The sequence below is a fragment of the Streptomyces sp. NPDC002896 genome (assembly GCF_040295225.1).
In the GTDB taxonomy this organism is placed as follows: domain Bacteria; phylum Actinomycetota; class Actinomycetes; order Streptomycetales; family Streptomycetaceae; genus Streptomyces.
The window spans coordinates 402,214-453,334 of record NZ_JBEOVA010000008.1 but is presented as its reverse complement, the minus strand read 5'-3'; the positions used below and the strand labels follow the sequence as shown (position 1 = coordinate 453,334).

The 51,121-nt window shown below is 69.1% G+C and carries 42 protein-coding genes (1 of these 42 cut by a window edge); 18 read left to right on the top strand and 24 right to left on the bottom strand.

The window, feature by feature from the left end:
• Positions 1-373: 373 nt before the first annotated feature.
• The 3 genes from ABT009_RS17875 to thyX form a co-directional block, all read right to left on the bottom strand.
• Complete coding sequence (locus tag ABT009_RS17875) at positions 374-2,059, bottom strand: ribonuclease J (RefSeq protein ID WP_351294997.1); 1,686 nt, start codon at positions 2,057-2,059, stop codon at positions 374-376.
• A 133-nt stretch (positions 2,060-2,192) separates the two neighbouring features.
• Positions 2,193-3,092, bottom strand: coding sequence for a 4-hydroxy-tetrahydrodipicolinate synthase (dapA, locus tag ABT009_RS17870; RefSeq protein WP_351294994.1), 900 nt, complete (start codon positions 3,090-3,092; stop codon positions 2,193-2,195).
• 225 nt (positions 3,093-3,317) lie between these two features.
• Positions 3,318-4,058 (bottom strand): FAD-dependent thymidylate synthase, encoded by a 741-nt coding sequence (gene thyX, locus ABT009_RS17865; protein ID WP_351294991.1) that lies wholly within the window; start codon positions 4,056-4,058, stop codon positions 3,318-3,320.
• Positions 4,059-4,259: 201 nt separating this feature from the next.
• Here thyX and ABT009_RS17860 point away from each other — a divergent pair, with 201 nt between their 5' ends.
• Both ABT009_RS17860 and ABT009_RS17855 read left to right on the top strand, forming a co-directional pair.
• On the top strand, positions 4,260-4,499 hold the full coding sequence (locus ABT009_RS17860; RefSeq protein WP_351294988.1) for a hypothetical protein: 240 nt from the start codon (positions 4,260-4,262) through the stop codon (positions 4,497-4,499).
• Between the two features lie 121 nt (positions 4,500-4,620).
• Positions 4,621-5,175, top strand: a complete 555-nt coding sequence (locus ABT009_RS17855; RefSeq protein ID WP_351294985.1) for an SCO5741 family PH domain-containing membrane protein — start codon at positions 4,621-4,623, stop codon at positions 5,173-5,175.
• Between the two features lie 71 nt (positions 5,176-5,246).
• Here the strand turns inward: ABT009_RS17855 and ABT009_RS17850 are convergent, their stop codons facing one another.
• The 6 genes from ABT009_RS17850 to eccD all read right to left on the bottom strand — a co-directional run bounded on the left by ABT009_RS17850 (position 5,247) and on the right by eccD (position 12,589).
• Complete coding sequence (locus ABT009_RS17850; protein WP_351294982.1) at positions 5,247-5,699, bottom strand: hypothetical protein; 453 nt, start codon at positions 5,697-5,699, stop codon at positions 5,247-5,249.
• 33 nt (positions 5,700-5,732) lie between these two features.
• Entirely contained in the window at positions 5,733-6,485 is a 753-nt protein-coding gene (gene dapB, locus ABT009_RS17845; protein ID WP_351294979.1) for a 4-hydroxy-tetrahydrodipicolinate reductase, read from the bottom strand.
• Between the two features lie 130 nt (positions 6,486-6,615).
• Entirely contained in the window at positions 6,616-7,995 is a 1,380-nt protein-coding gene (locus ABT009_RS17840) for a M16 family metallopeptidase (protein ID WP_351294976.1), read from the bottom strand.
• Positions 7,992-10,214, bottom strand: a complete 2,223-nt coding sequence (locus ABT009_RS17835) for a polyribonucleotide nucleotidyltransferase (protein WP_351294973.1) — start codon at positions 10,212-10,214, stop codon at positions 7,992-7,994. Before ABT009_RS17835 ends, ABT009_RS17840 begins: the two co-directional genes overlap by 4 nt.
• A 324-nt stretch (positions 10,215-10,538) precedes the next feature.
• On the bottom strand, positions 10,539-10,826 hold the full coding sequence (rpsO, locus tag ABT009_RS17830) for a 30S ribosomal protein S15 (RefSeq protein ID WP_030753863.1): 288 nt from the start codon (positions 10,824-10,826) through the stop codon (positions 10,539-10,541).
• 257 nt (positions 10,827-11,083) lie between these two features.
• Entirely contained in the window at positions 11,084-12,589 is a 1,506-nt protein-coding gene (gene eccD / locus ABT009_RS17825; protein WP_351295066.1) for a type VII secretion integral membrane protein EccD, read from the bottom strand.
• 324 nt (positions 12,590-12,913) lie between these two features.
• On the opposite strand from eccD, the gene eccCa reads away from it, so the two are divergent.
• From eccCa to ABT009_RS17795, 6 genes are all read left to right on the top strand, one after another.
• Positions 12,914-16,885, top strand: coding sequence for a type VII secretion protein EccCa (eccCa, locus tag ABT009_RS17820; RefSeq protein ID WP_351294969.1), 3,972 nt, complete (start codon positions 12,914-12,916; stop codon positions 16,883-16,885).
• Positions 16,885-17,136, top strand: a complete 252-nt coding sequence (locus ABT009_RS17815) for a hypothetical protein (protein WP_351294967.1) — start codon at positions 16,885-16,887, stop codon at positions 17,134-17,136. The genes eccCa and ABT009_RS17815 overlap by 1 nt, the downstream gene beginning before the upstream one ends.
• 218 nt (positions 17,137-17,354) lie before the next feature.
• Positions 17,355-17,870 carry a hypothetical protein gene (locus tag ABT009_RS17810; RefSeq protein WP_351294964.1) on the top strand — a complete coding sequence of 172 codons (516 nt, stop codon included), beginning with the start codon at positions 17,355-17,357 and terminating at the stop codon, positions 17,868-17,870.
• Between the two features lie 23 nt (positions 17,871-17,893).
• Entirely contained in the window at positions 17,894-20,179 is a 2,286-nt protein-coding gene (locus ABT009_RS17805; protein WP_351294961.1) for a hypothetical protein, read from the top strand.
• Between the two features lie 155 nt (positions 20,180-20,334).
• Positions 20,335-20,742, top strand: coding sequence for a hypothetical protein (locus ABT009_RS17800; protein WP_351294958.1), 408 nt, complete (start codon positions 20,335-20,337; stop codon positions 20,740-20,742).
• A gap of 40 nt (positions 20,743-20,782) precedes the next feature.
• A complete protein-coding gene (locus ABT009_RS17795) occupies positions 20,783-21,829 on the top strand; it encodes a hypothetical protein (protein WP_351294955.1) in 1,047 nt (348 codons plus the stop codon).
• Between the two features lie 134 nt (positions 21,830-21,963).
• Here ABT009_RS17795 and ABT009_RS17790 read toward each other — a convergent pair whose 3' ends face one another.
• From ABT009_RS17790 to eccB, 7 genes are all read right to left on the bottom strand, one after another.
• Entirely contained in the window at positions 21,964-22,266 is a 303-nt protein-coding gene (locus tag ABT009_RS17790; protein ID WP_351294953.1) for a WXG100 family type VII secretion target, read from the bottom strand.
• A gap of 58 nt (positions 22,267-22,324) precedes the next feature.
• Complete coding sequence (locus tag ABT009_RS17785) at positions 22,325-22,663, bottom strand: WXG100 family type VII secretion target (RefSeq protein ID WP_351294950.1); 339 nt, start codon at positions 22,661-22,663, stop codon at positions 22,325-22,327.
• A gap of 126 nt (positions 22,664-22,789) precedes the next feature.
• Entirely contained in the window at positions 22,790-23,986 is a 1,197-nt protein-coding gene (locus tag ABT009_RS17780; RefSeq protein ID WP_351294947.1) for a S8 family serine peptidase, read from the bottom strand.
• 128 nt (positions 23,987-24,114) lie between these two features.
• On the bottom strand, positions 24,115-25,785 hold the full coding sequence (locus tag ABT009_RS17775; RefSeq protein WP_351294944.1) for a hypothetical protein: 1,671 nt from the start codon (positions 25,783-25,785) through the stop codon (positions 24,115-24,117).
• Entirely contained in the window at positions 25,785-26,315 is a 531-nt protein-coding gene (locus tag ABT009_RS17770) for a DUF2563 family protein (RefSeq protein ID WP_351294941.1), read from the bottom strand. The genes ABT009_RS17775 and ABT009_RS17770 overlap by 1 nt, the downstream gene beginning before the upstream one ends.
• A 122-nt stretch (positions 26,316-26,437) precedes the next feature.
• A complete protein-coding gene (gene mycP, locus ABT009_RS17765; protein WP_351294938.1) occupies positions 26,438-27,703 on the bottom strand; it encodes a type VII secretion-associated serine protease mycosin in 1,266 nt (421 codons plus the stop codon).
• Positions 27,704-27,712: 9 nt separating this feature from the next.
• Positions 27,713-29,239 carry a type VII secretion protein EccB gene (eccB, locus tag ABT009_RS17760; protein ID WP_351294935.1) on the bottom strand — a complete coding sequence of 509 codons (1,527 nt, stop codon included), beginning with the start codon at positions 29,237-29,239 and terminating at the stop codon, positions 27,713-27,715.
• A 197-nt stretch (positions 29,240-29,436) separates the two neighbouring features.
• On the opposite strand from eccB, the gene eccE reads away from it, so the two are divergent.
• The 9 genes from eccE to ABT009_RS17715 all read left to right on the top strand — a co-directional run bounded on the left by eccE (position 29,437) and on the right by ABT009_RS17715 (position 41,954).
• A complete protein-coding gene (gene eccE / locus ABT009_RS17755; RefSeq protein WP_351294932.1) occupies positions 29,437-30,765 on the top strand; it encodes a type VII secretion protein EccE in 1,329 nt (442 codons plus the stop codon).
• On the top strand, positions 30,765-31,577 hold the full coding sequence (locus tag ABT009_RS17750; RefSeq protein ID WP_502989896.1) for a hypothetical protein: 813 nt from the start codon (positions 30,765-30,767) through the stop codon (positions 31,575-31,577). The genes eccE and ABT009_RS17750 overlap by 1 nt, the downstream gene beginning before the upstream one ends.
• A gap of 228 nt (positions 31,578-31,805) precedes the next feature.
• On the top strand, positions 31,806-32,123 hold the full coding sequence (locus ABT009_RS17745; RefSeq protein ID WP_351294929.1) for a DUF397 domain-containing protein: 318 nt from the start codon (positions 31,806-31,808) through the stop codon (positions 32,121-32,123).
• A gap of 258 nt (positions 32,124-32,381) precedes the next feature.
• The gene (locus tag ABT009_RS17740) at positions 32,382-35,522 is read left to right on the top strand and encodes an SCO5717 family growth-regulating ATPase (RefSeq protein ID WP_351294927.1); all 3,141 of its coding nucleotides are present in this window, start codon (positions 32,382-32,384) and stop codon (positions 35,520-35,522) included.
• A gap of 383 nt (positions 35,523-35,905) precedes the next feature.
• On the top strand, positions 35,906-37,786 hold the full coding sequence (locus tag ABT009_RS17735; protein ID WP_351294925.1) for an ABC transporter substrate-binding protein: 1,881 nt from the start codon (positions 35,906-35,908) through the stop codon (positions 37,784-37,786).
• A gap of 55 nt (positions 37,787-37,841) precedes the next feature.
• Positions 37,842-38,921 (top strand): ABC transporter permease, encoded by a 1,080-nt coding sequence (locus tag ABT009_RS17730; protein WP_351294922.1) that lies wholly within the window; start codon positions 37,842-37,844, stop codon positions 38,919-38,921.
• The gene (locus tag ABT009_RS17725) at positions 38,918-39,853 is read left to right on the top strand and encodes an ABC transporter permease (protein ID WP_351294919.1); all 936 of its coding nucleotides are present in this window, start codon (positions 38,918-38,920) and stop codon (positions 39,851-39,853) included. The genes ABT009_RS17730 and ABT009_RS17725 overlap by 4 nt, the downstream gene beginning before the upstream one ends.
• Positions 39,850-40,914, top strand: a complete 1,065-nt coding sequence (locus tag ABT009_RS17720) for an ABC transporter ATP-binding protein (RefSeq protein ID WP_502989895.1) — start codon at positions 39,850-39,852, stop codon at positions 40,912-40,914. Before ABT009_RS17725 ends, ABT009_RS17720 begins: the two co-directional genes overlap by 4 nt.
• On the top strand, positions 40,911-41,954 hold the full coding sequence (locus ABT009_RS17715; RefSeq protein ID WP_351294916.1) for an ABC transporter ATP-binding protein: 1,044 nt from the start codon (positions 40,911-40,913) through the stop codon (positions 41,952-41,954). Before ABT009_RS17720 ends, ABT009_RS17715 begins: the two co-directional genes overlap by 4 nt.
• A gap of 48 nt (positions 41,955-42,002) precedes the next feature.
• On the opposite strand, the gene ABT009_RS17710 is transcribed toward ABT009_RS17715, so the two are convergent.
• From ABT009_RS17710 to rimP, 8 genes are all read right to left on the bottom strand, one after another.
• Positions 42,003-42,971 carry a bifunctional riboflavin kinase/FAD synthetase gene (locus ABT009_RS17710; protein WP_351294913.1) on the bottom strand — a complete coding sequence of 323 codons (969 nt, stop codon included), beginning with the start codon at positions 42,969-42,971 and terminating at the stop codon, positions 42,003-42,005.
• A 204-nt stretch (positions 42,972-43,175) separates the two neighbouring features.
• The gene (truB, locus tag ABT009_RS17705; RefSeq protein WP_351294910.1) at positions 43,176-44,081 is read right to left on the bottom strand and encodes a tRNA pseudouridine(55) synthase TruB; all 906 of its coding nucleotides are present in this window, start codon (positions 44,079-44,081) and stop codon (positions 43,176-43,178) included.
• A complete protein-coding gene (gene rbfA, locus ABT009_RS17700) occupies positions 44,078-44,530 on the bottom strand; it encodes a 30S ribosome-binding factor RbfA (protein ID WP_351294908.1) in 453 nt (150 codons plus the stop codon). Before rbfA ends, truB begins: the two co-directional genes overlap by 4 nt.
• Positions 44,531-44,675: 145 nt before the next feature.
• Positions 44,676-44,969 carry a DUF503 domain-containing protein gene (locus ABT009_RS17695; protein ID WP_181655783.1) on the bottom strand — a complete coding sequence of 98 codons (294 nt, stop codon included), beginning with the start codon at positions 44,967-44,969 and terminating at the stop codon, positions 44,676-44,678.
• 176 nt (positions 44,970-45,145) lie between these two features.
• Positions 45,146-48,202 (bottom strand): translation initiation factor IF-2, encoded by a 3,057-nt coding sequence (infB, locus tag ABT009_RS17690; RefSeq protein WP_351294904.1) that lies wholly within the window; start codon positions 48,200-48,202, stop codon positions 45,146-45,148.
• Positions 48,203-48,365: 163 nt separating this feature from the next.
• Positions 48,366-48,641 carry a YlxR family protein gene (locus ABT009_RS17685; RefSeq protein ID WP_351294901.1) on the bottom strand — a complete coding sequence of 92 codons (276 nt, stop codon included), beginning with the start codon at positions 48,639-48,641 and terminating at the stop codon, positions 48,366-48,368.
• 118 nt (positions 48,642-48,759) lie between these two features.
• A complete protein-coding gene (gene nusA, locus ABT009_RS17680) occupies positions 48,760-49,752 on the bottom strand; it encodes a transcription termination factor NusA (protein WP_351294898.1) in 993 nt (330 codons plus the stop codon).
• A gap of 2 nt (positions 49,753-49,754) precedes the next feature.
• Positions 49,755-50,279, bottom strand: coding sequence for a ribosome maturation factor RimP (gene rimP / locus ABT009_RS17675; protein WP_351294895.1), 525 nt, complete (start codon positions 50,277-50,279; stop codon positions 49,755-49,757).
• 258 nt (positions 50,280-50,537) lie between these two features.
• Between rimP and ABT009_RS17670 the strand changes: the two genes are divergently transcribed.
• A protein-coding gene (locus tag ABT009_RS17670) for a hypothetical protein (RefSeq protein WP_502989894.1) crosses the window boundary here: on the top strand, positions 50,538-51,121 show its 5' portion. 61 nt of this gene lie beyond the right edge of the window; 584 of the gene's 645 nt are visible here — the first part of the coding sequence; it begins with the start codon at positions 50,538-50,540; the stop codon falls past the right edge of the window.

Below are 51,121 nucleotides of genomic sequence, written 5' to 3'. Positions count from 1 at the left end.
TTTTGGCACGCTGTTGAGTTCTCAAGGAACGGACGCTTCCTTTGTACTCACCCGAGAGACTCTCTCAGGCTTTCCTCCGGGCGCTTCCCTTCGGTGTTTCCAACCTTACCAGATCCGTTTTCCGTTCCGTTTCCGGTCGGAATTCATTTCCGGTGGCCGTTGGAGGGCCTTTTGCCTTCGGTTGCCTTGCGGCTTCCCTTTCGGCGCATCCGACTTTATCAGAGGTTCTGAGTCGAATTTTCCGCCCTGTCCGGGATGCCCATTGGCTCACGAGTGTGCCGGGTGCCCCGCTGGCGGAGCCGTAAACGTACTGGAGCGGGGCGCCTCGATGCAAATCGAGGCGCCCCGCTCCTGGCTGGTGTCCGACGGACCGTCAGACGTCCACAACCACAGGGAGAATCATGGGGCGTCGGCGGTAGTTGTCCGAGACCCACTTGCCCAGCGTGCGGCGGATGAGCTGCTGCAGCTGGTGGGGGTCGACGACGCCGTCCTGGCCCGTACGTTCCAAGGATTCGCGGATCCTGGGGATGACGTCGTCGAAGGCGGAGTCCTCGATGCCGGATCCACGGGCGTGGATGTGCGGGCCGCCGGTGACCTTGCCGGTGGTGGAGTCCACCACGACGAAGACCGAGATGATGCCCTCTTCGCCGAGGATCCGGCGATCCTTCAGCGAGGTCTCCGTGACATCACCGACGGAGAGGCCGTCCACGTACACGTAACCGGCCTGGACCTTGCCGGAGATCTTCGCCTTGCCCTCGACAAGGTCGACGACGATGCCGTCCTCGGCGATGACGATGCGGTCGTGCGGGACACCCGTGAGGGCGCCGAGCTCGGCGTTGGCGCGCAGATGGCGCCATTCACCGTGCACCGGCATCAGGTTCCTGGGCCGGCAGATGTTGTAGAAGTACAGGAGCTCGCCGGCTGAGGCATGGCCGGAAACGTGCACCTTGGCGTTGCCCTTGTGGACGACGTTGGCGCCCCAGCGGGTCAGCCCGTTGATGACCCGGTACACCGCGGTCTCGTTGCCCGGGATGAGCGACGACGCGAGGATCACCGTGTCGCCCTGGACGATACGGATCTGGTGGTCGCGGTTGGCCATGCGGGACAGGGCCGCCATCGGCTCGCCCTGGGAGCCCGTACAGACGAGCACGACCTGCTCGTCCGGGAGGTCGTCGAGCGTCCTGACGTCGACCACCAGGCCCGGCGGGACCTTCAGGTAGCCGAGGTCGCGGGCGATGCCCATGTTGCGGACCATCGAGCGGCCGACGAAGGCGACCCGGCGGCCGTACTCGTGGGCGGCGTCCAGGATCTGCTGGATGCGGTGGACGTGGCTGGCGAAGCTGGCGACGATGATGCGCTTGCGGGCGCCCGCGAAGACCTGGCGCAGCACGTTCGAGATGTCGCGCTCGTGCGGCGTGAAGCCCGGGACCTCGGCGTTCGTCGAGTCCGAGAGGAGGAGGTCGATGCCCTCCTCGCTGAGCCGCGCGAAGGCGTGCAGGTCCGTGAGGCGGTTGTCCAGCGGGAGCTGGTCCATCTTGAAGTCGCCGGTGTGGACGACCATGCCCGCGGGCGTTCGGATGGCGACGGCCAGCGCGTCGGGGATGGAGTGGTTGACCGCGACGAACTCGCAGTCGAAGGGCCCGATGCGCTCGCGGTTGCCCTCGGCGACCTCGAGCGTGTAGGGGCGGATGCGGTGCTCCTGGAGCTTGGCCTCGATCAGGGCGAGGGTCAGCTTGGAGCCGATCAGCGGAATGTCCGGCTTCTCGCGGAGGAGGAACGGCACGCCGCCGATGTGGTCCTCGTGGCCGTGCGTGAGGACGATGCCCTCGATGTCGTCGAGGCGGTCCCTGATGGACGTGAAGTCCGGGAGGATCAGGTCGACTCCGGGCTGCTCCTCCTCCGGGAAGAGCACTCCGCAGTCGACGATCAGCAGGCGGCCGCCGTACTCGAAGACGGTCATGTTCCGGCCGATCTCGCCGAGGCCGCCCAGCGGGGTGACGCGGAGGCCCCCTTCCGGCAGCTTCGGCGGCGCGCCGAGTTCAGGATGCGGATGACTCAAAAGACTCTCCTGCCCATGCGCGCCACGTGCCGCTCGGGCACGTGGCGCGCATGACGTTCGTGCAAATGCGTATATGGATGGACTGCAGGTCCCTGACCTGCGGGTTCTGCGTATTCAGTTGTGAAGTCCGTGGTCAGAGCTCTACCCCGCCGGCCGCAAGATCGATCTTGAGCTGGGCGGTTTCCTCGGGCGACAGCTCGACGAGGGGCAGGCGCAGCGGTCCGGCGGGCAGGCCCTGGAGCGCGAGGGCGGCCTTGGTCGTGATGACGCCCTGCGTGCGGAACATGCCGGTGAAGACCGGGAGCAGCTTCTGGTGGATCTCCGTGGCCTTCTGGACGTCGCCGTTCGTGTAGGCGTCGAGCATGGCCCGCAGTTCGGGCGTGACGACATGGCCCACGACCGAGACGAAGCCGATGGCGCCCACGGAGAGCAGCGGCAGGTTGAGCATGTCGTCGCCGGAGTACCAGGCGAGGCCCGAGCGGGCGATGGCCCAGCTGGCACGGCCGAGGTCGCCCTTGGCGTCCTTGTTGGCGACGATGCGCGGGTGCTCCGCCAGACGCACGATCGTCTCGGTGTTGATCGGTACGCCGCTGCGGCCCGGGATGTCGTAGAGCATCACGGGCAGCTCGGTGGCGTCGGCGATCGCGGTGAAGTGCCGGTAGAGGCCTTCCTGGGGCGGCTTGTTGTAGTACGGCGTGACGGTCAGCAGGCCATGGGCGCCGGCCTTCTCGGCGGCGCGGGCCAGCTCGATGCTGTGGTGGGTGTCGTTCGTGCCGACGCCGGCCACGACGTGGGCTCGGTCTCCGACGGCCTCCAGTACGGCTCGTACCAGCTCGGTCTTCTCCGCATCGCTGGTGGTCGGGGACTCGCCGGTGGTGCCGTTGACGACCAGGCCGTCGTTGCCTGCGTCCACCAGATGGGCGGCGAGCCGCTGCGCGCCGTCGAGGTCGAGTGCGCCGTCCGCCGTGAACGGCGTGACCATGGCGGTGAGGACCCGCCCGAAGGGGGTCTGCGGAGTAGAGGTCGGAGCCATGGGTAACACGCTACTCGCTGCTCAGCGCGGGGTCCCCCCTCGGGGCATGCGACAAGTCGCGACAAATGTGGAGCCCGGCACTGCCTGCTCGGGGGTTCAAGCAGTGCCGGGTCCGTTTGATCAGGCTAGATGAACTTCGCCAAATGCCGCAATACGGACATGTCGCTTGGCTGATGCGCACATCTGTACCGCCTGCCCCTGCGGAGCCTGGGGCCCCCGCGGCCGCTACGGAGCCACGCGTCCGTTGGCGTTGAAGGCCGCGTGCGTGAGCGGCATGAGCTCCGCCCACAGCTGCTCCATCTTCTCGCCGACCATCTCGATCTCCCGCTGCGGGAAGGACGGGACCTTCGCCAGCTCGTGCTGCGTGCGCAGGCCGAGGAAGTGCATCAGCGAGCGCGCGTTGCACGTGGCGTACATCGACGAGAACAGGCCCACCGGGAGGACCGCGCGGGCCACCTCGCGTGCCACGCCCGCCGCGAGCATCTCCTGGTACGCCTCGTACGCCTCGCGGTACGAGTCCTCCATCACGCGGCCGACGAGCTCCTGCTGCGCCTGGGTGCCCTCGACGAAGACGTACTTGCCGGGGCGGCCCTCCTGGACCAGCTTGCGGGACTCGTCCGGGACGTAGAAGACGGGCTGCAGCTCCCTGTACCGGCCGGACTCCTCGTTGTACGACCAGCCGACGCGGTGGCGCATGAACTCGCGGAAGACGAAGATCGGGGCGCTGATGAAGAACGTCATCGAGTTGTGCTCGAAGGGGCTGCCGTGCCGGTCCCGCATCAGGAAGTTGATCAGGCCCTTGGAGCGCTCCGGGTCCTTCTTCAGCTCGTCCAGGGACTGCTCCCCTGCGGTGGAGACGCGGGCGGCCCACAGCACGTCGGAGTCGCTCGCCGCGTGCTTCACCAGCTCCACGGTGACATCGCTGCGGAAGCTGGGCTTGGGGTCGTCGACGGGGCTGTCGGTCACGGCTCTGGCGGTCCTTCCATCACTTCTCTCGGGCGGCGCCCACTCTACGACCCGGCACTGACAACCGGCCGATCCAGGAGTGCCGCGACATTCGGCGTCGAACTTCGGAGAATTCCCCAAATCAGGGCACCATGGGAGATCGTCGAGCGTCTGTGTAGGTAGCAGCGTTCCGTTCGATTCATCCGAGGAGAAGCACCACCCATGTTCCGTCGGCGCGAGCCCGTCCCGTTCGCCTTCATCGCCGAAGCCGGCAAGTTCCGCAGCAACGTCACTCCCCCTCCCCGTGAGCGCGCCAGCGCCGGCCAGATCGCCGGGCGGACGCTCATCGGGCTCACCGTGGTCGCCGGGCTCGTGGGCTCGCTGCTCTTCGGGCTCCCCGCGCTGTCGGCCGACCAGTCACCGGCGCATACGCAGCAGTCCGAGGCGTCCGAGCGCCGCTGACGCTCCCGACCGCCTGAACGGCGTGGTGCGTACCCCCTTGGGCCCCCAAGGGTGGTAGGCGGGGGCGCGGCTCGGTAGCCTCCTCGGGCACAGCCCGTGCGTGATCGAGTGAGGAACAGTCGTGCCCCTGCCCTTCCTGACCGCAGACCGCGCGTTTGACGAGGCAGCCGGCGATGTCGCGCTGCCCTTCGACGACCGCGACCGGTGGCGGCGCCCCTACCGGCCGGGGCCCTGGCGTGTGGGTGCCGCCGCGCTTCTGCTGCTGCTCGCGTCGTACGTCCTGGTCGCCGCCGTGATCATCACCTTTGCCGGACAGTCGTCGGGCGGTGCCGCGTGCGGTGGTCTGGCCGTGCTCATCATCGCGAGCGCGCTGCGGCTGCTGCGGGTGGGCACCTGGGTGAGCGCGCACGGTGTGCGCCGCGTGCGCTTCTTCGTCACCCGGACGGTGGCGTGGGCGCAGGTGGCGGCCGCGCGGACCGTTCAGCAGCCGGTGCGCTGGCTGGGCCTGCCGCGGACCGTGCAGGGCCAGGCCCTCGTTCTCGTACGCGCGGACACGCAGGGCGGGCACGAGGCGCTGCTCACGACGCACGACGCCGATTTCCTGGCACGCCTCGAGGCGTTCGACCGGGCGGCCGACTCCATCGAGGCGTGGGCGTACGAGTACCAGCCCCGCTAGGTCGCACGAGCACAAACGCCGCCAGGCCTACGGAAGACACTCCCGTAGGCCTGGCGGCGTCCTGGGGGCCCTCAGGCCCGGACCTGTTTCCCGTCGTGCAGGGCGATCGCGCGCTGCATCGCCTTGCGGGCGCGCGGGGTGTCGCGCGCGTCGTGGTAGGCAACCGCGAGGCGGAACCAGCAGCGCCAGTCGTCCGGTGAGTCCTCGGTCTCGGCCTTGCGCTTGAGGAACACGGCGTCGGCCGAGTCGCGGTCGATGCGGCCGCCGGGCGTCCGGGCCAGCTCGTCCTCGGGCAGGCCGCCCTCGGCGTCGAGCTCGGCGGCCAGCCGGTTGGCCCTCTGCACGAACTGCGTGTTCTTCCAGAGGAACCACAGGCCGATGAACGGCAGGATCAGCACCGCGACACCGAAGGTGACGGTGAGCGCGGTGCCTTGCTGTATCAGCAGGACCCCGCGGCTGCCGACCAGGACGAAGTAGACGACCAGGACGGCAGCCGTGACGAAGTAGGTGATCTTTGCGCGCATCTCTTCAGCTCTTGCGTCGGATCGGCTCGTGCGTCAGCCGAGGTCCAGGAAGTTTTCCAGGCCGAAGGTCAGGCCAGGAGTGGACACCACGCGGCGGACGCCGAGCAGGATGCCCGGCATGAAGCTGCTGTGGTGCAGCGAGTCGTGGCGGATGGTGAGCGTCTCGCCCTCGCCGCCCAACAGCACCTCCTGGTGGGCGAGGAGGCCGCGCAGCCGGACCGCGTGCACGGGGACGCCGTCGACGTTCGCGCCGCGGGCGCCGTCGAGCGCGGTGACCGTGGCGTCGGGCTGCGGGGCGCTGCCAGCCTGCTCACGGGCGGCGGCGATGAGCTGGGCGGTGCGCGTGGCGGTGCCGCTCGGGGCATCGGCCTTGTTCGGGTGATGCAGCTCGACGACCTCGACGGACTCGAACAGCGGCGCGGCGATCTGTGCGAACTTCATGGTCAGGACGGCACCGATGGAGAAGTTCGGCGCGATCAGCACGCCGGTCCCGGGCGACGCCTCCAGCCAGCTGTTCAGCTGCGCGAGGCGCTCGTCGGTCCAGCCCGTCGTACCGACGACGGCGTGGATGCCGTGGCGTACGCAGAAGTCGAGGTTGTCCATCACCGACGCGGGTGTGGTCAGCTCGACGGCAACCTGGGCGCCGGTCTCCGCCAGCGTCTCCAGCTTGTCGCCGCGGCCCAGCGCTGCGACCAGTTCCATGTCCTCGGCGGCCTCGACGGCCTTGACCGCCTCGGAGCCGATGCGCCCCTTGGCGCCGAGTACCGCCACGCGCAGCTTGCTCATCCCTTGTTCCTTACGTTCCGGGTGTCGGGAGACCGCCCGTACGGCGATCAGGCGGTCAGACGATCAGGGGACCGCCCCACAGCGGTTCCGGGCCGCACACCAGACAGCCCGGAAACCGCCCTCAGCGCGGTCAGGAGACCGTTTCGTGCAGACGCGCGGCCTGCTTGTCCTTCAGCGGTCCGATGACCGACAGGGACGGCCGTTGCCCCAGGATGTCGCGAGCCACTTCGCGGACCTCCTCGGGGGTGACCGCAGCTATGTTCGCCAGCATGTCGTCGACCGACATCTGCTCGCCCCAGCACAGCTCGCTCTTGCCGATACGGTTCATCAGCGCGCCTGTGTCCTCCAGGCCGAGGACGGTGGAGCCGGAGAGCTGGCCGACAGCGCGGCTGATCTCGTCGTCGGAGAGGCCGTGCTCGGCGACGTGTTCGAGCTCGTCGCGGCAGATCTTGAGCACGTCGTGGACCTGGCTGGGCCGGCATCCGGCGTAGACGCCGAAGAGGCCGCAGTCGGCGAAGCCCGAGGTGTACGAGTACACGCTGTAGGCCAGGCCGCGCTTCTCCCGGACCTCCTGGAAGAGGCGGGACGACATGCCGCCGCCGAGCGCCGTGTTGAGCACGCCCATCGCCCAGCGGCGGTCGTCGGTGCGGGCGAGGCCCGGCATGCCGAGGACGACGTGGGCCTGCTCGGTCTTGCGGCCGAGCAGTTCGACGCGGCCGGCGGCGCGGATCGCCCGTCGGCCCTCGCGCGGGCCGAGGGGTTCGGCCGCGGTCCCCGAGAGGGCGCCGGCCTTCTCGAAGGCGGTGCGGACCTGGCGTACGACCTTGGCGTGGTCGACGTTGCCCGCGGCCGTCACGACCAGGTGCGTCGGGTCGTAGTGGCGCTTGTAGAAGCGGCGGATGCGGTCCGCGGTGAGGGCGTTGACCGTGTCGACCGTGCCGAGGACGGGGCGGCCGAGGGGGGTGTCGCCGAGCATCGTGTGCGCGAACAGGTCGTGCACGCAGTCGCCCGGGTCGTCCTCGGTCATCGCGATCTCTTCGAGGATGACGCCGCGCTCGGCGTCGACGTCCTCTTCCTGGATCAAGGAGCTCGTCAGCATGTCGCAGACGACGTCGATCGCGAGGGGGAGGTCGGTGTCGAGCACGCGCGCGTAGTAGCACGTGTACTCCTTCGCCGTGAAGGCGTTCATCTCGCCGCCGACCGTGTCGATGGCGGCAGAGATGTCGAGGGCGGTCCTGCGCTGGGTGCCCTTGAAGAGGAGGTGCTCGAGGTAGTGCGTGGCGCCGTTCAGCGTCGGGGTCTCGTCGCGGGAGCCGACGTGCGCCCAGATGCCGAAGGTCGCGGAGCGTACGGAGGGCAGGGTCTCGGTGACGACGCGGAGGCCGCCAGGCAGGGTCGTACGGCGAACCGTGCCGATGCCGTCCTTGCCCTTGAGGAGGGTTTGGGTACGGGCGACGGCCCGCGCCTCCGGAGAGGTGCGGGCCGTCGCCTTGGAGCTACGGGACGTCACTTGTCGGCGTCGTCCTTCTTCTCGTCGTCAGAGCCTTCCTCGCCCTCGATCACGGGAACGAGGGAGAGCTTGCCGCGGGAGTCGATCTCGGCGATCTCGACCTGGACCTTCTGGCCCACGCCCAGCACGTCCTCGACGTTCTCCACGCGCTTGCCGCCGGCGAGCTTGCGGATCTGCGAGATGTGCAGCAGGCCGTCCTTGCCGGGCATCAGGGAGACGAAGGCACCGAAGGTGGTGGTCTTCACGACCGTGCCCAGGTAGCGCTCGCCGACCTCCGGCATGGTCGGGTTGGCGATGCTGTTGATCGTGGTGCGGGCGGCCTCGGCCGCCGAGCCGACAGCAGCACCGATGTAGATGGTGCCGTCGTCCTCGATCGTGATGTCGGCGCCGGTGTCCTCCTGGATCTGGTTGATCATCTTGCCCTTGGGGCCGATGACCTCGCCGATCTTGTCCACGGGGATCTTGACGGTGATGATCCGCGGGGCGTTCGGGGACATCTCGTCGGGGGTGTCGATCGCTTCCATCATCACGTCGAGGATGTGGAGGCGAGCGTCGCGGGCCTGCTTGAGGGCCGCTGCCAGGACGGAGGCCGGGATGCCGTCCAGCTTGGTGTCGAGCTGGAGGGCGGTCACGAACTGCTTCGTGCCGGCGACCTTGAAGTCCATGTCGCCGAAGGCGTCCTCCGCACCGAGGATGTCGGTGAGGGTGACGTAGTGCGTCTCGCCGTCGATCTCCTGGGAGATCAGACCCATGGCGATACCGGCGACCGGGGCCTTCAGCGGCACACCGGCGTTCAGCAGCGACATGGTGGAGGCGCAGACCGAACCCATGGACGTCGAGCCGTTGGAGCCGAGGGCCTCGGACACCTGACGGATCGCGTAGGGGAACTCCTCGCGCGTGGGCAGCACCGGCACGAGCGCGCGCTCGGCCAGGGCGCCGTGGCCGATCTCGCGGCGCTTCGGGGAGCCGACGCGGCCGGTCTCACCGGTGGAGTACGGCGGGAAGTTGTAGTTGTGCATGTAGCGCTTGCGGGTCACCGGGGAGAGGGTGTCCAGCTGCTGCTCCATGCGGAGCATGTTCAGGGTGGTGACGCCCAGGATCTGGGTCTCGCCACGCTCGAACAGGGCCGAGCCGTGGACCCGCGGGATCGCCTCGACCTCGGCGGCCAGCGTACGGATGTCCGTGACGCCGCGGCCGTCGATGCGCTTCTTCTCCTTGATGACGCGCTCACGGACCAGGGTCTTGGTCAGCGAGCGGTACGCGGCGGAGATCTCCTTCTCGCGGCCCTCGAACTGCGGGAGCAGCTTCTCGGCGGCAAGGCCCTTGACGCGGTCCAGCTCGGCCTCGCGCTGCTGCTTGCCCGCGATGGTGAGCGCCTGGGCGAGCTCGTCCTTGACGGCGGCGGTGAGCGCCTCCAGGACGTCGTCCTGGTAGTCGAGGAAGATCGGGAACTCGGCGGTCGGCTTCGCGGCCTTGGCGGCCAGGTCGGCCTGGGCCTTGCACAGGACCTTGATGAACGGCTTCGCGGCGTCCAGGCCCGCGGCGACGACCTCCTCGGTCGGCGCCTCGGCGCCGCCCTCGACGAGCTTGATCGTCTTGTCGGTCGCCTCGGCCTCGACCATCATGATCGCGACGTCGCCGTCCTCCAGGGCGCGGCCCGCGACGACCATGTCGAAGACGGCGTCCTCGAGCTCGGTGTGCGTCGGGAAGGCCACCCACTGACCGCGGATCAGCGCGACGCGGACGCCGCCGATCGGGCCGGAGAAGGGCAGACCGGCCAGCTGCGTGGACGCGGACGCGGCGTTGATCGCGACGACGTCGTACAGGTGGTCGGGGTTGAGCGCCATGATCGTCGCGACGACCTGGATCTCGTTGCGCAGGCCCTTCTTGAAGGACGGGCGCAGCGGGCGGTCGATCAGACGACAGGTGAGGATGGCGTCCTCGGAGGGACGGCCCTCACGGCGGAAGAAGCTGCCGGGGATCTTGCCGGCGGCGTACATCCGCTCCTCGACGTCCACCGTCAGGGGGAAGAAGTCGAGCTGGTCCTTGGGGTTCTTGGAAGCGGTGGTGGCCGACAGCACCATGGTGTCGTCGTCCAGGTAGGCCACGGCGGAGCCGGCGGCCTGGCGGGCCAGACGGCCCGTCTCGAAGCGGATGGTGCGGGTGCCGAAGGAACCGTTGTCAATGACGGCCTCGGCGTAGTGGGTCTCGTTCTCCACTAGCGAATTCTCCTCGTCTTCGTCCCCGGGCCCGTGTGGCGGGGGGACGGTGGGCGGAGAAGCGCGCCTTGTGTGCGGGCCGGTCTTCGATCGAAGCACCCGGGGTTTCTCCCGGGGGCCACTACCGAGGACCGGCGGCGGCGAGGGGCGCTTCTCCTCGTTCTGTGTGCGTACGCTCCGCTGTCACGCGCTCTGCGTCACGTACGTCCCGTGTGCGGATTCGTATTGCGTTGTGCCAGCCAGCCTACAAAGTCCCAGCGACACTCCGCACGTACAGCAAAGGGAGCGGCCCCCTCCAGCGGGAACCGCTCCCTTCACGGCGTCTTACTTGGCGCCCGCCGCACCGCGGCGGATGCCGAGGCGGTCGACCAGCGCACGGAAGCGCTGGATGTCCTTCTTGGCCAGGTACTGCAGCAGGCGGCGACGCTGGCCGACCAGGATCAGCAGACCACGACGGGAGTGGTGGTCGTGCTTGTGGGTCTTGAGGTGCTCGGTCAGGTCGGAGATCCGGCGCGACAGGAGCGCGACCTGGACCTCGGGGGAGCCGGTGTCACCCTCCTTGGTGCCGAACTCGGTCATGATCTGCTTCTTCGTAGCGGCGTCGAGCGACACGCGTACTCCTCGTAGTCTTTTCGTGGCCACCGAGTGCCCCTGGTCCACTTCTCAGGGGAGCTTCCGTTACTCGGGAGGCGGGGTCCGCTGGGCGCGTCCTCCAGGGCCCTTGGGTCAGCCCTTGCGGGGCTTTCGGGGCGGTCCGGGGGTGCGTACACATACGGCCGTTACACAGAGTACCAGTACGCGCGCGTGCCTCGTCCGGAGTCCCCGCATACCAGCACGCACGCGTGCCCCGCCCCGCCACTGTGCGCCCGTCAGCTGGTCATGGCCCGGGCCGTCGCGTACACGTCGAAGACGGCGAGCGTCAGCGGCACCAGCGTCAGCAGGACGAATGCCTCGGCGATCTCCAGGAAGCGGCCCCAGAAGGGTGTGACTCCCCCGCGCGGGGCGATGAGGCCGATCGCGGTGACCAGCGCGGCGGCCGCCGCGATCACCACGACGAGCCAGATCGTACGGATGTCCAGTGCCGTGTGGTCTCCGGCGAGGGCCTCGTGGAGGGCGGACAGGGGCGGATTGAGCGCCAGGCCGAGGCCGAGCAGGACGAGGGCGGCGAGGCCCGCGGCCAGGATGGACGCCACCTGCGCGGTGTAGCGGAAGAGGTGGGCGCGCATCAGCAGCGCGACACCGGTGGCGAAGGCGAGCAGCTGGGCCCACACGTCGGTGGCGAATCCGAGGACCGCCGCAGCCCCCACGGCGATCACGGCGCAGCCGCCCACGAGGCCGACGAGGAGTTCGTGGCCGCGGTGGGCCTGGGCGGCGATGCGCTCGGCGTCGACCGGCTGGCGGGGGGCGAGGTCGTCGCCGTACCCACTGCGCGAGGTGTTCGGCGGGTCGAAGCCGATCGGGAGGCGGGCGAAGCGCATGGACAGGCCCGGCAGGAAGGCCAGGGCCCCCACGGAGACCGGGGCGCACAGCGCTGCGGTCTCGGTGGCGGTCCAGTGCAGGAGGGTCGCCACGAACGCCGTGACCAGGCCGACGGCCGAGCTGAACACGAAGGCGACGAACGGGCCGTCCCCGCGCGGGGAGCAGAGGGTCAGGACGACCGAGGCCACCAGCACCGCGGCGCAGGCGAGCAGGAACTGCAGCTTGCCGACCCCCTGCCCGTCGGCGAGGGGCAGCAGGCCCGAACCGGCCACCCCCACGTTGGGCAGGGCGCCGAGGCCGAGGGCGACGGCCGACGCCCGGTCGTCGTAGATCCGCGCGCGCACGGCGGCCAGGACGACGAGGAGTACGCCGGTGACCGCCGCGAGGATGCCCGGGAGGCTGTGCATGTCGTGCCGCGGATCGGCGCTCCAGGCCACGAAGGCGAGCAGCGCGGGCAGGGCGCCGCCGCCGACGAGTCCTGCGGCGCGCGTCAGATCACCGCTCCACAGGGTGCGGTCGCGCGTCACGGCGGAGGCGACCGCCTCGGACACGTCGTCGAAGACGGCCGGCGGCAGTGAGTCCGCGAAGGGGCGCAGCGTTAGCAGTTCGCCGTCGAGAATCCGCTGGGCGGCGAAGGAGCGGGAGCTGTCCAGGACCGTGCCGTCACGGCGCACCAGGTGGTAGCCGACCGGAGCGCCCTCGGCGGGGCTCTGCTGAGAGAGTCTCAGGATCTCCGGGTAGAGGTCGGCGACCGGGACGTCGTCGGGCAGCGCCACGTCGATCCGGCTGTCGGGTGCGACGATGGTGACCCGGCAGAAGCCGAGGCCCGTACCGCTCCCGGAAGGGGCTCCGGGACTGAACCCTCTGGCTGCGGTCGCCGTCGCGGAGGCCGTCATGCTCACCTGCTGCTCCCCCTCAGTGATGGTTGTGCGTCTGCGATGTGAAAGTCCTGCGACTCTTTCCCGGCTCCGCCGCCCCGATTGCGGGGCATCGCGGCGGGAAGGGCTCCGACCAGCCGGTCTCAGGGTCCGCGCACCCCTCCACACTGTGCGAAGTGCCCTGATTCTCCCGGCATGATCCACGTGTGCTCACGCGAACTCCCGGCACCCTACAGCCCGGCGGACGGGTCCGAAGGTCAGTAGGATCACGCGGCGGCCTTCGCCCCCTGACACGGGCTGGTGGGCGGAACAATCCTGGGCCGGCAAGGGGATTGGGGAGCAGTGAGCCACATCGTCGTCAAGCGTCCGCCACGGACGCTGCCGTCCGAGGTGCCCACGGAAGAGGTGGTCCTGCAGCCTCCGCCCGAGCTGCCGCGGGGACACCACGAGAGCGTCCTCATGCAGCTGCTGCCGACCCTCGGCATGGGCGGCTCGGTGGTCTTCTTCTTCACGAGCGGTCAGCCGTTCATGAAGATCATGGGCATGGTGATGATCGCGTCGACGGTGGCCATGTCCATCGCGATGGTGGTCCGTTACCGCCGCGGCTCCCAGGACCAGCTGGCCGACATGCGCCGCGACTATCTGCGGTACCTGTCCCAGACCCGGCGCGCCGCCACGGACACCGCGAAGGCGCAGCGCGACGCCCAGTACTACCTCCACCCCTCGCCCGAGCAGCTGTGGGCGCTGGTCGCCGAGGGCAGCCGGGTGTGGGAACGGCGCCCGGGCGACGAGGACTTCGCGCAGGTCCGCATCGGACTCGGCGCGCAAACGCTCGCCACCCCGCTCATCGCGCCGGAGACCGGTCCTGTGGAGCAGCTTGAGCCGCTGACCGCGGGCGCCATGCAGCGCTTCGTCACCACGCACAGCACCCTCGACGACCTGCCGATGGCGGTCTCGCTGCGCGCCTTCTACCACGTCACGCTGAGCGGTGAGCCGCAGTCCGTACGCGCCTCGGCGCGCGCCCTCGCCGGTTCGCTGGCCGCCCTGCACTCCCCCGAGGACCTGCTGATCGTGGTCGCGGCCGGGCGCGAGGCGCTGCCGCACTGGGAGTGGGCCAAGTGGCTGCCCCATGTGCAGGCGCCCGGCGCCGTGGACGGCGCGGGCAGCCGCCGGCTGATCGACAGCGACACCTATCTGCTCGAAGACCTGCTGGCATCCCGCCTGTCCGGGCGCCCCCGCTTCCACCCGAACGCGGCTCCGCTGCCCGACGCGCCCCACATCGTCGTCCTCCTCGACAGCCTGTCGCTGCCGCCGGACTCCGTCCTGGCGTCACCGGAGGGCCTGCAGGGAGTGACGGTCGTGGAGATCGTGCCCGGCGAGCCGACCAGCATCGGCGGTGACCTCTCCGTCGTCGTACAGCCGAAGGCGCTGCACCTGGAGTCGGCGCACGGCATCGGCATCGTCTACGAAGGCATCCCCGACGCCTTGTCGTACGAGTCCGCCGAGGCGCTCGCCCGTCAGCTGGCACCGCTGCGCATGGCATCGGGCGGCGACGACGACGAACCGCTGCTCGCGAACCTCGAGTTCACCGACCTGCTGAACCTCGGCGACCCGGCATCGGTGGACACCAAGCGCACCTGGCGACCACGCTCGCTCGCCGAGCGCCTACGCGTCCCGATCGGCGTCGGCGAGGACGGCCGGCCCGTGATGCTCGACCTCAAGGAGGCGGCGCAGGAGGGCATGGGTCCGCACGGTCTGTGCGTCGGCGCCACCGGTTCCGGGAAGTCGGAGCTGCTGCGCACGCTCGTACTCGGCCTCGCCGTCACGCACTCGTCGGAGACGCTGAACTTCGTCCTCGCCGACTTCAAGGGCGGCGCCACCTTCGCCGGCATGGCCCGGATGCCGCACGTCGCGGCCGTGATCACCAACCTCGCGGACGACCTCACGCTGGTCGACCGCATGGGCGACTCCATCCGCGGCGAGCTCAACCGCCGCCAGGAGATGCTGCGCGACGCGGGCAACTACGCCAACATCCACGACTACGAGAAGGCCCGCGCGGCGGGCGCTCCGCTGCAGCCCATCCCGTCCCTGGTCCTCGTCATCGACGAGTTCAGCGAACTGCTGACCGCCAAGCCGGACTTCATCGAGATGTTCGTGCAGATCGGCCGTATCGGCCGGTCCCTGGGCGTGCACCTGCTGCTCGCCTCGCAGCGCCTGGAGGAAGGACGGCTGCGCGGCCTCGAGACGTATCTGTCGTACCGCATCGGTCTGCGGACCTTCTCGGCCGCGGAGTCGCGCGCCGCACTCGGTGTGCCGGACGCCTACGAGCTGCCGAACGTCCCCGGCTCCGGCTTCCTGAAGTACGGCACGGACGAGATGGTGCGGTTCAAGGCGGCGTACGTCTCCGGCGTCCACCGCCCGGCGTCGAAGCAGGCCACGCCCGGCCAAGCGCTGCCGGTGAGCCGCAGGCCGGTGCTGTTCACGGCCGCCGAGGTGCCGGTGCAGCACATCCCGGTGCCGCGGCCCCGCCAGGAAGCGGTCCCGGAGGTCGAGGACGCCCTGTCCGACACCGTGCTCGACGTGATCGTGCGCCGCCTCGAGGCGCAGGGCCCGGCGGCCCACCAGGTGTGGCTGCCCCCGCTGGACAGCCCGCCGTCGCTGGACGGGCTGCTTCCCGGACTCACCGCGGTGCAGGGACGGGGACTCACCTCGCCGGACTACCAGGGAGCGGGCCGGCTGGTCGTCCCCGTCGGCCTGGTCGACAAGCCGTACGAGCAGCGCCGCGACCCCCTGTGGTGCGACTTCTCGGGTGCGGCCGGCCATATGCAGATCCTCGGCGGCCCGCAGTCCGGCAAGTCGACGCTGCTGCGGACGATGATCGCGTCGTTCGCGCTCACCCACACCCCGTACGAAGTGCAGTTCTACGGCCTTGACTTCGGTGGCGGCGGCATGTCGGCCGTCGCCGGCCTGCCGCACGTCGGCTCGGTCGCCTCGCGCCTCGACCCGGAGAAGGTACGGCGCACGGTCGCCGAGGTGTACGGCGTGCTGACCCGCCGCGAGGAGTACTTCCGTACGTCCGGCATCTCCTCCATCGCCGAGTACCGGGCCCGGCGGGCACGCGGCGAGATATCCGTGACCGACCAGCCGTGGGGTGACGTCTTCCTCGTCGTCGACGGCTGGGGCAACTTCCGCTCCGACTACGAGAACCTTGAGCACCTGGTCCTCGACATCGCCGCCCGGGGCCTCGGCTACGGCATCCACGTGGTGCTGACCGCGTCGCGCTCCATGGAGGTCCGCGCCAACCTCAAGGACCACCTGATGAACCGCCTGGAGCTGCGGCTCGGCGATCCCATGGACTCCGAGTTCGACCGCAAGGTGGCCGCGAACGTGCCGACCGGGGTGCCCGGCCGCGGCCAGTCCCCGCAGAAGCTCCACTTCATGGCGGCGGTCCCGCGCATCGACGGCCTGACGTCCGATACGGACCTCGCAGAGGCGACCGCCGCGCTGGCGACAGAGGTGCAGCGCCACTGGCAGGCCCCGGGCGCCCCGAAGGTCCGCCTGCTGCCGCGCGAGCTGCCGGCATCCGACCTGCCGCCGGGCAACCGCTTCCCGGACCGGGGCATCGCCTTCGCGATCGACGAGAACAACCTCGAACCGGTCTTCGTCGACTTCGAGCAGGACCCGTTCTTCCTCGTCTACGGCGAGAGCGAGTCCGGCAAGTCGAACCTGCTGCGCCTGCTCATCAAGCAGCTCACGGAGCGGTACTCGGGGGACGCCTGCAAGCTCTTCGTGGTCGACAACCGCCGCTCCCTGCTGGACGTCACCCCGGCCTCGCACCTGGCCGAGTACATCCCGATGTCCAACGCCATGGACCACCACATGGCGGCCCTGGCAGACCTCATGCAGCGCCGCACGCCGACCGCCGACGTCACCGCACAGCAGCTACGGGACCGTAGTTGGTGGCGCGGCCCCACGGTGTACGTCGTCATCGACGACTACGACCTGGTGTCGACGTCGAGCGGCAACCCCCTGAGCAGCCTGACGGAGATGCTGCCTTTCGCCCGGGACGTCGGCGTGCGCTTCATCATCGCGCGCTCGACGGCGGGCGCCGGCCGCGCCGCGTACGAACCCTTCATGCAACGCATCACCGAACTGGGCGCCCAGGGCATCGTCCTCGCCGGCGACCCGAGCGAGGGCGACCTGCTGGGCGGGGTGCGGGCTCGGCCTATGCCTGCGGGGCGGGGGGTCTTCGTGTCTCGGAGGCGGGGGAAGCCGCTGGTGCAGACGGGTCTGGTATCGGAAGGGACTTGGTGATGATCGGCGTCGGAATCTTCATGGTGCTCATCGCACTGTGGCTGGGCGGCATGGGCCTGGCCGACCAGAAGGCACTGTGGTGGCGGTTCCAGGCCCGGCGCTTCAGCGACCCGGAGGCGAACGAACCGTCGGAGGGCGGCTATCGAGCACGGCGGGTCCTGTTGCTCTCCCTAGCGGTCGTGATCTTGGTGGTGGCGGTGTTCTGGTTTACCAAGATCGACTACTTCGAGTCGGGTGGGCTGCGGGACTGACGTGCCGGGAGTGTCCGAGGTATCGGACGAGCGCGAACAGAGTGAAGACGTCTACGTCGGCAGCGGAGGGTCTCGGCCGCCTGCGTCACTCTGGCGCTTCTTTCCGCCTGCGGCCAGACCAATCGCAACGACAAGGCTGTACCGCTCAGTGAAGGCTGATGGCGCCGGCGACTTAGGTTTCGTCGGCCGCACGAGGAAACGGGGGAAGGAGCAGATTCATGGCGTGGGATGAATGGAATCAGCTGAAAGCGGATGCGTTGGCGCGCCAGCAGGGCGGGGCGGCGCACATGCAGCTGAACCAGCTCGACGGCGGGGGCGGGGGTGGCGCGACCGCGGTCCCCAGCCGGACCGGTGACCTCACCGTCAGCCAACACGACCTGGCCAAGATCGGCAGCCATGCCCACACCCTTTACAACCAGCTCTGGGACAAGGCACGCCTGTCGAACACCAGCGTCGACTCGACGGCGGCCGATCTGACGAAGCAGGGGTTCGCCCTGGGCGCGGGACTCCAGCACGTGTCGAACAAGTGGGACAAGCAGCTGAACTCCCTGATGGACGCGTGCGCCCACATCTCGAACCACATGCAGGTCACCAAGAAGATCCACGCCGGCGACGATGCGTACATCCAACGTGAGATGAGCAGCATCGACACGCTCGACGCCGGCTTTGACGAACGCGTCGGGAGCGCGGGGGAGCACAACAAGGCGGCCTACGGCCCGTCAAAGAAGAACTGATCACACAACGGGGACGCTGACTCATGGATCTCGACGCTCTGCGATTCGCCAAATTCAAGCTGCTCGACGACGCGGTCGAGGACTGGGCACTGATAGTCCGGAACTTGAAGGACCTGGCGGAAGACGCCGAGAAGGGCCTGCACCAAGCCGCCAACAAGGCCAACTGGACCGGCGAGAACAGCCAGGTGACCAAGGAGTTCGTCGGCAAGACGGCTGGCGAGTTCGAGGATGCCCACACCCAGGCCAAGACCATCCACAGCATCCTGAGCGACACGGCCGGGGAGCTGAAGGACTACCAAGATCAGCTCACCAAGGCGCTCGAGCGTGGCCTGAAGAAGAACCTCACGGTCATGGACACAGGGAACGGCACGTTCACCGTGACCATGAACGTCCACCCGGACCGCGCCGCGTCCGGGTACACGCCTCCGGAGCACGACGAGAAAGACGTCACCGCTCTCCGCGACGATGTCCGGAGGATCCTCAGCAAGGCCACCGAAAGTGACAACTCGGCGAAGACGGTGCTCACGGCCATCGCCGATCAGACCGAGCGCGGGTTCTCCGACGCCAGCTACAAGAACCGCGACGAGGCCGCCGCCGCCGTTAAGGAGGCCGACGAGCTGGCGAGGCTCGCCAAGAAAGACCCTGAGGACCTCACCTCCGCCGAGTTCGACAAGCTCAACGCCGGCCTGCAGAAGTACGCGAACGACCCGCTGTTCGCTGAGCGGTTCGCCACCGACCTAGGGCCCGAGAAGACGCTCGAGTTCTGGGCCGGGCTCAACGACCCGCACAAGGCTGCCCAGCTGGGGCATGAGCGGCTCGACAAGTATGACGACCTGCAGCGCAACCTGAGCCTGACGCTGGCCTCTGCCTCGCAGAGCGACTCGGCTGCCATGACCGAGTGGAAGGGCAAGATGATCGCCCTCGGCGACCAGCCGATCGGCGGAACCGGCGGCCCCATGGGTTTCCAGGTCATGAGCAACCTCATGCGGGCCGGCGACTACGACGACCAGTTCCTCAAGAGCTACGGCACCGCCCTCATGGCCACCGAACGCAAGCTCACCGGCGACGGTGAGCACTTCAACATGGCGTGGCAGCGCTCGGGCGCGGACGAGTGGAACAACCTCAACCGTATGGGCGAGGACAGCGGCGAAGACCCCCTGACCGGCTACTTGAAGGCGCTGTCCAGCAGCCCGGACGCGGCAACGGACTTCTTCAACGAGCAGTACCTGCCCAAGGACGACGACCACAAGCAGGCCGTCTCCAACTTCAAGTACCTCTTCGAGGACCGGGAGTGGCCGGAGGAGCAGAACCTAAAGGGCGATGCGCTCCACACCGGGCAGAACAACCTGGCGATGGCGCTCGAGGCCGCCACGACGGGGCATCCGGCGGGCGAACTGCCGACGGCGGACACGCCAGCGCACAATGAGCAGCAGGCGAAGCTCATGGCGAGCGTGGTGAAGTCCATCAGCGAAAAACCCGACCGCCTTACGGAGAGCGGCTACATGTCCGACAGCATCGGGCAGATGGCGTCGGAGTACATCCCTGACATCAACCGCGCCACGACGGACGTCAGACCGGCTCCGGACTCCGAGGAGTGGAAGCAGATCGAGAAGCTCTTCCCCGTCGCCGGTGCGTCGGCGCAGATGGACCACGCCGACGTATCCCGATTCCTGATCAGCCTCGGGCAGAACCCCGAGGGCTACGCCGCCGTGGAGGTCGGCCAGAAAGCCTATATGGGAAATCTCATGGACTACCACCTCAATCCCGACCTTCCCGAGGACCAGCGGTACAACCAGAGTGTGGAGGACACCGTTAAGGAAATTTCCCGGCGGTCGGCCGAAATCGGCGGTTCCCTGGGCATCGGGCGCCAGGAGGCGGTGCTGGGTCCCGCAAAGGAGAGAGACGACGCCTACAACCACGCTATCTCGCAGTGGCAGAACGTCGCGAACGGTGTCGTCGGCACTGGCATCGGGGTGGGGACGAGCTTCATTGCGACACCAGCAGTGGGCGCCGCGGTTGGCGGCGCAGCAGGCACCGTCAGCAGTGTCGTACTCGGTGAGCTATTCCAGGACGTCGAGGGCAGCGAACTGGAGGACAGCGCGCTCAGCTCCGCCGAGCTATGGGAAGACAGCCGCCGGAGGAATGTCGCTTTGGCGCAGGAGGCTGCCACCGAGGCTGCCAAGGCGCACAATTCCCAATACGCGGGCAAGGTTGGCGGGTGGGCACGCACCGGCACCTTTGACGGCTTCAACGATGCCTCAACAAATGGGCGCCATATGGCCGACGACCTTGAAACCGAAATCCCCTAGCGAGGACTCGAGTAATGTCACGTATCCGCCTCCATTCCGCTTTGGCCCACGCTGCTGGCCTCTTGGCCGCCAGTCTGACACTGTCCGCGTGCTCATCCGGATCTTCCGAGACAAAACGGGAATACACCGTTCCGTCGTCTCTATGCGGAACGACTGTGTCTTCCTCGACTCTCGAAGCGCTTCTGCCAGCGGGAAAGAAGATCTCGTCCAAAGAAAGCGGCTCCCCTGGCTACACCATTTGCAAACTGGTGGTCGATGGACAGGTCGCCCTCTCCGGAATCATTGAAGAATGGGAGTCGGGGAAGACCATCAGGAACGTCGCCTACGGCGGCTACGGTCCAAGCTTCCGCAACATCAAGAAGGAAGACTCCAAGTACATCATTTCCGACTCTGCCGCAGTGGGACACGCCCCGTGCAGCAAGCAACAGAAGGACGATCAGGAAGTCTTCACGATTATCAGGAAGGAGCACGGCTCGGTCGGGACAGCGGCCCTGGAGAAGGCCATCACGGAGTTTACCGATGCTGTTTCCAAGTCCAAGCAGTGCACCGGATCTGACGGTTGAGCCGCGACCTGACAGCGCTGGCTACACAGGAAGAGGATTCGTGAAGGTCATACGTCGGGCGGTCTTGTGTGTCGTCATGCCGCTGGCGCTCATCGTCGCTGCGGGCTACGGCTGGTACATGTGGAGCGACACCGGCAAAGGCTGGCGCTACGAGGACAAGCTGGCGACGTACTGCGACGGCTTGATCCCCTACAACGAGTCCGCCGTCTTCACCGACCTGAGCACGGAGACCGGCCTGTCGCGCGACGAGCAGAACGGCTTCGGTGACGACCGCTTCAACGTCTGCTGGGTCGCCGACATGAGAATGACCATCGCTCTGATACCCAACAACGCCGTCAACAGCAGCACGGCCTTCACCGTGTTCAATATGCTGCACGAGGACTCCACGGACACCCTCCCCATGGCCCTCGGCGGTGGCTGGCACGGCTATACGGACATGCGGAACACCGCCGTCGTACTGTCCTGCGACAACAAGCCCGCCTCTCTCGTGGTATCCATCGCCGGCGACGAGTCCCACGACAATCGGCGCGAGGCCCGCGCCATGGGGGAACTCGCTGCGGGCACGGCACGGAAGGCAGCCGACCGCTGGTCGTGCAAGGCGGAGCAAGGAGGACGGATCCCCACGGTGCCGGCACCGGCGGAGCAGAGCGTCCGCGACGCGCCCGTGGGTACATGCAAGGGCGTCCCGATCCGGGGGAACGACGAGATCCACTGGATCGAGGAGACAAAGGCGACGGGTACTGCCCCGCTGGACAACTGCGTGCTGGGCGAGACCAAAGCCCGTTCCGAACCTCTGTACTGGCTGGAGGCCGCGTTCGGCCCCTATGCGCAGCGCCTGCGAACGGCGACTGACGAACCGGACGGACTCAACGGGAACGCGGGCATCGACCGCGACCGGGCATGGGCGACTGCGGCATGTCCCGGGACAGCGCGAGAGATCTTCTATATCTCCGCGACGGAGTACGCCTATCCACGGAAGGGCTTCCTTCTCGCTTCCTTGCGCGCCTTCGCCGAACGTTCGGCGGAGCAGCACGGCTGCACGGGTCTGAGGTTGCCGGGGGTGGAGAGAGATAGTGAACCCTCGTAATTCGGTTACCGCAGCCAGGGGCGGGGCGGGGAGCCGACAAGCACACCGCGGTTGAACAATCCCCATCTACTAGCCACGGCCAGGGGCGGGCAACTCCCGCGCGTGCCCGCCCCTGGTTGTGTGTCGACCAGCGTCTACTGGAAGTAGCTGGCTCCCTTGAGGTCGCCGGCGCGGTAGTCACCGCCCGCCTGGTGGACCTTCTGCGCGATCGACACGAGCGCCTGGTGGATGCCGGTGGCGTGCTTGTCCCATTCCTTCTGCTGTACGGCGAACGCCCTCTGGGCCTCGCCTTCCCAGCCGGACGTGACCTCGACGACGGCCCGCTTCAGGGCCTCGAGGTCTCCCTCGAGTTTCTTGGCCTGGTTGCCGAGTTCCGTGGCAAGCGCGTCCAGGGAGCCGTACTTGACGGCAAGCTCGTCGTAGTGGGCATTGACCATGGTTACCTCGTCTCCATGAGGGTTTCAGGCGGCCTGCACAGCCGGGGAGTTGTTCGGCTCAGTAGTTGCTGAGCGCCGAGTGCTTACCGCCGAGGTCCACGTCGATGCTTTTGATCGTCGCATGGATCTCGTCCTCGAGCTTGTCCTTGTCCTTGCGGTTCAGGTTGATGTTCTCGAGGAACTTTTCGAGGATCTTCCCGATCGCGACCATGTGCTCGTTGATTTCGGTCTGCTTCTTGTTGAAGGCCCCCGCGCCGATACCGCGCCAGCCGGCCTCCAGCGTGTCGATCGTTCCCTGGAGCCTGGAGAGCTGCCCCTTGATCGACTCGTAGCGCTCCACGATGTTCTGCTCGAGTTTGACTACGGTGTCGTTACTGAGCTTGCGCTCGTCTGCCATTACTTGGCTCCCTTTCTTGGACTGTGCCCTGTCACTTGGTTGGCCTTTCCCGGTGGCGCATTACTGGGAGGTGGTGCGGCGCCGGTGGCAAACCATCACGTACGGGGGAATCCGTCCGTGGGGTGCTCATGCACCTCGGCGCTTACGGGTCGCTGCGAAGGCTCCGACCCCGATCACCACTACGGCGGCCACGGCGCCGAGAATCGTCCACAGAGTGGTGCTGTCAGCAGATTTCGAGCTTGATCCTGCCGCCGAGGTTTGGCCGCCTGACGTGCTTTTCGGGGCTTGTGACGAAGCTGCGGCAGAAGGAGATGCCGAGGAATCTGTTTCGCCGGTCCAGTTTTCGTAGCTGAGCGGGTCGCTTTTGGCCGGACCTGGGTTGATGTTCTTGTCCTCGAGGATCTTCCGTGGGCGGATAAGGCCGTAGCCGAGATAGTTGCTGGGCTTGTTCTTCGGCCAGCTGCGGCTTGCCGTGTCGATGAGAGCGCGGAGGACTTGATTCGCCGTCCACCTGGGGTGGGCGGACCAGATCAGAGCGGCGGAGGCAGAGGCGATGGCAGATGCTTGACTGGTTCCCTGCTTGGCGCAGTAGGAACGCAACGTCTCGTCACACCAAACCGGGATATTACGCCCCGGCGCAGCAAGGTCAATGTAGTCGCCGTGCTCGGAGAACTTCCCCACGGTACCGGATTCATCGGCCGCAGCGACCCCAACTACGTAAGGGTATGCAGCGGGATACTCAGGCAAATTGTGCGTATCCGCATCGTTGCCAACGCTTGCGAACATCAACTTTCCCTTTGACGCAGCATATTTCACTGCTTCCCTCTCACCCTGATAGGAGAGGTATGCACCGTAGGACATGTTGATAATCTTGGAATCGCTATCAGCTGCAGCCTTGATCGCCTCTGCCGATGAAGCTGTCTTCCTCGCCTCGGTTCCCTTCAAATCATTGTAGGCAATTCGATATGGAACGATTTCGGCACCGGGCGCAAGCCCTCTCAGGCCACCATCAGCACCTGTACCCGCAATTATTTCCGCCATGGAAGTCCCATGGCCTGTGTAGTCTTTAGTCACGTGGTACGCAGCACGCCCCCGCACCTCGTCTACCAACACCTTCCCCCTCAAAGAAGGGGTCTCGGGATTAACACCTGAGTCAATAACGGCTATCTTGACGCCTTTGCCCGTGCTCACCTTCCACATTTCATCGGCCTTCATCGCGTCCAAGTACCACTGTTGCGATTGGACGTCATCGGCCACGGCGCTCGGTGCCAGGCCCGCCGACAAAGCAGCCAACGCCCCAAGCGCTGAACAGACGGTGGACATCCGTCTCCGGTTTCGGCCTGCGAAGGAAGCGGTCCACCTGCCGCATCGGCTGATCCCTGACACCATGCCTCGGTACGTCCTCGCTCGTATCCAGTCAGCCAGTCGACGGCGGCACATCACGCCGCGCATTACTGGGTGACGCCGTCCTCGGTCGATTTATCACGACGCACCAGGCCGTTGCTCCCAGCGCGATCGGAGCCTTGGTTGGCCGTGCCGGTAACTCGCCCCTTGGGCGCACCGATCACACCGTCGGGATTGCTTGCGGATCGACGAGGTGTCTGTCCCGCACCCGCTCCCGTCGTTGAGTTGGGCGCCCCAATCACTCCACGCCGGCCGATCCCTTCGCCCCTCGAGCGCGAATCGACCGCGCCTTCGCCGCCGATGACCGTGCCGCGCGGAATTCTGGGGCCGGTCGTGCCGGGCGTAGCCCCCGTGGTGGGCTTCCCTCCGACAACACCACCAGTCCGTCCAGCTCCTGTGACCCCCGCGCCGCGGACACGCCCGCCTGACGCATCGCTGACAGGTCCACCTGCCGTACCTCCGGTTCTCGGCATTCCGCCGGTGACGCTCCGCCCCATCGGCGACCTGCCTGTAGCCGTGGCAGCCCCTCGGACGCCTGCCTGGCCCGTCGCGGCAGCACGTCCCGTCGGGCCCATGGCATTGCTTACAGCACGCTGGCTGGAGGTTCCGGCGGGAGTGCCGAGGCGTCCCTGTGCTGAAACCGGAGTCCTTGCCCCGGTCGCTCCGCCCAACCCCGGGCTACGCCCTGACGGCCCACCGAAAACGTTGGGCACTGGACCAGCTACAAAATGAGGACCCGTCCCTCCAAGAGGTCCGCTTGGGCCAGTCACGGACGGCGGCGTGACGGTCGTCGGCTTCCCGGCCTCCTGCGGCAGCGTACCGACGCTGTCGATCTCCGTACCGACATGCCGGTCCGGGTAAGAGACGGAACCATCCAGGTGCTTGGGAGACGGCAGAACCTCCTCCCCGGAACGCGACCTCCCCACAGCGTGATGTCCCGTTCCCGACTCATTGGTGAGGGAGCCATTCTCCGGCCGCTCAGGTTGCGGGTCACCAGTGGTCGGAAGAGGCTTAGGCACCCCCACATCCGGCATAGGCTCAAACACGGGCGGCTCCTGCCCCGCCAGCGTCTCCTCCGACACCGCATAGAACGACGACAACCGGTTCATCTGGTTGATCGCCTCTTGGCGGTCCTTTTCGACCTTCACTGCCGCGACGTACTCGTCGTTGGTCTCGACGCGCTTGACGGCGGGGATCTCGTGGACCGCCTTGGGGTCGGGGCGGGTGTCGCGGGGCGGCATGGCGCTGCGTACGGATGCGAGGCCTGTGGCCGCCGCTGTGATCTGGGTGCCTGCGACGTCGGCGAAGTCCGCGAGATTGTGTGCGTGCGTGACGAGCTTGTCGCCCCACTTGCGGAACGCCTCGCCCGATTCGCCGTCCCAGTCCACTCGGCTGATGTGTCCGCTCAGCTCGTGAGCAGCGTCGGAGATGGCTTTGCCAGCGTCCGACAGGGCCAAGCCGGCGCTTTCGAGATCCTGCGGGTTGGCGTGCTCCACCAGGTCCAGCATGTTGTTGAGGCGGTGGCCTTCGAAGTCCGTTCTGCCGAAGAGGCGGACATTGAGGTTGCGGCCGAACAGGGCGTTGCTCGCGGCGTTCATCACATCCGACACGGTCTGGGTCGCGTCGATGACGTTGACCTGTTGCTGCGCCTGCTCCAGATCTGCCTTGTGCTGGTTGTGCTGGTCGTGCTGGTCGTGCTGCCTCTTGTCGTCGCCCATCAGTACCCGGCCCTGGACTGCTTGTTGTCGGAACGCTGCTGCTCAGGCACGCCTGCCTTCTCGCGTTGCCCGTCCTGATGGTCACGGTGGACCTCGGCCTGGATCCTCGCGAAACGCTGCCGGAGTTCCTCTTCGAGGTTGTCGAAGCCGACATCCGCCCCGTGCACCGCGATACGCATGGCCTCTATCTGCAAACCCAGCGTCTTGGAGAGGGATGTGAGGCGCTCGTGCACTCGTTCGTATTGCGAATACAAGGCGCTCGCCTCGTCGAACTTGCCTGTGCCGCTGAACGAGGCACGCGAGATCTTCTGTGCGGCGACCTTTGTCGAACTGCCCGGGGAGTCCTCGAAGTTGATGAGCACGTCGTCCACGCGCTTCTTGAAGGTCTTGAGCGCCTCGAGGCCGCGCTTCAGATCGGTGCTGCCGCTACCGCCCATGTCAGCAGAAGCCATGACGTCGTCCTCCCCCGTCGGAACACCCGGCGCCAGGCGAATGTCGTCCCCCTGAACGTTCGCCTCCGCAACCGCCACTCTAGTGACTTCCTGTGACGGCCCAAACGCCGATATGGGACAGCTCTGGCACTTCAGAGCAGAGCTTCACCTTTCTTTCACGTGATCCACTCTGGTATCAGGCCGCCCCACATCACGCACCGTCATCCTCCGCCCGCGAACCGGCGGCTCTTGCGTCGCGCATCCCGAACGGCCACCGCCACCCCGCTCAACCCCGCGACCAGGACCGCTGCGCCCACGGCGACGAACGTGGCCAGTCGCGCATTGCGTTCGTCGGCCGTCTCTCCGAGTTGCAGCTTCGCCGGGGTCGGGGCTTCGGCCTTGGCCAGACCCTCGCGGGCGTCGGGGGACTCGACGGGGTGGTCGTCCTCCGTCAGGGCGCGGACCGGGTCCACCACGCCCCAGCCGACCAGGCGGTCGTGGCCCGCGACCGAGCGTTCCGCGCTCTGTTCGATCTGGGCGACGATCTCGCGCTGAGTCCATCTGGGGTGCTTGGCCTTGATGAGGGCGGCGACCGCGGCGACGTAGGGGGCCGAGAAGCTCGTGCCGTTGTCGGCGCAGTGGCCGCCCTTGGGGACGGTCGAGATCATGTCGACGCCGGGGGCCGCGACGTCCACGAACTCGCCGGACTGGGAGAACGAGGCGCGTTCGTTGTTGCGGTCCGAGGACGCCACCGCCAGAACGCCGTCGTACGACGCCGGATACGTCCTCTTGACGTTGCCGCCCAGGCCGTCGTTGCCCGCCGAAGCGACCACCACGATGTCCCTGGCCAGGGCCTCGTCCACCGCCTGCTTGAGGACCGGAGCCGGCTCGACCGCGTTCGACGTGTCCTGCGAGATGTTGATGACGTCGGCCCGGGCCTGGATCGCGTAGAGGATGGCCCGCGCCAGAGTTCCCGCCGTGCCGTGGCCCTCCGCGTCGTTCTGCTTGATGGGGATGATCGTCGCCTGGGGAGCCAGGCCCACGAAACCGGTGCCCTCGGCGGAGCGGGCCGCGATGATGCCGGCGACCTTCGTGCCGTGGCCCACCGTGTCCGTCGTGCCGTAGGCGTTGCCCCGGTCGATGGGGTCACCCTTGTCGTCCTTCGGTGGGAGGAAGTTGCGGCCACTCCTCACGTCCACCGCGTTCGTCAGCTGCGGGCTCGTCACGTCCACGCCGGTGTCGATCACCGCGACGCGTACGCCCTGGCCCTTGGACTGGCGCCACAGTTCGTCGAGGAGGACGCGCTGCAGCGCCCAAGGGCGGCCTGAGTACTTCTTGTTGGGGAAGGTGCACTGGTCGGAGAACGAGTCCGCGTGTGCCGGGGGTGCCAGGGCGACCGAGGCGGTGACCAGCGTGGCCGCTGACACGGCTGCGGTGCGGAGCAGCCCGCGGGCACGGCGGGGCCTGGAGGAGGGTGCGTACGGCATGGATCTCCCTTACGAGCCCTGCGGCTGGCTTGCCGCCGTCGTCGACAGGCGGGGCCCGGTCTGCAGGAACGAGGACCAGGCGGTGGGGATCGGAGCCGGGTTCACGTCGGCGTATCCCAGGCGCGTCTGAGCCAGCTTGGCCTCTTGCTGCAGGCTCTGGCGCTGCTTGGCCGTGGTGCCGATGCCCGCGTCGTCCGTGGTGCTGTCGGCGTTGGACTGCAGGGCGTAGCGCAGGCCGGTGTCGGTGACCAGGAAGACGCTGCCCGCCCCGGTCTCGTGGCCCTGGAACTGGCGGTAGAGCTGGCCGGAGCCGGGGGTGACGTAGGCGCTGGAGGAGCCGGTGGGGAGGGTGGCCGGGAAGTCGGTGCCGACCCAGGTGCTCAGAGTGGTGTTGGTTCCGTTGTCCTTGTCGACGTCGCGCAGGACGTTGCAGACGGTGTTGCGGCTGCCATCGGCGGTGCTCGCCTGGTTGACGGGCTTGGGGAATCGGGTGGGCCAGTCGCGGTCTCCGGCGAACTCGGTGCCGCTCTCAGGGACGAACATGGCCGCATTGACGTCGAACGCGTCGGTCTGGCGGAGGTTCACCAACTGAGCGCTGTTCAGCAGCAGTTTGGCGGTGAATTCGGTGACGGGGACCACCTTGCCCGGTTCCACCACGTAGTACTGGTGGCCGTTGCCGTCGGGGGCCCTGAGGACCATGCCGACCCTGTCGGCCTCGGCGGGCAGGCTGCCGCCGACGCCGGCGTTCGCCCCGATCTGCCCCTCGACCGTCGGGAAGGTGACGGGGTCGCCCTGGTGGAGGGTCTCCAGCCACTCCTTGGTCACTCTCTGGGGTGCACGGTCGGAGCCGACGAGGGCGCGCAGCAGGAGCTCGTCACCGCTGTTCACCCGATACGCCTTGCCCTGCGCGTCCACGATGTAGCGCGCCTTGTCCGGCCCCTCGACGTAGATCAGCTCGCCGCCGCGCAGCCGGTCCGTGCCCTCGGTCCTGTGCTGGTCGCGGGATGCGAAGACGAATGCGGCCTTCTGGATGGACCGGCCGCCGGCGCTGGAGCGCTCGCAGACCGCCCACCGCTTCGCGGCGCCCGCTTCGGAGGCCGCCGGCAGACGGTCGGGGGCGTACGGGATGCCGATGGTGACCCCGTGCGGGATCTTGCCCTTGTCCAGGATCGACTCGTCGACCGTGACGACGTCCCCCTTGCCGACGAGCAGGAGTTTCGCCGACGCCATGTTGAGGACCGGGTGGAGCTGCGTCTTGCCGTCGGTCGTGAGGACGACGTAGCGGGTGGTGGAGTCGCTGGCGACGATCACCTTCTCGCCGGGTTCGTCCCATCCCTTCGGCGCGGTCGGCTTGAACATGCCCCAGGCCCCGAAGACGGCCATGCCGACCACCGCGAGGATCACGCCGGGCAGGACAGCGCGCAGCGGTCGCGGTGCGCCCTCTTCCGAACCGTCGGCAGACGACTGGACGAACGACGCGAGCATACGGCGCTTCGCGAAGGTGTAGGCGTTGAGCTGGTCCCGCCGAGATGCCATCTGTGCTTGTTTCTCCCCGTCTTGGGCCTGCGCGGCGCCCGGGTGTCTCGTCCCCCGGCCCCTGGTTGTCGGACCGGGCCCCTACTATGCCTGGTGAACGAGCGCTCCAATGGGACGGGTAGGGTACTCCGGCCTCCAAGGGCCCAGCGCAGCGGCCTGATTCCAGTGAGTTGTGAGCAAAGCGGGGGGACATAGTGATGGCTTCGGGAACACGAGCCCGGTCGCGTGATCGGGCTCAGGTGCGCGGCTCTTCGGGAGCCCGGCAGCGTCAGTCGGGGCGGCCTAGTGCGGCCCCCGCCCAGTCGGGCGCGGTGCACCTCACGGGGCGCCCGGGACAAGCCGGATCGTTCCGACTGCAACGGGTCGTGCTGCTGGAGTTCGCCGCCGCTCTGCTCCTGATCGGATTCGTCATCGGTCCGCTCGCGGTGGTGCCCGCGGGTGTCCTGGCTGCCGCGCTCGCCGCGCTCGCCTTCGTCCGGCGCCGGGGGCGGTCGCTGCCCGACTGGCTCGGCACGGTGCGGGCGCTACGGGCCCGCAGACGCCGGGCCTCCGACGCGGAGGTGCCCGTGGGGACGGAGCCGGGCTTCACTCCGGCCGTGGAGTGCGACCCCACGCTGCGGACGTACACGTACAGCGGCCGTGACCGTCAGCCGGTCGGGCTGGCGGGCGACGGCACGTTCGTCACCGCCGTGCTGCACGTCGAGGCCGACCCCACGGCGCTGCGGGCCGAACGCAACCGGCAGCCGCTGCCCCTGGCGCTGGTACGCGAGGCCCTCGAGGTCGACGACGTGCGCCTGGAATCGGCCCAGATAGTGCTGCACACCCAGCCCGCGCCGGCCCTCCACCTGCCGCCGCAATCCGTGGCCGTCAGCAACTACGCGCCGCTGCAGGCACAGACGGGTACGCCCGCGGTGCGCATCACCTGGATCGCCCTGAAGCTCAATCCGGAGCTGTGCTCGGAGGCGGTCGCCGCCCGTGGTGGCGGCCTCATCGGTGCACAGAAGTGTGTGGTGCGTGCCGCGGACCAGCTCGCGAGCCGCCTCACCGGGGCCGGATACCGGGCGTCGCTGCTCGACGAGGAGGAGCTGGCCGCCGCGGTCGCCACGTCCGCGTGCGCCAATCCGCTGGTGACGGCGCAGGCGGGGCGAACCGACGAGCCCGAGCGACGGACCGAGGAGTCGAGCCGCAGCTGGCGCTGCGACAACCGTCGGCACACCACGTACTGGGTGCGGCGATGGCCCGAGCTGGGCGGCGCGAGGGGGGCGTCGCTCCCGCAGTTGGTCGCGCTGCTCACCGCCGTACCGACCTTCGCGACGACTTTCAGCCTCACCCTGGCGCGCGGTGAACGGCAGGGAGTCGCGCTGAGCGGGCATCTGCGCTTGACCGGTCGCAGCGACGCCGAACTCGTGTCGGCGCGGCGGGCTTTGGAGCGCAGCGCCCGTGAGAACGGAACAGGGCTGGCGCGACTGGACCGCGAGCAGGTGCCCGGCGTCCTCGCCACACTGCCACTCGGAGGTGTCCGCTGATGGCCATGACCACCCAGGCCGCCACCGCTCCGGTGTCCTCCGTGACACCGGGCATGGGCGCCTATGACTCCCTTTCGGCCGCCGAGCCCCCGGCGTCGCAGCCACGTGCGCGGTGGCGTACGGGATGGGGGTTGCTCGGACCGCGGCACGGGCGGCACGTGGTCTCCGCGGAACAACTCGACGGCCTGGCGCTGCCCATCGGCGACGACGGCGTGGTCATCGGTGTGGACACCGAAGGCCAGCCCGCCGTGCTCGGTCTGCATAGGCCGACTCCGCACGACGTCCTGCTGATCGGCGGCCTGTGGACCGCGCAGGTCCTGGCCCTGAGGGCGGCGGCGACGGGTGCGCGCGTCGCCGTGGAAACGGGCCGGGCGCAGGCCTGGGCCCAGATGGTGCAGGCCGTCGGCGGCGGCCAGTCCGGGATGACCCTGCACGACGTGGGCCGGGTGCCGCCTCAGGGTGCCTCCGCGGGAACGCCCGTGGTCGTGGTGCGGGACTGCGGCATGCGGCCGCCGCGCGGGCGGGTCGCGCCGGGGCCGTGGCAGTCGGTGGTGACCCTGCTCCCCTATCTCAGCCCGGTGGCTCCGCGGCTGATACGGCAGGCGCGGCTCGTGGGTGTGCAGCGGGTGTCGCCCGACGAAGCCGCGGAGATCGGCCGTGACCTGGGGCTGCCGCGCGGCGACGTGGAGGCGCTGCCGGGCCTGCAGGACGGCGTCACGCTGTGGTGCGCGGACCGGGACCGGCAGTACGTGATGACGGACCCGACGGACGCCGAGATCGGCCTGCTGGGTACGCCTCGGAGGATCGACTGACGACACCCCGTGATGTCGGGGTGTCAACTGATCAGTACTGGATCGCCTGTTGGGGTGCATTACCCCGACCTTGTGATCGTCGGTTCCGGCGTCGTACCCCCTCGAGCGCCCTGTATCACGTGGGCCGCTGCGTGGTTTGTGACCAGGAGGTTTTCCCGGTGCGGGCCCGTAGGCCCCAAGTAAGGTGAACGAGCACATCGTTCGCTCATCGGAAAGGGCCGCTTCGCCATGGCTGAGGCACAGGACCGCGCCACGGGGACACAGGACGAAGACGTCAGGGCACGCAAGGAACGGGAGCGGGACGAGCTGTACGCCATGGACATCTCGGGCGTGGAGTGGCACAGCGCACCCGGCACCGAGGGCCATGAGGAGCGGGTCGAGATCGCGTACCTCGCCGAGGGCGCGGTCGCCATGCGATCCTCCTTGGATCCGGACACCGTGCTGCGTTACACGGAAGCGGAGTGGCGGGCTTTCGTACTCGGCGCGCAGGACGGTGAGTTCGACCTGGAGCCCGCACCGCACAGCGGGGGACTTGCCACGGAGTAACCCGATATCAGCAGAACGGGCATCGTCCACGGACAAGCCGTGACCAAGCGGGTCAGCACGGAGGGTGGACGGGCCTGCCGTGACCACGCTCCTGATGATTAGGCTTGGTACGGGGAGCGACGGCAGAAGCCACGGCTGGGTTGTTCACGTTCCCCAGGGGGAGCCAGGTGGATTCGGACGGCAGGAACGGCCGCCCCCCTAGCACTGCACGAGGGTGCTCGTACGGCACAAGGGTGCTCGACCACACCAGGAGGAACTGTGAACAGCGATCGGGACGGTATGCGCGGGGGCTGGGCCACGCCCGGCGATGACCAGTCCGACGCGGAGTCCGCCGTCGAGACGACGGGCGAGTTCACCATCGACTACGCCCCGCCTGCCTGGTACACGCAGAATGCGTCGGCCGGTTCGGAGGATGCGTCCGCGGCTCCGCCGCCGGCGCCGGGCGCGGCGCCCGCACCCGCTCCCGCTCCCGCTCCGGCGCCGATTCCCGCTCCGGCGCCGGCTTTTTCGCCCGAGCCGCCCTCTGCCCCGGCGCCTGCCCCCGCTACTGCGTCTGCCTCGGATGCGGTGCCTTCGTCGTCCTCGGGTTCCTCGGAGTCGTATTCCTCGGAGTCGTACGACTTCCGGAGCGGGGACAGCGGGGATCTGGAGAGCGGGGCGACGATGCGGTTCTCCGCCTCCGCTCTGAGGCGGGAGATAGCCGAGCGTGCCGCGGCTTCTGAGGGCGCGTCGGCTGAAGAGGCATCCGGCTCCTACGGGTCCTACGGCTCCGGATCGGACGCCGATACCGATGCCGATGCCGCAGACGTGACAGTTGACCAGGACTCCGATGACGCCGGTCGTACGGATGGTGACGGTGGCTCCGTCCCCGTCCAGGACGGGTCCGAGGCCGCGGCGGAGGCCACATCCGATTTCACGTCCGAGTCAGCGGTCGGTACCGAGGACGAGAAGGACGAGGCTGAGGTCGCTGGCCGGCAGGAGGCGGCTGCGGATGAACCCCGCGACGCGGTGCCCTCGTCGACGCTGCTGATCGGCAAGGTCGAGCCCTCCGACGCGGCACCGGCCGACGTAGCCGACATCGAGCCGTCCGACGCGGTCCCGGACAGCGGCCCTGAGGGCGTAGAGGCGGAGGTCGGGGACAGCCCGGTTGCCGTTTCAGATGCGGACGAGGCGATCAGCCCTTGGGAACCGCAGGACGCCGCGCCGTCGGCTGACGGTCCGGGCGCGTCCGGCGCCGTGCAGGATGCGCCTCCCGCGTGGACTCCGCCGCCGCCTGCGGAGGGTGGGCAGGGTGGGCTTCCGCCGCTGCCGCCGGCGTTCCAGCCCGCGGCGCCCACATCCGCGCCGCAGTGGCCCGCGTCAGCGCAGACGCCGGGGCCCGGAGGCCTGGCGCCGCAGGCTCAGCCCGCGGCTGCTCAAGCCCAGCCCCAGCCGGGGGCCGAGCCCCAGTCACCGCCGCCTTTCCAGCCGTCGGCGCCGGAGATGCCTCCGGGACCGGCGATGCCTCCGGCTCCGGGAGGTGCAGCGCCCGCAGGGACGCCCGGTCCGGCCCCCGCTGCGCAGGGAAGTTACGGGTTCCCGCAGCCCGGAACGCCTGACGCCCCTGGTGCGCCCGATGCCTCGGCGCAGCCCGGTGGTTACGACTTCCCGCAGCCGCCTGCTCAGGCTCCGGCCCCTCAGGGTGGGTACGGGTTCCCGCAGCCGCCCGCTCAGACCCCCGCCCCCCAGGGTGGCTACGGGTTCCCCCAGCCGCCCGCTCAGGCCCCGGGCCCGCAGGACGGGTACGGGTTCCCACAGCCGCCTGCTCCCGGGCAGGCTCCGGCTGCGTCACCCGCGCCAACCCAGCCACCTGCGGCTCCAGAGGCGCCCAACTTCCCCGGCCAGCAGGTGGGTTACGGATTTCCCCAGCCCGGAACGCCCGGCGCCTCGCCCCAGCCAGGCGGTTACGGCTTCCCGCAGCCGCCCGCCGCTCCGTTCCCGGGGGCCGGACCTCAGCAGGGGCAGCCCCCGGCACAGCCGCACGCGCCGGCCCCGCAGCCGCAGGCTCAGCCGCTGCCCCCGCAGGGTCAGCCCCAGCCTCCCGTCGGCGCACCCCCGCACCAGCAGGCGCAGCCGCAGCCGGGCCAGGCCCCCTTCCCGGGCGGGCAGCCGCCGGCCCAGCCGCAGATGCAGCCGCCGCACCCCCAGGCGCCGGGTCAGCCGCCGGTCGACCCCCGTGCCGGTGCGGCCTGGCCGCAGCCCATGCAGCACGACCAGCGCGAGCGCACCCACCCGGGCGCCCCGCTCGGATACACGGCCGCCGTCGAGCTGTCCTCCGACCGGCTGCTGAACAACAAGAAGCAGAAGGCGAGGAGCGGGCGTCCGGCGGCGGCCGGGTCCCGGTTCAAGCTCGGCGGCAAGAAGGAGGAGCTGGAGCGGCAGCGGAAGCTGGATCTCATCCGGACGCCGGTGCTGTCCTGCTACCGGATCGCCGTCATCAGCCTCAAGGGCGGCGTCGGCAAGACGACCACGACCACCGCCCTCGGTGCGACGCTGGCCAGCGAGCGGCAGGACAAGATCCTCGCCATCGACGCCAACCCGGATGCGGGCACGCTCGGCCGCCGCGTTCGGCGTGAGACCGGGGCGACCATTCGTGACCTGGTCCAGGCGATCCCGTACCTCAACTCGTACATGGACATCCGGCGCTTCACGTCCCAGGCGCCGTCCGGACTGGAGATCATCGCCAACGACGTGGACCCGGCCGTGTCCACGAGCTTCAACGACGAGGACTACCGGCGCGCGATCGAGGTCCTGGGCAAGCAGTACCCGATCATCCTCACCGACTCGGGTACGGGGCTTCTCTACAGCGCCATGCGCGGGGTGCTCGATCTCGCCCACCAGTTGATCATCATCTCCACGCCGTCCGTGGACGGTGCGAGCAGCGCGTCGACGACGCTCGACTGGCTGTCTGCACACGGGTACGCCGAGCTGGTCTCGCGGTCCATCACCGTGATCTCGGGGGTGCGCGAGACCGGAAAGATGATCAAGGTCGATGACATCGTCAGCCACTTCGAGCAGCGGTGCCGCGGGGTGGTCGTCGTGCCGTTCGACGAGCATCTTGCGGCGGGTGCCGAGGTCGACCTCGACATGATGCGGCCCAAGGTTCGCGAGGCCTACTTCAATCTGTCGGCGATGGTGGCCGAGGACTTCGTGCGGGCGCAGCAGCAGCAGGGGCTGTGGACTTCGGATGGGAATCCGCCGCCGACCATGGCTCCGCCGCTGCCGGGGCAGGGCGGCCCCGGGCAGGCCGTCCCCGGGCAGCCGTTCCCGGGGCAGCCCGGGCAGCAGCCTCTCCCCGGGCAGCCGTACCCGGGGCAGCCGTACCCCCAGCCGGGGCAGGCCCCGCCGCCCCCGCAGTAGCCTGCCGCTTCACACTCCACGGCCCCGTACCGTTCACTGGTACGGGGCCGTGCCCTTTATCTGAAGCGCACCGTGCGTCGTGGGTTGTGCCCACCCTCCCCCAGCTACCGCTGGGAGGTGCCCCCAGCCCAGCGGAACAATTGCCCACAACGGGAGGAGGCGTCACCCCCTGGCCTGGGCAGCGTCAGTGGTCTCTACCAATGGGTGTGAAATCGCCGTCAACTCGTTATTTCCGCAGGCCACATGGGGTTCGTGCGCCGTTGACTGGTGTAGATGACCGCTGATAGACACTCAGGTCTACCAGCTGGCGAACCTTGATCGACACGATCGGCAACGATCGAAAAGCCATCCCTGCACGAGCGATGACGCGAGGTCACCGACCCATGGACACACCAGCTCAGCAAGACCGGCGCGGCAGAGGGCGTACCAATCACCGCCGGCCCCTGCGCCTCCTCCTGGCCGCCGGTGCCGCGGCGTTCACCCTGACGGCCGGTCTTGCGACACCGCTCAACCCCGCCGCCCAGCAGGCGAAGGCGGCCGACGACGGCAAGAAGGTCCTGACGGTCGCGGTGGCGCAGAGCGTCGACTCTCTGAGCCCGTTCCTCGCCCAGCGTCTGCTCAGTACGAGCATCCACCGGCTCATGTACGAGTACCTGACCAACTACGACCCGAAGGACAACCACACGATCCCGGGCTTCGCCACCAAGTGGGAGCCGTCCGCGGACAAGCTGACCTGGACCTACACCATCCGCTCCGACTCCAAGTGGTCGGACGGCGAGCAGGCCACCGCGGCCGACGCCGCCTTCACCTTCAACAAGATGATGACCGACGAAGGCGCCGCGACTGCGAACGGCAGCTTCGTCGGCAACTTCAAGAAGGTGACCGCCCCCAGCCCCACCAAGCTGGTCATAGAACTGAAGAAGCCGCAGGCGACCATGGCGGCGCTTGACGTCCCGATCGTGCCCGAGCACATCTGGAAGGACGTCGACGACTACTCGAAGTTCAACAACGACAAGACGTTCCCGGTCGTCGGCAACGGCCCCTTCATCCTGACCGACTACAAGGTCGACCAGTACGTGAGGCTGAAGGCCAACAAGGACTTCTGGCGCGGCGCGCCCAAGTTCGACGAGCTGGTCTTCAAGACCTACAAGGACCAGGACGCCGCGGTCGCCGCCCTGCGCAAGGGCGAGGTGTCGTTCGTCGCCGGCGCTCCCGCGCTGACGCCCGCTCAGGCCGCCTCGCTCAAGGGCGAGAAGAACATCAAGGTCAACGAGGGCCCTGGCCGCCGCTTCTTCGCGCTGGCCACCAACCCGGGTGCGCAGACGAAGGACGGCAAGAAGTTCGGCGACGGCAACAAGGCCCTCCTCGACCAGAAGGTCCGCCAGGCCCTGTTCCTGTCCGTCGACCGCAAGACGATCATCGACAAGGTCTTCCAGGGCCACGCCGTCGAGGGCGAGGGCTATATCCCGCCGCGCTTCTCGACGTACTTCTGGAAGCCGTCCGACAGCCAGAAGCTCGCGTACGATCCGGACAAGGCGGCCGAGCTGCTCGACGAGGCGGGCTACAAGCTCAAGGGCGACCAGCGCGTCGGCAAGGACGGCAAGCCGCTGAACCTCCGCATCCTGTGCCACGCCACGGACCCGAACGACAAGGCGATCGGCAAGTACCTGAAGGAGTGGTGGGGCAAGCTCGGCATCGGCCTGACGGTCAACTGCCTCGACGACGTGTCCGTGCCCTGGTACGCCGGTGAGTACGACCTCGCGTTCGACGGCTGGTCCGTCAACCCGGACCCCGACTTCGTCCTCGGCATCCACACCTGCGCCGCCCTCCCCGCCAAGGCCAAGGAGAGCGCCGCGACCGACAACTTCATCTGTGACAAGACGTACGACGAGCTGTACCAGAAGCAGCTTGCCGAGTACGACCCGGCGAAGCGCGCGGACATCGTCAAGCAGATGCAGTCGTGGCTGTACGACTCCGGGTACATGAACATCATCGCGTACCCGAACGCGGTCGAGGCCTACCGCACCGACCAGATCAAGTCGATCCAGACGATGCCCACCGCGGCCGGCAACATCTACGGCCAGGACGGGTACTGGAGCTGGTGGTCGGCTGTTCCGGCCGGCGGCACGAGCGAGGCGGGCGCCGGCGGGGACAGCGGATCGACGGGCGCCGTCATCGGCATCGTCGTCGCCGTGGTGGTCCTTGCCGCAGGCGGGATCCTGATCGCGATGCGCCGCCGCACCACGGCCGACGACCGCGAATAACAGCACGCCGCTCCGAGAGCACCACCACGAACGGCACGAGTAGCGAGAGTTCCCCATGACAGCAGAGAGCACTCCGGCGCTCGTGCAGAGTGCGGACACCGACGGCGGCCCGGCACAGCCCGGGCCGCCGGCCGCCCGCGGTCCACGGGCGCGCAACACCAGGGCCTATCTCCGGTACATGGCGGGGAAGATCGCCGGCGCGGTCGTCTCGCTCTTCGCCGTCCTGGTCACCAGCTTCTTCCTCTTCCGGCTGATCCCCAGCGACCCGGTGAAGCAGATGACGGGCGGACGCCGGGTCTCCGCCGAGCAACTCGCGTCGCTCAGGCGCCAGTTCGGCCTTGATCTGCCCCTGTGGCAGCAGTTCACGGACTACGTCGGTGACGCGCTCACCGGCGACTTCGGCATGTCGTACCAGTTCCACTCCCCCGTCATCGGCAAGATCGCCGAGGCTGTCCCGGCCACGCTGCTGCTCACCGGCACGGCGTACGTCCTCTACACCGCGCTGGGCATCTGGCTGGGCACCCGCACCGCCTGGCGCAACGGCTCGAGGAGCGACCGCTTCAACACCGCGTTCGCGCTCACGCTCTACTCGGTGCCGTCGTTCTGGCTCGGCCTGCTCCTCATCATCGTGTTCTCGGTGGGTCTCGGGCCGATCCCCGGCCTGTTCCCGACGGGCGGACTGGAGTCGGGCGGCGAGACCGGGTTCGCCTACATCATCGATGTCGCGCACCACCTGGTCCTACCGGTGATCACGCTGGTCGCGGTCGGATACGCGCAGACGCTTCTGGTCATGCGCTCGTCGCTGCTCGACGAGATGGGCAGCGACTATCTGACGACGGCTCGTGCGAAGGGGCTGCGTGACGATCTCGTGCGGCGTCGGCATGCCGTCCCGAACGCGATGCTGCCGACGTTCACCCTGATGTTCGTGAACCTCGGACATGTGGTGGCGGGCCAGATCCTGGTCGAGACTGTGTTCTCCTGGCCGGGCCTGGGCGGACTGTTCTACCAGGCGCTCAGCGTGCCCGATCTCCCGCTGGTCCAGGGCCTGTTCTTCGTCTTCGCCACCGCGGTGATCCTGGCGAACACCCTTGCCGACCTGCTGTATCCGCTGCTCGATCCCAGGGTGGGCCGATGACGACAGATTCGACGGCCGCAGAAGCAGCGGCCGCGGCCACCAAGAGCCCCCGCGCCTTGACCCGTGCCCGCAAGCGCCAGTCCCTGGCCCGCTTCTGGCGCTCGTACCGCTCCCACAGGAGCGGCCTGTGGGGACTGGCCGCGCTGGTCCTGATCGCGCTGATCGCCCTTGCCGCGCCGCTGCTGGCCGGTGCGGACTCGCAGAGCGTCACCGACGCGCCAGGCGGTCCGCTCGAGTCGCCGAGCGGTGAATTCCCCCTCGGCACGGACCAGTTCGGCCGGAGCGTGCTGGCGCTGCTGGTGTGGGGCGCACGTGTCTCGCTCACGGTGGGCCTGCTGGCGGCGGTGCTGTGCGTGGCGATCGGCACGGTCGTGGGCATCGTCGCGGGCCACTTCCGCGGCTGGTACTCAACGGTCCTCATGCGCGTCACCGACTGGTTCCTGGTGATGCCGACCCTCGTCCTCGCCATCGCGCTCGCCACGGTGATGGACCGCTCCATCTGGACGGTCATTCTGGCGATCGGGGTCACGACATGGCCGACGACGGCCCGCCTGGTCCGCGCCCAGACGCTGGCCGTGGAGTCCCGCCCGTACATCGAGCGCTCCCGCGCCCTCGGCGGCGGACACGGGCACATCATGCTCCGCCATGTCCTGCCGAACGTCATGCCGCTCGTGCTCGCGCAGACCACGCTCGTGATCTCCAGCGCGATCCTCACCGAGGCCACGCTCGCCTTCCTCGGCCTCGGCGACCCGACGATCACCTCCTGGGGCGGCATGCTCCAGGACGCGCGCGAGGCGGGGGCGGTCAGCGCCGGCGACTGGTGGTACCTGGCGCCTCCCGGCATCGCCGTCGCCGTGGTGGCACTGGCGTTCACGCTGTGCGGCCGCGCCATCGAGTCCGTCCTCAACCCCAGGCTGGGGGTTTCCCGTTGAGCATCCAGGAGACGTCGAACACGTCAATCACGAGGCAGGCTCCGAGTACGGCCCCTCTCCTCGACGTACGCGACCTGGAGGTGACGTACGCGGGCGGGGCCGCCGCTGTCCGCGGCGTGAACCTCACCGTGGAGGCGGGCCAGAAGCTCGGCATCGCGGGCGAGTCGGGCTGCGGTAAGTCGACGCTGGCGCTCGCACTGCTGAGGCTGCTCCCCGCCGGTACGAAGGTGTCCGGGGAGATCCTGCTGGACGGCGAGGACGTGCTGTCCATGAAGTGGGGGCGAGTCCGGGCGGTGCGCTGGGCGGGCGCGTCGATCGTCTTCCAGGGCGCGATGCACTCGCTCAACGCGGTGCACCGCGTAGGCGACCAGATCGTCGAGCCGATCCTGCTGCACCGGAAGGAGACCCCGGCAGGCGCGAAGCGGAAGACGGGCGAGCTGCTCGAGCACGTCGGGCTTCCGGCGTCGCGCGCGGACGCGTATCCGCACGAGCTGTCGGGAGGCCAGCGGCAGCGCGTGATGATCGCGATGGCGCTGGCCTGCGATCCGCGCCTGATCATCGCCGACGAGCCCACGACGGCGCTCGACGTGATGATCCAGGCCCAGATCCTCCGCCTGATCGAGCAGCTCGTGGCCGAGCAGGACCTGGGTCTGCTCATGATCAGCCACGATCTGGCGGTACTGGCCGACACGTGCGACAGGCTCGCGGTGATGTACGCGGGGCGCGTGGTCGAGGAGGGCCCGGCACTGCAGGTGTACGAGGACGCCCGGCATCCGTACGGCAAGGCCCTGTCGGCGGCGTTCCCGCGCATCGGCGACCCGGCGTCCCGCTTCGCACCGCGCGGCCTGCCCGGTGACCCACCGGACCCGTCGGACCTGCCCTCCGGCTGTACGTTCCATCCCCGCTGCCCGGTGGCGCTGGACTCCTGCGCGACGGAGGACCAGGAGCTGCGGAACGCGGGGCGGGCGCGGAGGGCCGCGTGCGTGCATGTGGCCGACGTGGAGGGGCCGGAGGCCGAGGCCGCAGGAGACGCAGGAGTAGCGAGGAGCAGTACGTCATGACCACCTCTCCGTCCCCGTCACCGACGCCCTCGGAGACCGGAACGCCCTCAGACCCCCTCCTCAGCGCCGTCGACCTGCGCGTCGCGTTCCCGGGCCGGCACGGGACCGCGGACGCCAGGGCCGTCGACGGGGTCGACCTCGACATCAGGCCGGGCGAGATCGTCGCGCTGGTCGGTGAGTCGGGGTGCGGCAAGACGACGCTGGCCCGCTCGCTGCTGGGGCTGGTGCGGCCGACGTCCGGGCAGGTCACGTTCGGCGGCAGACCGCTCGACTACGCGTCACGCGCGCTGAAGACGTACCGCAAACGCGTCCAGCTGGTCCTGCAGGACCCCAGCGGCTCGCTCAACCCGCGGCACACCGTGTACGACGCGGTGGCGGAGGGCCTGCGCATCCACGGCTATGCCGGGGACGAGCGGGCGGCGGTGGCTCAGGCCCTGTCGCGGGCCGGGCTGCGGCCCCCGGAGCGCTTCTTCCTCCGCTATCCGCACGAGCTGTCGGGCGGCCAGCGGCAGCGCGTCGTCATCGCGGGCGCGCTGGTCCTTGAGCCCGAACTGATCGTCGCGGACGAGCCGGTGGCCTCGCTGGACGCCTCGGTACGCGGGGAGATCCTGGCGCTGCTGCTGCGCCTGCGGGACGAACTGGGTCTGTCCGCCCTGGTCGTGACCCACGATCTCGGTCTGGCCTGGAACATCGCCGACCGGGTCGCGGTCATGTACCTGGGCAGGATCGTCGAGACGGGCGATGTCGAACAGGTCCTGACGGCGCCCCGGCATCCGTACACGCAAGCGCTGCTGTCCGTGCTGCCCGAGGCGGGCGGCGAACCGGTGGTGCTCACTGGCGAGCCCCCGGACCCGTCCCGCATTCCGGCCGGGTGCCGCTTCCATGCCCGCTGCCAGATCCTCGCGAGCGGCGAGGCGGCCGAGGCAGGGGTCGCGGACGCCTGCCGGACGCGGGATCTGCCGGTGCTCGATGGGTCGGGCGGGGCCCAGGTGGCCTGCCACTGGGCGGCGGCCCGTGCGGTGGTGCCGCAGGCGGGCTGAGGACGACCGGGGCGGCCGGCCACCCCGGTCGGGCCCGCAGCAGCAGGCCTACTTCGGCCGCCCCGAGACCGCCTCGTATGCCTCGATGAGCTCCCGCGACCGCTTCACGTCGTCCGCGATGGCCTCGACGAGGGCCTCGATCGAGTCGAACTTCGCCTGTCCGCGGACGAAGGCGAGGAAGTCGACGGCGACGTGCAGGCCGTAGAGGTCGAGGCCGACGCGGTCGATGGCATACGCCTCGACAGTGCGTTCCGTGCCGTCGAACTGCGGATTCGTGCCGACGGAGATCGAGGCGGGCATCGCCTCGCCCTCGACGTGCAGCCAGCCGGCGTAGACCCCGTCGGCCGGGATGGCGGTGTGCGGCAGCGTCTCGACGTTGGCGGTCGGGAAACCGAGGTCGCGGCCGCGCTGGGCGCCGCGGACGACGACGCCCTCGACGCGGTGCGGGCGGCCGAGGATCTCGGCGGCGCCCTCGACGTCCCCCTCGGCGATCAGCCGGCGGGTCAGGGTGGAGGAGAAGGGCTCGCCGCCGCCCGCCTCACCGCTCACGAACAGGTCGACGACCTCGACCTCGTAGTCGTACGTGTGGCCGAGCTCGGTGAGGAACTCGACGTTGCCGGCGGCCTTGTGCCCGAAGCGGAAGTTGGGCCCCTCGACGACGAGCTTCGCGTGCAGCTTGTCGACGAGGACCTTCACGACGAAGTCCGCGGGCGACAGCTTCGAGAACTCGGTGGTGAAGGGGAGGATGAGCAGGGCGTCGACGCCGAGCTCGGCCATCAGTTCGGCACGCCGGTGGTGCGGGGCGAGCAGCGGCGGGTGGCTGCCGGGGCGTACGACCTCGCTGGGGTGCGGGTCGAACGTGACCACGACAGAGGGCACCCCCAGCTCCCGCGCTCGGTCCACCGCGCGCCCGATGATCAGCTGGTGCCCGCGGTGCACACCGTCGTAGGAGCCGATGGTGACGACGCTGCGCCCCCAGTCCTGGGGGATGTCCTCCAAGCCACGCCAGCGCTGCACTGTGACCGCTCCTCGAACCTGTGTCCGTTATTCCGTGTTTCCGTAAGTGCCTGATACGCAGATACGCAGGTCTAAGACTGCCATGCCGCTTCCCGGCGAGTCGCAGCGGTATCGGGAGCAGCCCCGGACACGGCGTCCGGCCAGGGCATCCGGCACCGGCGAAGGCCCTGCCGGGACGCTGCCGGGGCCCTGCCGGGCCCGGCGTCAGCCGAAGATCGCCAGGCTCTTGGCCTTGCCCTTCGACTCCTCCACGAGGGCCAGGAACCGCCCTTCCGGGTCGAAGACGGCGACCGTGCCCGAGCCCGCGTACGCGTCAGGCATCTCCAGTCGTACACCGTTCGTCAGCAGCCGTGCCCGCTTGGCGTCCACGTCCCAGCGCGGGAATGCGGCCGCGGCGGCCTCGGCGATCGGCATGACGGTCAGCTCCTTCTGGAGCTGTTCGAGGGTCCTGGCCGCGTCCAGCTTGTACGGGCCCACGCGGGTGCGGCGCAGCGCCGTCAGATGGCCGCCGACTCCCAGGCCGGCTCCCAGGTCACGGGCGAGCGCCCGGATGTACGTCCCGGAGGAGCACACCACCGAGACGACCAGGTCGAGGACGGGCGTGCCGTCCTCCGCTACGGCGTCCCGGACGTCGTAGACGGCGAAGGACGACACGGTCACCGGGCGGGCCGGGATCTCGAAGTCCTCGCCTTCGCGGGCCCGCTTGTAGGACCGCTTGCCGTCGATCTTGATGGCGCTGACCTTCGACGGCACCTGCATGATGTTGCCGGTGAGCTCGGCGATCCCGGCGTCGATGGCGTCACGGGTCACGCGGGAGGCGTCGGCGGACGAGGTGATCTCGCCCTCGGCGTCGTCGGTGACCGTGTTCTGGCCGAGCCGGATCGTGCCGAGGTACTCCTTCTCGGTCAGCGCCAGATGACCGAGAAGCTTTGTCGCTTTCTCGACACCGAGGACGAGCACGCCCGTCGCCATGGGGTCGAGCGTGCCGGCGTGGCCGACGCGGCGGGTCCTGGCGATACCGCGCATCTTGGCCACGACGTCGTGCGAAGTGAAGCCCGACGGCTTGTCGACGATGACAAGTCCGTCGGGCGTGGTGGTCTTCTGCGTCATTCCGCGGCGTCGCCGTCCGTCTCGTCCTCGCCCGGCTTGCGGTACGGGTCTGCCTCACCGGCGTAGTTGGCGCCGGCCGAGGCCTCGCGCACCGCGGCGTCCGAAGCTCGTGCCTTGTCGAGCAGGTCGTCGATGGTCTTGGCGGTTTCCGGCAGGGCGTCCGCCACGAAGGTCAGGGTGGGCGTGAACTTCACGCCCGCCGCACGGCCCACCTCGGAGCGGAGAACGCCCTTGGCACTCTCCAGCCCTGCTGCTGCGGACGCACGCTCCTCGTCGTCCCCGTACACGGTGTAGAAGACGGTCGCCTCCCGCAGATCACCGGTGACCCGGGTGTCCGTGATGGTCACATGCGAACCGAGCCGCGGGTCCTTGATCCCGCGCTGCAGCTTCTGGGCCACCACCTCTCGGATGAGGTCCGCCAGCCTTTTCGCCCGCGCGTTGTCGGCCACTGGTCCGTCTCCCCTTTGTTCCTGGGATTGTCTTGCCTTGTTCGGTCGGTCGTAGTCGACCATGTTCGGCGGCCGACGACCGCGTTGCGCCGTCGTGGCCAATGTCAGGCCGTGGTCGGCCTTGTCCGGCCGCCGTCGGCCGGGTTCAGTCGTCGTCGCCGTGGAGTCTGCGCCGCACCGACAGCAGCTCCACTTCGGGCCGGCCCGCGACGAGGCGCTCGCAGCGGTCCAGTACGTCGCTCAGGTGTCCCGCGTCCCCGGACACCATCGCCAGACCGATGCCGGCCCTGCGATACAGGTCCAGGTGCTCGACCTCCGCCGCGCTCACCGGGTACTTCCGCTGGAGGTCGGCGACGATCGGGCGGACGATGGAGCGCTTCTCCTTGAGCGACCGGACGTCGCCGAGGAGCAGGTCGAAGGACAGAGTCCCCACATACATGTTTGTCCGGATGTCCCGCCGGTACGGGTTCGACGGTCCCGCCAACCGCTTGGCAGGAACATCAGAACGGTACACGCAAGGGCCGGGGCCGATCGACGGGAATTCCACCCGTCGACCGGCCCCGGTCTCCCCCCACTGCCTCAGGGGCGTGGGAGGTGCCGTCGGCCGAGCAGTGCTCAGCCGCGCGGCTTCTCGCGCATCTCGTACGTCGCGATGACGTCGTCGATCTTGATGTCGTTGAAGTTTCCGAGGTTGATACCACCCTCGAAGCCTTCGCGGATCTCGGTGACGTCGTCCTTGAAGCGGCGCAGACCCTCGATGTTGAGGTTCTCCGCGATGACCTTGCCGTCGCGGATGAGTCGGGCCTTGGTGTTGCGCTTGACCTCGCCGGAGCGGATGAGAACACCCGCGATGTTGCCCAGCTTGGACGAGCGGAAGACCTCGCGGATCTCCGCCGTACCGAGCTCGACCTCTTCGTACTCCGGCTTGAGCATGCCCTTGAGGGCCGCCTCGATCTCCTCGATCGCCTGGTAGATGACCGAGTAGTAGCGGACGTCCACGCCCTCGCGCTCGGCCATCTGCGCCGCGCGGCCGGCCGCACGGACGTTGAAGCCGATCACGATGGCGTCCGAGCCCATCGCCAGGTCGATGTCCGACTCCGTGACCGCACCGACGCCGCGGTGCAGGACGCGGATGTCGACCTCTTCGCCGACGTCGAGCTGGAGCAGCGAGGACTCGAGAGCCTCGACCGAACCGGACGCATCGCCCTTGATGATGAGGTTGAGCTGCTGGACCTCGCCGGCCTTGAGCACCTTGTCCAGGTCCTCGAGGGAGACGCGGCGCACCCGCTTGGCGAACGCGGCATTGCGCTCACGGGCGGCACGCTTCTCGGCGATCTGGCGGGCCGTACGGTCCTCGTCGACGACGATGAAGTTGTCGCCGGCGCCCGGGACGTTGGTGAGACCCAGGACCTGGACCGGGGTGGACGGACCGGCCTCGTCGACCGTGTTGCCCTGGTCGTCGTACATGGCACGCACGCGGCCGTAGGCGTCGCCGACGACCATGGTCTCGCCGACCCGCAGGGTGCCTCGCTGGACGAGGACGGTCGCGGTGGCGCCGCGGCCGCGGTCCAGACGGGCCTCGATCGCGATGCCCTGCGCGTCCTGCTCCGGGTTGGCCCGCAGGTCGAGCGAGGCGTCCGCGGTGAGGATGACGGCCTCCAGGAGGCTGTCGATGTGCAGACCCTGCTTGGCGGAGATGTCGACGAACATGGTGTCGCCGCCGTACTCCTCGGCCACCAGGCCGAACTCGGTCAGCTGACCGCGCACCTTGGTCGGGTCCGCGCCCTCGACGTCGATCTTGTTGACCGCGACCACGATCGGCACGTCGGCCGCCTTGGCGTGGTTCAGCGCCTCGATCGTCTGCGGCATCACACCGTCGTTGGCCGCCACCACGAGGATCGCGATGTCGGTCGACTTGGCACCGCGGGCACGCATGGCGGTGAACGCCTCGTGACCCGGGGTGTCGATGAAGGTGATCTTCCGCTCTTCGTCGTTGACCTCGGTCGCGACCTGGTAGGCACCGATGTGCTGGGTGATGCCGCCGGCCTCGCCCGCAACGACGTTCGTCTTGCGGATGGCGTCGAGCAGTCGCGTCTTACCGTGGTCGACGTGACCCATGACGGTCACCACCGGCGGACGCGAGACCAGGTTCTCCTCGCCGCCCTCGTCCTCGCCGAACTCCAGGTCGAAGGACTCGAGCAGCTCGCGGTCCTCCTCCTCGGGGCTGACGATCTGGACGGAGTAGTTCATCTCCGTCGCCAGCATCTCCAGCGTGTCGTCGGAGACGGACTGGGTCGCGGTGACCATCTCGCCGAGGTTCATCATGACCGCGACGAGCGACGCCGGGTTGGCGTTGATCTTCTCCGCGAAGTCGGTGAGGGACGCACCGCGCGACAGGCGAATGGTCTCGCCGTTGCCGCGAGGCAGCATCACGCCGCCGACCGACGGGGCCTGCATGGCCTCGTACTCCTGGCGCCTCTGCCGCTTCGACTTGCGACCACGACGCGCCGGACCGCCGGGACGGCCGAACGCACCCTGCGTGCCACCACGGCCACCGGGGCCGCCGGGACGACCGCCGAATCCGGGACGGCCACCGCCGCCGCCGAAGCCGCCGCCACCACCGGGGGCACCGCCACCGGGACGACCGGCGAAGCCGCCGCCGGCCGGACGACCGCCGCCGCCACCACCGGGACGACCTGCGAAGCCGCCGCCACCGGGACGACCGCCGCCGCCACCACCGGGACGACCCGCACCGCCCGGACCGCGGCCGCCGCCGGGGCCGCCGCCGGGACGCGGGCCGGCAGCGGGACGCTGCGGCATCATGCCGGGGTTCGGACGGTTGCCACCGGGACCGCCGCCGGGACGCGGGGCCTGCGGACGAGGCATGCCGCCCGGGGTCGGCCGGGAACCGGCCTGGCCCTGCGGACGGGGACCGCCCTGGCCTGCGCCCTGCGGACGCGGGCCACCGGGGGCACCGGGACCGCCGGGACGCGGGGCGCCGCCGGGACGGGGCGCCTGCGGGCGCGCCATGCCGGTGGAGCCGCCGGACGTGAAGGGGTTGTTGCCCGGACGCGGACCGGCCGGACGGGCGCCGGGACGCGGGGCCTGACCACCCGGACGCGGCGCGCCGGGACGCTCGCCACGGTCGCCACGCTCACCACGGCCCTGGCCGGGAGCGGCCGGACGGCCACCCGGCTTCGGGGCACCGGGACGGGCGCCGGGACGCGGACCTGCCGACGGGGCGGCAGGAGCGGACGGCGGCGCGGTGAACTCCGGCGTGGCCGGTGCCGCGGGTGCGGGCTTGGGGGCCGGCTTGGGACCCGGCGTCGGGCGCGGGCCCGGGGCCGGGGCGGCAGCCGCGGGCTTCTCGACCGCCGGGGGCCTGGGGGCCGCCGGCTTCGGGGCAGCCGGGGCAGCCGGACGTGCCGCCTGCGCCGGGGACGGCGCGGCGGGCCTGGCGGGCGCCTGCTTACGGGGGGCACCGGGCTTCGCGGCGGACTTGCCGGAGCCGTTGCCCTGCTGGAAAGCGTCAGTCAGTTTGCGTACTACGGGCGCCTCGATCGTCGAGGACGCCGAACGGACGAATTCACCGAGTTCTTGGAGCTTGGCCATGACGACCTTGCTCTCCACGCCGAACTCCTTGGCGAGTTCGTATACCCGGACCTTAGCCACTTCGCTCCTTTTAGGTCCGGGTTGCGGCCGGACCGTCGCTACTTCATGGGCGTACTCATCGCGTACTCATCGAGTGCTCATCGCAATCTCGACCTACTTCCGACTCGCGAGGTACCTGGGCCGCACGGGGGTTCCGTACGGCGCTTCTTACGGTGTTGCCTGCTCAGCAACTGTCTTCGACGGCCTGGCGCAAGCCCGCCGTGTCGAGCGGTCCCCGGGCACGGAAGGCCCGGACGAACGCCCGGCGACGGACCGCCAGATCGAGACAGACCAGGGCGGGGTGCACATAAGCACCCCGGCCGGGCAGCGTACCGCGAGGATCGGGGACGCACGCGTCCTCGATCACCACGATGCGCAGCAGATCGCTCTTGGCCGCTCGCTCCCGGCATCCCACGCAGGTGCGCTCAGGGCGTACTCGGGCGTGCGTCCGGCCAGACATTACTAAGTCTACCTCCCCGTACCGACCTCACCCCTTTGGGGCAAAAATCGAACGGCTGTCGTCTTGATCTCTACGGCCCCCGGCGTGATCTCGTCGGGGGCCGTGTTGTCGGTTGCCGTCAGTCCTGCTGCGGGGCCTGTTCCGTGTCCGGACGGATGTCGATCCGCCACCCGGTCAGCCGAGCCGCGAGACGGGCGTTCTGGCCCTCCTTGCCGATCGCCAGCGACAGCTGGTAGTCCGGCACGGTGACACGCGCGGAGCGGGCCGCCAGGTCGACGACCTCGACCTTGGAGACCCGGGCCGGGGAGAGTGCGTGGGCGACCATCTCGGCCGGGTCGTCGGACCAGTCGACGATGTCGATCTTCTCGCCGTTCAGCTCGGCCATGACATTGCGCACACGGCCGCCCATGGGGCCGATGCAGGCGCCCTTGGCGTTCAGGCCCGACCGGGTGGACCGCACCGCGATCTTGGTGCGGTGACCGGCCTCGCGGGCGATCGCGGCGATCTCGACGGAGCCGTCGGCGATCTCCGGGACCTCGAGCGCGAAGAGCTTCTTCACCAGGTTCGGGTGCGTACGGGAGAGGGTCACCGACGGGCCGCGGACACCCTTGGCCACCCGTACGACATACGAGCGCAGGCGCATGCCGTGCTGGTACTCCTCGCCCGGCACCTGCTCCTGCACGGGCAGGATCGCCTCGAGCTTGCCGATGTCGACCAGGACGTTCTTCGGGTCGCGGCCCTGCTGGACCACACCGGTGACGATGTCGCCCTCACGGCCCGCGTACTCGCCGAGGGTCGCGTCGTCCTGGGCGTCGCGCAGCCGCTGCAGAATCACCTGCTTGGCCGTGGTCGCGGCGATCCGGCCGAAGCCGGACGGGGTGTCGTCGAACTCGCGGGGCTCCTGGCCCTCCTCGAGGTCCTCGTAGTCTTCCTTCGCCCACACCGTCACATGGCCGGTCTCCCGGTTGAGCTCCACGCGCGCGTGGCGGCGGCTTCCCTCGGTGCGGTGGTAGGCGATGAGGAGGGCCGCCTCGATCGCCTCGACCAGGAGGGAGAAGGAGATCTCCTTCTCCCTCACCAGACCCCGCAGGGCACTCATGTCGATGTCCACGGCTACGCCTCCTCTGCGTTCTCGATGTTCTCGGGGGACTTGCTCTTGCGGCTGAACTCGATCTCCACACGCGCCCTGGCGATTTCCGTGAAGGCGAGCCTGCGAGCCGTGGGCTTTCGGCCCTTCACACCGGGCACCTCGAGGTCCAGACCTTCGTCGTCCACCTTCAGGATCCGGGCGACCAGCTCGCCGCCGCCCGCGTCCGGCGTCAGCCAGAATCTCGCCAGGCGGTCCGTGGCGCGTACGAAGTGGCGGTGTTCCTTCAGCGGGCGCTCGGCGCCCGGGGATCCGACCTCGAGGGTGTACTCGCCCTCGCCCATCACGTCGTCCTCGTCCAGCTTCGCCGAGAGTTCGCGGCTCACCTCGGCGATCTCGTCCAGATCGACACCTTCGTCGGAGTCGATGACGACCCTCAGCACCCGCTTGCGCCCGACCGAGGCCACTTCGATCTCTTCGAGATCCAGGTCCTTGGAGCTGACGAGCGGTTCCAGTAGTTCTCGCAGCCTCTCGCTCTGGGTGGTGCTCATCCGGGTGACTCCTCGGCCGCGTGTGCTGTTGTGGGTAGGTCGCGTGACAGGTCAAAGGGTATCCGGTCCCGGGGGGTGTTGCCGTCCACCGGTCGCGCCGTCCGTGCGCCGCCGAAGGGGCGCACCGGAGGCGAACCGGGCTACAGGTGACGAGCCGCTGGCGCAGGCCGGGGCGGTCCGGCGGTACGGTGATCAAGGCCTCTCGGCCGCTTGTTCCCCTCGCTGTCCGCTCGTACGAAACCCTCGAGGACGTCTGTCGTGTCGCTCCCCCTGCCGTCGCGTGCGCGGCGTACCCCTGACGGGCCGTCCGGGCCGACAGGGCCTGGTCGAAGGAGTGTTCTCGCCGGCGCGGCCGTCGCCGGTGCCGGACTGCTCGCGGGCTGTTCCGACGGCGATGCAGGCAGCGGCTCCGCCGGTACCGCCGCGAGGCGGCCGTCTGCCGTGGAGCGGGCACGCGCGCGTGCGGCGAGCGACAGCGCCGGGCTCGTCGCGCGGTACGACGCCGTGATCGCGGCGCATCCCTCGCTGGCGAAGCGGCTGGAGGTGTTGCGGGCGGAGCTGGTGCGGCATGTGGAGGCGTTCGGGGGCGAGGTGGCGGTCGCCGGAGCTTCGGGTTCGCCATCCGCTTCGGCTTCGGCTTCCACGTCGGCCTCGGCTTCCGCGTCGGTTTCTGCTTCCGCGTCGGCTTCAGCTTCTGCTGCCGGGAGTGCCTGGATTGCCGGGAGCGACGTGCCCGCCGACAAGAAAGACGCGCTCGCGTTTCTCGCCTCGGCCGAGCGTGACCTGGCGGGCCGGCGCGGCACCGCACTGCTCGAGGTGCCCGGCGAGCTGGCCCGGCTGCT

What these genes read in the sequence shown, in the direction of transcription:
- truB (WP_351294910.1), bottom strand. Translation starts at nt 44,081, where the DNA reads ATGACGCAGAAGACCACCACGCCCGACGGACTTGTCATCGTCGACAAG.
- ABT009_RS17810 (WP_351294964.1), top strand. Translation starts at nt 17,355, where the DNA reads ATGGCGTGGGATGAATGGAATCAGCTGAAAGCGGATGCGTTGGCGCGC.
- ABT009_RS17775 (WP_351294944.1), bottom strand. Translation starts at nt 25,785, where the DNA reads ATGGGCGACGACAAGAGGCAGCACGACCAGCACGACCAGCACAACCAG.
- eccD (WP_351295066.1), bottom strand. Translation starts at nt 12,589, where the DNA reads ATGACGGCCTCCGCGACGGCGACCGCAGCCAGAGGGTTCAGTCCCGGA.
- ABT009_RS17790 (WP_351294953.1), bottom strand. Translation starts at nt 22,266, where the DNA reads ATGGTCAATGCCCACTACGACGAGCTTGCCGTCAAGTACGGCTCCCTG.
- ABT009_RS17785 (WP_351294950.1), bottom strand. Translation starts at nt 22,663, where the DNA reads ATGGCAGACGAGCGCAAGCTCAGTAACGACACCGTAGTCAAACTCGAG.
- ABT009_RS17780 (WP_351294947.1), bottom strand. Translation starts at nt 23,986, where the DNA reads ATGTCCACCGTCTGTTCAGCGCTTGGGGCGTTGGCTGCTTTGTCGGCG.
- ABT009_RS17715 (WP_351294916.1), top strand. Translation starts at nt 40,911, where the DNA reads ATGACCACCTCTCCGTCCCCGTCACCGACGCCCTCGGAGACCGGAACG.
- ABT009_RS17735 (WP_351294925.1), top strand. Translation starts at nt 35,906, where the DNA reads ATGGACACACCAGCTCAGCAAGACCGGCGCGGCAGAGGGCGTACCAAT.
- ABT009_RS17695 (WP_181655783.1), bottom strand. Translation starts at nt 44,969, where the DNA reads ATGTATGTGGGGACTCTGTCCTTCGACCTGCTCCTCGGCGACGTCCGG.
- ABT009_RS17750 (WP_502989896.1), top strand. Translation starts at nt 30,765, where the DNA reads ATGGCCATGACCACCCAGGCCGCCACCGCTCCGGTGTCCTCCGTGACA.
- ABT009_RS17725 (WP_351294919.1), top strand. Translation starts at nt 38,918, where the DNA reads ATGACGACAGATTCGACGGCCGCAGAAGCAGCGGCCGCGGCCACCAAG.
- ABT009_RS17805 (WP_351294961.1), top strand. Translation starts at nt 17,894, where the DNA reads ATGGATCTCGACGCTCTGCGATTCGCCAAATTCAAGCTGCTCGACGAC.
- dapA (WP_351294994.1), bottom strand. Translation starts at nt 3,092, where the DNA reads ATGGCTCCGACCTCTACTCCGCAGACCCCCTTCGGGCGGGTCCTCACC.
- ABT009_RS17815 (WP_351294967.1), top strand. Translation starts at nt 16,885, where the DNA reads ATGATCGGCGTCGGAATCTTCATGGTGCTCATCGCACTGTGGCTGGGC.
- ABT009_RS17860 (WP_351294988.1), top strand. Translation starts at nt 4,260, where the DNA reads ATGTTCCGTCGGCGCGAGCCCGTCCCGTTCGCCTTCATCGCCGAAGCC.
- mycP (WP_351294938.1), bottom strand. Translation starts at nt 27,703, where the DNA reads ATGCCGTACGCACCCTCCTCCAGGCCCCGCCGTGCCCGCGGGCTGCTC.
- eccE (WP_351294932.1), top strand. Translation starts at nt 29,437, where the DNA reads ATGGCTTCGGGAACACGAGCCCGGTCGCGTGATCGGGCTCAGGTGCGC.
- ABT009_RS17745 (WP_351294929.1), top strand. Translation starts at nt 31,806, where the DNA reads ATGGCTGAGGCACAGGACCGCGCCACGGGGACACAGGACGAAGACGTC.
- eccB (WP_351294935.1), bottom strand. Translation starts at nt 29,239, where the DNA reads ATGGCATCTCGGCGGGACCAGCTCAACGCCTACACCTTCGCGAAGCGC.
- rimP (WP_351294895.1), bottom strand. Translation starts at nt 50,279, where the DNA reads ATGAGCACCACCCAGAGCGAGAGGCTGCGAGAACTACTGGAACCGCTC.
- ABT009_RS17730 (WP_351294922.1), top strand. Translation starts at nt 37,842, where the DNA reads ATGACAGCAGAGAGCACTCCGGCGCTCGTGCAGAGTGCGGACACCGAC.
- ABT009_RS17685 (WP_351294901.1), bottom strand. Translation starts at nt 48,641, where the DNA reads ATGTCTGGCCGGACGCACGCCCGAGTACGCCCTGAGCGCACCTGCGTG.
- dapB (WP_351294979.1), bottom strand. Translation starts at nt 6,485, where the DNA reads ATGAGCAAGCTGCGCGTGGCGGTACTCGGCGCCAAGGGGCGCATCGGC.
- ABT009_RS17850 (WP_351294982.1), bottom strand. Translation starts at nt 5,699, where the DNA reads ATGCGCGCAAAGATCACCTACTTCGTCACGGCTGCCGTCCTGGTCGTC.